Annotated in this window: 48 protein-coding genes and 1 tRNA gene (1 of these 49 running past the window's edge); 23 read left to right on the top strand and 26 right to left on the bottom strand. The window is 65.9% G+C overall.

Annotated elements, in window-relative coordinates:
- The 4 genes from trxA to nagA form a co-directional block, all read right to left on the bottom strand.
- Window positions 1–114, bottom strand: the start of a protein-coding gene (gene trxA, locus Q0X61_RS02260) for a thioredoxin (RefSeq protein ID WP_297739921.1). It extends 246 nt beyond the left edge of the window; 114 of the gene's 360 nt are visible here — the first part of the coding sequence; the start codon lies at window positions 112–114; its stop codon lies off the left edge, out of view.
- Between the two features lie 78 nt (window positions 115–192).
- Complete coding sequence (locus tag Q0X61_RS02255) at window positions 193–939, bottom strand: class I SAM-dependent methyltransferase (protein WP_297739919.1); 747 nt, start codon at window positions 937–939, stop codon at window positions 193–195.
- A 1-nt stretch (window position 940) separates the two neighbouring features.
- A complete protein-coding gene (locus tag Q0X61_RS02250; RefSeq protein ID WP_297739917.1) occupies window positions 941–1,618 on the bottom strand; it encodes a metal-dependent transcriptional regulator in 678 nt (225 codons plus the stop codon).
- A gap of 42 nt (window positions 1,619–1,660) precedes the next feature.
- The gene (gene nagA, locus Q0X61_RS02245; protein ID WP_297739915.1) at window positions 1,661–2,782 is read right to left on the bottom strand and encodes an N-acetylglucosamine-6-phosphate deacetylase; all 1,122 of its coding nucleotides are present in this window, start codon (window positions 2,780–2,782) and stop codon (window positions 1,661–1,663) included.
- 73 nt (window positions 2,783–2,855) lie between these two features.
- On the opposite strand from nagA, the gene serC reads away from it, so the two are divergent.
- The gene (gene serC, locus Q0X61_RS02240) at window positions 2,856–3,947 is read left to right on the top strand and encodes a phosphoserine transaminase (RefSeq protein WP_297739914.1); all 1,092 of its coding nucleotides are present in this window, start codon (window positions 2,856–2,858) and stop codon (window positions 3,945–3,947) included.
- Between the two features lie 103 nt (window positions 3,948–4,050).
- On the opposite strand, the gene Q0X61_RS02235 is transcribed toward serC, so the two are convergent.
- The 5 genes from Q0X61_RS02235 to Q0X61_RS02215 form a co-directional block, all read right to left on the bottom strand.
- Complete coding sequence (locus Q0X61_RS02235) at window positions 4,051–6,537, bottom strand: ExeM/NucH family extracellular endonuclease (RefSeq protein ID WP_297739912.1); 2,487 nt, start codon at window positions 6,535–6,537, stop codon at window positions 4,051–4,053.
- Between the two features lie 126 nt (window positions 6,538–6,663).
- Window positions 6,664–7,653: a hypothetical protein gene (locus tag Q0X61_RS02230; RefSeq protein ID WP_297739910.1), complete on the bottom strand. Its 990-nt coding sequence runs from the start codon at window positions 7,651–7,653 to the stop codon at window positions 6,664–6,666.
- Between the two features lie 269 nt (window positions 7,654–7,922).
- Entirely contained in the window at window positions 7,923–10,892 is a 2,970-nt protein-coding gene (locus tag Q0X61_RS02225) for an FtsX-like permease family protein (RefSeq protein ID WP_297739908.1), read from the bottom strand.
- Entirely contained in the window at window positions 10,889–11,635 is a 747-nt protein-coding gene (locus tag Q0X61_RS02220) for an ABC transporter ATP-binding protein (RefSeq protein WP_297739906.1), read from the bottom strand. Before Q0X61_RS02220 ends, Q0X61_RS02225 begins: the two co-directional genes overlap by 4 nt.
- The gene (locus tag Q0X61_RS02215) at window positions 11,632–12,222 is read right to left on the bottom strand and encodes a PadR family transcriptional regulator (protein WP_297739904.1); all 591 of its coding nucleotides are present in this window, start codon (window positions 12,220–12,222) and stop codon (window positions 11,632–11,634) included. The genes Q0X61_RS02220 and Q0X61_RS02215 overlap by 4 nt, the downstream gene beginning before the upstream one ends.
- A gap of 236 nt (window positions 12,223–12,458) precedes the next feature.
- Here Q0X61_RS02215 and Q0X61_RS02210 point away from each other — a divergent pair, with 236 nt between their 5' ends.
- The 5 genes from Q0X61_RS02210 (at window position 12,459) to Q0X61_RS02190 (ending at window position 16,464) form a co-directional block, all read left to right on the top strand.
- Entirely contained in the window at window positions 12,459–13,490 is a 1,032-nt protein-coding gene (locus Q0X61_RS02210; RefSeq protein ID WP_297739903.1) for a TRAP transporter substrate-binding protein, read from the top strand.
- Window positions 13,487–14,047 carry a TRAP transporter small permease gene (locus Q0X61_RS02205; protein ID WP_297739901.1) on the top strand — a complete coding sequence of 187 codons (561 nt, stop codon included), beginning with the start codon at window positions 13,487–13,489 and terminating at the stop codon, window positions 14,045–14,047. The genes Q0X61_RS02210 and Q0X61_RS02205 overlap by 4 nt, the downstream gene beginning before the upstream one ends.
- Before the next feature lies 1 nt (window position 14,048).
- Window positions 14,049–15,356, top strand: a complete 1,308-nt coding sequence (locus Q0X61_RS02200; RefSeq protein ID WP_297739899.1) for a TRAP transporter large permease — start codon at window positions 14,049–14,051, stop codon at window positions 15,354–15,356.
- A 257-nt stretch (window positions 15,357–15,613) separates the two neighbouring features.
- A complete protein-coding gene (locus tag Q0X61_RS02195) occupies window positions 15,614–15,991 on the top strand; it encodes a hypothetical protein (RefSeq protein WP_297739897.1) in 378 nt (125 codons plus the stop codon).
- Window positions 15,988–16,464 carry a hypothetical protein gene (locus tag Q0X61_RS02190; RefSeq protein ID WP_108871195.1) on the top strand — a complete coding sequence of 159 codons (477 nt, stop codon included), beginning with the start codon at window positions 15,988–15,990 and terminating at the stop codon, window positions 16,462–16,464. The genes Q0X61_RS02195 and Q0X61_RS02190 overlap by 4 nt, the downstream gene beginning before the upstream one ends.
- Before the next feature lie 112 nt (window positions 16,465–16,576).
- Here Q0X61_RS02190 and Q0X61_RS02185 read toward each other — a convergent pair whose 3' ends face one another.
- Complete coding sequence (locus Q0X61_RS02185) at window positions 16,577–19,972, bottom strand: pyruvate carboxylase (RefSeq protein WP_297739894.1); 3,396 nt, start codon at window positions 19,970–19,972, stop codon at window positions 16,577–16,579.
- Between the two features lie 83 nt (window positions 19,973–20,055).
- On the opposite strand from Q0X61_RS02185, the gene Q0X61_RS02180 reads away from it, so the two are divergent.
- The gene (locus tag Q0X61_RS02180) at window positions 20,056–20,544 is read left to right on the top strand and encodes a GyrI-like domain-containing protein (protein ID WP_297739892.1); all 489 of its coding nucleotides are present in this window, start codon (window positions 20,056–20,058) and stop codon (window positions 20,542–20,544) included.
- 272 nt (window positions 20,545–20,816) lie between these two features.
- Here the strand turns inward: Q0X61_RS02180 and Q0X61_RS02175 are convergent, their stop codons facing one another.
- The gene (locus tag Q0X61_RS02175; protein WP_297739953.1) at window positions 20,817–22,205 is read right to left on the bottom strand and encodes an NCS2 family permease; all 1,389 of its coding nucleotides are present in this window, start codon (window positions 22,203–22,205) and stop codon (window positions 20,817–20,819) included.
- A 210-nt stretch (window positions 22,206–22,415) separates the two neighbouring features.
- Between Q0X61_RS02175 and Q0X61_RS02170 the strand changes: the two genes are divergently transcribed.
- Entirely contained in the window at window positions 22,416–22,961 is a 546-nt protein-coding gene (locus Q0X61_RS02170; protein ID WP_297739890.1) for a hypothetical protein, read from the top strand.
- A 29-nt stretch (window positions 22,962–22,990) separates the two neighbouring features.
- Here the strand turns inward: Q0X61_RS02170 and Q0X61_RS02165 are convergent, their stop codons facing one another.
- Genes Q0X61_RS02165 through nagB form a run of 3 tightly spaced genes read right to left on the bottom strand, consistent with a single transcriptional unit; the run spans window position 22,991 to window position 24,963 of the window.
- Window positions 22,991–23,776, bottom strand: a complete 786-nt coding sequence (locus Q0X61_RS02165) for a DUF3027 domain-containing protein (RefSeq protein ID WP_297739888.1) — start codon at window positions 23,774–23,776, stop codon at window positions 22,991–22,993.
- Window position 23,777: 1 nt separating this feature from the next.
- A complete protein-coding gene (locus Q0X61_RS02160; RefSeq protein ID WP_174202232.1) occupies window positions 23,778–24,161 on the bottom strand; it encodes a cold-shock protein in 384 nt (127 codons plus the stop codon).
- Between the two features lie 49 nt (window positions 24,162–24,210).
- A complete protein-coding gene (gene nagB / locus Q0X61_RS02155) occupies window positions 24,211–24,963 on the bottom strand; it encodes a glucosamine-6-phosphate deaminase (protein WP_297739884.1) in 753 nt (250 codons plus the stop codon).
- Between the two features lie 112 nt (window positions 24,964–25,075).
- Between nagB and Q0X61_RS02150 the strand changes: the two genes are divergently transcribed.
- The 4 genes from Q0X61_RS02150 to Q0X61_RS02135 all read left to right on the top strand — a co-directional run bounded on the left by Q0X61_RS02150 (window position 25,076) and on the right by Q0X61_RS02135 (window position 27,627).
- Window positions 25,076–25,747 carry a hypothetical protein gene (locus Q0X61_RS02150; protein WP_297739883.1) on the top strand — a complete coding sequence of 224 codons (672 nt, stop codon included), beginning with the start codon at window positions 25,076–25,078 and terminating at the stop codon, window positions 25,745–25,747.
- Window positions 25,748–26,065: 318 nt separating this feature from the next.
- Window positions 26,066–26,269, top strand: a complete 204-nt coding sequence (locus Q0X61_RS02145; protein ID WP_297739881.1) for a CopG family transcriptional regulator — start codon at window positions 26,066–26,068, stop codon at window positions 26,267–26,269.
- On the top strand, window positions 26,266–26,649 hold the full coding sequence (locus tag Q0X61_RS02140; protein ID WP_297739880.1) for a type II toxin-antitoxin system death-on-curing family toxin: 384 nt from the start codon (window positions 26,266–26,268) through the stop codon (window positions 26,647–26,649). The genes Q0X61_RS02145 and Q0X61_RS02140 overlap by 4 nt, the downstream gene beginning before the upstream one ends.
- 279 nt (window positions 26,650–26,928) lie before the next feature.
- Window positions 26,929–27,627: a hypothetical protein gene (locus Q0X61_RS02135; protein WP_297739878.1), complete on the top strand. Its 699-nt coding sequence runs from the start codon at window positions 26,929–26,931 to the stop codon at window positions 27,625–27,627.
- Window positions 27,628–28,021: 394 nt separating this feature from the next.
- Here Q0X61_RS02135 and Q0X61_RS02130 read toward each other — a convergent pair whose 3' ends face one another.
- The 7 genes from Q0X61_RS02130 to Q0X61_RS02100 form a co-directional block, all read right to left on the bottom strand.
- Complete coding sequence (locus tag Q0X61_RS02130; RefSeq protein WP_297739876.1) at window positions 28,022–28,957, bottom strand: tetratricopeptide repeat protein; 936 nt, start codon at window positions 28,955–28,957, stop codon at window positions 28,022–28,024.
- A 381-nt stretch (window positions 28,958–29,338) separates the two neighbouring features.
- Complete coding sequence (locus tag Q0X61_RS02125) at window positions 29,339–29,821, bottom strand: NUDIX hydrolase (protein ID WP_297739874.1); 483 nt, start codon at window positions 29,819–29,821, stop codon at window positions 29,339–29,341.
- Between the two features lies 1 nt (window position 29,822).
- Entirely contained in the window at window positions 29,823–30,545 is a 723-nt protein-coding gene (locus tag Q0X61_RS02120) for a copper homeostasis protein CutC (RefSeq protein ID WP_297739872.1), read from the bottom strand.
- A gap of 121 nt (window positions 30,546–30,666) precedes the next feature.
- A complete protein-coding gene (gene groL, locus Q0X61_RS02115; protein WP_297739870.1) occupies window positions 30,667–32,295 on the bottom strand; it encodes a chaperonin GroEL in 1,629 nt (542 codons plus the stop codon).
- A gap of 309 nt (window positions 32,296–32,604) precedes the next feature.
- The gene (locus Q0X61_RS02110) at window positions 32,605–33,435 is read right to left on the bottom strand and encodes a hypothetical protein (RefSeq protein ID WP_297739868.1); all 831 of its coding nucleotides are present in this window, start codon (window positions 33,433–33,435) and stop codon (window positions 32,605–32,607) included.
- 15 nt (window positions 33,436–33,450) lie between these two features.
- Window positions 33,451–35,091 carry a hypothetical protein gene (locus Q0X61_RS02105; RefSeq protein ID WP_297739866.1) on the bottom strand — a complete coding sequence of 547 codons (1,641 nt, stop codon included), beginning with the start codon at window positions 35,089–35,091 and terminating at the stop codon, window positions 33,451–33,453.
- Between the two features lie 34 nt (window positions 35,092–35,125).
- On the bottom strand, window positions 35,126–35,809 hold the full coding sequence (locus Q0X61_RS02100; protein WP_297739864.1) for a hypothetical protein: 684 nt from the start codon (window positions 35,807–35,809) through the stop codon (window positions 35,126–35,128).
- A 68-nt stretch (window positions 35,810–35,877) separates the two neighbouring features.
- On the opposite strand from Q0X61_RS02100, the gene Q0X61_RS02095 reads away from it, so the two are divergent.
- Entirely contained in the window at window positions 35,878–36,276 is a 399-nt protein-coding gene (locus tag Q0X61_RS02095; protein WP_297739862.1) for a hypothetical protein, read from the top strand.
- A gap of 11 nt (window positions 36,277–36,287) precedes the next feature.
- On the opposite strand, the gene Q0X61_RS02090 is transcribed toward Q0X61_RS02095, so the two are convergent.
- On the bottom strand, window positions 36,288–36,557 hold the full coding sequence (locus Q0X61_RS02090) for a DUF3263 domain-containing protein (protein WP_297739860.1): 270 nt from the start codon (window positions 36,555–36,557) through the stop codon (window positions 36,288–36,290).
- A 122-nt stretch (window positions 36,558–36,679) separates the two neighbouring features.
- Here Q0X61_RS02090 and manA point away from each other — a divergent pair, with 122 nt between their 5' ends.
- Both manA and Q0X61_RS02080 read left to right on the top strand, forming a co-directional pair.
- A complete protein-coding gene (gene manA, locus Q0X61_RS02085) occupies window positions 36,680–37,861 on the top strand; it encodes a mannose-6-phosphate isomerase, class I (protein WP_297739858.1) in 1,182 nt (393 codons plus the stop codon).
- 96 nt (window positions 37,862–37,957) lie between these two features.
- Window positions 37,958–38,033, top strand: a tRNA-Thr gene (locus Q0X61_RS02080).
- Between the two features lie 23 nt (window positions 38,034–38,056).
- Here Q0X61_RS02080 and Q0X61_RS02075 read toward each other — a convergent pair.
- Both Q0X61_RS02075 and Q0X61_RS02070 read right to left on the bottom strand, forming a co-directional pair.
- Entirely contained in the window at window positions 38,057–38,308 is a 252-nt protein-coding gene (locus Q0X61_RS02075) for a hypothetical protein (protein WP_297739856.1), read from the bottom strand.
- A 227-nt stretch (window positions 38,309–38,535) separates the two neighbouring features.
- Window positions 38,536–40,176, bottom strand: coding sequence for a DUF4091 domain-containing protein (locus Q0X61_RS02070; RefSeq protein WP_297739854.1), 1,641 nt, complete (start codon window positions 40,174–40,176; stop codon window positions 38,536–38,538).
- A 177-nt stretch (window positions 40,177–40,353) separates the two neighbouring features.
- Here Q0X61_RS02070 and treY point away from each other — a divergent pair, with 177 nt between their 5' ends.
- The 4 genes from treY (at window position 40,354) to Q0X61_RS02050 (ending at window position 45,924) form a co-directional block, all read left to right on the top strand.
- Entirely contained in the window at window positions 40,354–42,903 is a 2,550-nt protein-coding gene (gene treY / locus Q0X61_RS02065) for a malto-oligosyltrehalose synthase (RefSeq protein WP_297739852.1), read from the top strand.
- Window positions 42,904–42,956: 53 nt separating this feature from the next.
- Window positions 42,957–43,208: a type II toxin-antitoxin system VapB family antitoxin gene (locus tag Q0X61_RS02060; RefSeq protein WP_297739850.1), complete on the top strand. Its 252-nt coding sequence runs from the start codon at window positions 42,957–42,959 to the stop codon at window positions 43,206–43,208.
- A 161-nt stretch (window positions 43,209–43,369) separates the two neighbouring features.
- Entirely contained in the window at window positions 43,370–45,124 is a 1,755-nt protein-coding gene (gene treZ, locus Q0X61_RS02055; RefSeq protein WP_297739848.1) for a malto-oligosyltrehalose trehalohydrolase, read from the top strand.
- A 65-nt stretch (window positions 45,125–45,189) separates the two neighbouring features.
- Window positions 45,190–45,924: a phosphatidylcholine/phosphatidylserine synthase gene (locus tag Q0X61_RS02050; RefSeq protein ID WP_297739846.1), complete on the top strand. Its 735-nt coding sequence runs from the start codon at window positions 45,190–45,192 to the stop codon at window positions 45,922–45,924.
- Here Q0X61_RS02050 and Q0X61_RS02045 read toward each other — a convergent pair.
- Window positions 45,871–46,803, bottom strand: a complete 933-nt coding sequence (locus Q0X61_RS02045; protein ID WP_297739844.1) for a cytochrome C oxidase subunit IV — start codon at window positions 46,801–46,803, stop codon at window positions 45,871–45,873. The two genes, Q0X61_RS02050 and Q0X61_RS02045, sit on opposite strands and share 54 nt — an antisense overlap.
- A gap of 138 nt (window positions 46,804–46,941) precedes the next feature.
- On the opposite strand from Q0X61_RS02045, the gene Q0X61_RS02040 reads away from it, so the two are divergent.
- Window positions 46,942–47,322 carry a hypothetical protein gene (locus tag Q0X61_RS02040; RefSeq protein WP_297739842.1) on the top strand — a complete coding sequence of 127 codons (381 nt, stop codon included), beginning with the start codon at window positions 46,942–46,944 and terminating at the stop codon, window positions 47,320–47,322.
- A 12-nt stretch (window positions 47,323–47,334) separates the two neighbouring features.
- Here the strand turns inward: Q0X61_RS02040 and Q0X61_RS02035 are convergent, their stop codons facing one another.
- Window positions 47,335–48,915, bottom strand: a complete 1,581-nt coding sequence (locus Q0X61_RS02035; protein ID WP_367270693.1) for a DEAD/DEAH box helicase — start codon at window positions 48,913–48,915, stop codon at window positions 47,335–47,337.
- A 180-nt stretch (window positions 48,916–49,095) separates the two neighbouring features.
- On the opposite strand from Q0X61_RS02035, the gene Q0X61_RS02025 reads away from it, so the two are divergent.
- The 3 genes from Q0X61_RS02025 to Q0X61_RS02015 all read left to right on the top strand — a co-directional run.
- Window positions 49,096–51,954 (top strand): helicase-related protein, encoded by a 2,859-nt coding sequence (locus Q0X61_RS02025; protein ID WP_367270692.1) that lies wholly within the window; start codon window positions 49,096–49,098, stop codon window positions 51,952–51,954.
- Between the two features lie 106 nt (window positions 51,955–52,060).
- Window positions 52,061–53,074 carry an Abi family protein gene (locus Q0X61_RS02020; RefSeq protein WP_297739840.1) on the top strand — a complete coding sequence of 338 codons (1,014 nt, stop codon included), beginning with the start codon at window positions 52,061–52,063 and terminating at the stop codon, window positions 53,072–53,074.
- On the top strand, window positions 53,067–57,671 hold a 4,605-nt coding region (locus Q0X61_RS02015; protein WP_297739838.1), incomplete at its 3' end, for a class I SAM-dependent DNA methyltransferase. The genes Q0X61_RS02020 and Q0X61_RS02015, both read left to right, overlap by 8 nt.

Here is a 57,671-nt window from a genome sequence, read left to right as displayed (position 1 = left end):
CGGGCCGAACCGCTTGCAGGGGCCACACCAGTCGGCCCAGAAATCGACGAGCACCACCTCATTGCCTTCAACGGTGGACGCGAAGTTCTCGGTGGTCAGTGCCGTGGTGGCCATACATAGTCCTTCCCTATCGGAATTGGATTGCTACTCATTTCTAACGTGTTGTGCGCCCATTTCATTCCCGATTGGCAACTAGTTGAGCGCGAGGATGCGTCGGAACGGAAGCGGCACCCGGATTTCCCCATGCCGTGCTCGATCCGCGAGGTGCTCCACCGCCGCGTGTGCGCGCGCCACATCGTCGGTAGCACGCAGCCCTGCCAAAAGCAGCTCAGCGTCGTCACGGTTGCGCACCGTGAAGTAGAACCTGGCACGCGCGTCCTCCGCCTTCTGCAGCCCCGCGTAGCGCAGCAGGCGCACGGCGCGGAACTCTGTCTGCCCCGGCACGTGCGGAAAACGCCGCAGAATACGCACCAGCGACGACATCTGTCTCGCCTCGAACAGATTCAGGGGGCGCATCGACGGCGTCAGTGCGGCGAACATACCTCCCGGGCGCAGCACCCTGGCGACCTCCGAGAGCATCAGCATCCGGTTCTCGTTGACCGCGAGCCCCATGTCGCTCACCACAGCGTCGAACGTTGCGGGCCCAAACGGCAGATAGTTCACGTCGCCTTGCACGAGCTCGCGCCTGTCCCGTCGCTGGGCAACCTCGATGGCGCTGGCAGACCAGTCGACGCCCACCACCAGCCGCCCATCCCGGGCCACTTCTTCCACCATGGCGCCGGCTCCGCAGGCGAGCACCAGCACCCGCTTGGCGATGGCAGACACCGCGCGCCCCAGCCATTGGTACGGGGTATGCTCGCCGCCGAAACTGCGCGAGAGCACCTCCTCGATGGCACCGGGGCGGCGATTCAGCAGCCAGTGCAGCGCTTGATCATTCACGTCACAGCACCGTGACAAACAACAGCTCAGCGTCGACGGGCGAGATCTCGAGCTCTTCCTCCCCCACCCGAACACCCAGTCCATCGTCGACGCGCTCCAGCACTGCACCCGGCAGCACACCAGCGTCGAGGAGCACCGCGAACGATTCGCGACTGGCTTGGAGATGTTCGCTCAGTCGGACAACGCTCAGGCGTGTGGCACCTTGCCGCACTGCCTCGGCGAGGGTCAGCACGTCCCCCTCGGGGGCATCCGAGACGGTGACGTCCAGCTCGTCAAGCGCCGGAATGGGGTTGCCGAACGGAGAGCGCACCGGGTCGTTGATGATGTTCACGAGATGCTGCTCGACATCGAGCGAGATCACGTGCTCCCACCGGCAGGCCTCATCATGCACTTTCTGCAGTTCGAGCCCGATCACGTCGGTGAGTAGGCGTTCCACCAGGCGGTGCTTGCGCATGACGCTCCTGGCCCGGGCGCTGCCCTCCTTAGTGAGTTTGATGGTGCGATCGGACTGCACGACGAGAAGCCCATCGCGCTCCATGCGGGCGACGGTTTGTGACACCGTCGGCCCGGATTGATGCAGTCGTTCCGCGATCCGGGCACGCAGGGGCGCGACGCCCTCCTCAAGGAGTTCGTACACCGTCCTCAGGTACATCTCGGTGGTGTCAATCAGGTCGCTCATCGGTAGTCATCATAGACTTTCGGCGCGCCCTCATGGACAAGTTTAAAGTACTCGCTCTCCGCGATGCCACACCTGATGGAGGACGCCGTCGTCGTCGACGAGGCACACGTCGGCGCGTTTCCCGACGGTGAGCTCACCCACATCATCCAACCCATGGAAGCGCGCTGGGGTCGTTGCCGCCATGGCGGCAACGTCGGGGATGGAGATGCCGACGGTGCCCACGCAGAACTGGAACGCGTCGGCCATGGTGAGCGTGCTGCCGGCGATGGCGCCCTCAGAGCCGTCTTCGGTGGTCAACCGGGCAACGCCGTCGCGCACTTCCACGTCCAGGTTGCCGAGCAGGTAGCGCCCGTCGTCGGCGCCGGTGGCGCTCATCGCGTCGGTGACGAGCCCAATGCGGTGCGCACCGGCGGCGTCGTAGGCCAGGCGGATGACATCGGGGTGGAGGTGCACACCGTCACAGATCAGTTCGATGAGGACGCGTTCGTCGTGCAGCAGCGCAGGCACCGGCCCAGGCACGCGGTGGTGGATGCCGTTCATCGCGTTAAACAAATGCGTGGCGACCGTGGCGCCCGCCACGATTGATGCGTTGCAGACGTCGGCATCGGCGTTCGAGTGCCCGAACGCGACGGCAACCCCCGCCTCGACAAACTGCTGGATCGCCTGCATCGCGCCCTCGCGTTCTGGGGCCATGGTAATCATGCGCAGCGCGGGCCCGCCCGCGTCGACGAGGCGCTGAACACTGGCGGGATCCGGATCGAGGAGCAGGTGTTCGGCGTGGGCGCCCTTCTTCTCGGGCGCGAGAAATGGGCCCTCGAGGTGGATGCCGTCGATGACACCCTCTTCGGTGAGCTGCCGCAAAACTTCCTCCTGCGCCACCAGGTCGTCGACGGAGAGCGTCACGGTGCTGGCGAACAGCGTGGTGGTGCCTTTCGAGAGATGGAAGGCGCGGGCGCGGCGGTTGGCGTCGAGGTCGGGGGTGCCGAAGCTCACCTGCACGGCGCCGTGGCAGTGAGTGTCGACGAAGCCTGGCACGGCCCACAGTGGCGTCGCGTCGGGGGCGCCGTCGGAGATGTCGACGATGCGGTCACCGTCGATGGTGATCCGTGCGTCGGTGACGACGCCCTGTCCGGTTACGGCCTTCTGCACCACAAAACTCTGCATTGCTCCATTCAAACAGGCCGCCCGTGCGCTCGGCACCAATTGCAACGAAATGAGCAAGTGGAATGATGGAGGCATGCAGATTCCCCACCACCTCCTTCCGCACGATGGCAGATTCGGCTCCGGGCCGGCGAAGATCCGCGACGAGGCCCTGGCCTACCTCGCTTCCCGCAACGACCTGCTGGGTACCTCGCACCGCCGGCCCCCGGTGAGGGAGCTCGTCGGAGATGTGCAGGCCATGTTGGCGGAGCTGTACGCCATGCCGGATGGCTACCAGGTGGTGCTCGGCAACGGTGGGGCGAGCGCGTTTTGGGATATTGCGGTGTGTTCGCTCATCGAGCGGCGCTCCTCGCACGCGGTATTTGGTGAGTTCGGTCGGAAGTTCGCCCAGGAGGCTGCGAACGCGCCGTTCTTGGAGGAACCCGACGTTGTCGAGGCCCCCGCTGGTTCGATTGCGCTGCCCGAAGTCACCGGGGCCGACGTGATGGCGTGGGCACACAACGAGACTTCCACCGGTGCGATGGCTCCGGTGCGGCGGCTCGGCGATGGCTTGATGCTCGTCGACGGCACCTCGGCTGCCGGCGGGGCAAGCGTCGACCTCACCCAGACCGACGCCTACTACTTCTCTGCCCAGAAGAGCTTCTCCGGCGACGGTGGTGTGTGGCTCGCGTTCCTCTCCCCTGCCGCGTTGGAGCGCGCGGAGGCCATGGCGCAAACCGGACGCTGGCTACCAGGGATACTCAATCTGCGCGCCGCGGCCAAGCAGGCGAGCAAGCAGCAGACGGTGAATACGCCGTCCGTGGCCACGTTGTTACTGCTACAGGCGCAGCTTCGCTGGATGCTGAAACTCGGCGGCATGGAAGCCATCGACGCCCGTTGCCGACGCAACACCTCCATCGTGTACAACTGGGCTGCACAGCACAGCTTCGCCCGACCCTTCGTCGAGAATCCCGACGAGCGCTCCACCGTCGTCGCCACCATCGAACTCGACGAGAGCATCGACTCCGCGTTCTTGATTTCGCAGCTACGCGACAACGGCATCGTTGACGTGGACCCGTACCGCGGGGTGGGGCGCAACCAGCTCCGCATCGCGGGCTTCCCCTCGATCGACCCTGAGGACGTCGAGGCCCTCATGAACTGCCTCAACTTCCTGATCGAGCGTATGTAGCGCACGCCGGACACGCCAGGCTCGAGGGTGCCGACAACGCAGGATCGGCCCGAAGGAACTTCCATCCTTCGGGCCGATCATTGTGGTGTGTCGGCGCTGCGCCTTACCAGCCAGTCGACGGCAGCCCGGGCAGCTGCTTCGCAGGGGGCTGAACGCCGGGCGTCGGGTTCTGGCCCGGTTCCTGATCCGGAGTCGGCTCCGGCGCGGGGTCAGGGCCCGGCTGCGGGTCCGGCACCGGTTCCGGCTGGGGCTCAGGGGCCGGATCGTCGGGTAGTTTGATGCCGACGATCACCGGGTCGTGATCGGAGGAGCGGAACTCGTCGGGGGCGTACAGCTGCTGCTCCGCTGCCTGCTTGAACTTCATCGTGTAGTCGATGAGCGGCAGCTCGTCGGAGTTGATGTGCCAGTCGGCGGCACCGACGACCTTCTGCGTCAACGCGGCATTAGCAAGCGCGTAGTCGAGGTAGCCGAGCTGTCCGTTGAACACGTAGGAGTAGGCCCTCTCGCCCTGAAACTGCTTGACGAGATCGGTGAATCCGGCCTGCTCGAACGCCTTGATCGGGTCTTCATGGTCGTAGCTGTTGAGATCGCCAATCACGAGGATGAGTTCAGACTTCTCCACGCCAATTTCATTGCCGGTGAGCCACTCGCCGAGCGCCTTGGCTGCCTCGGCGCGGGTCTCCTGGCAGTTGCCGACGAGCGGCTGCAGGGTGGCTTCCGACGGGTCACCGCACGCCGATCCTTTCGACTTCAGGTGGTTCACCACGACGGTGAGCGTCTTCCCGCTGGTCTGCTCCTTGAACGTCTGCGCGAGCGCGGGGCGGTTCTTCGTATCGATAAAGCGCGGGTCGTCGGCGGTGGTGAGCGTGTCGAACTTGCCGACGGGCTGCACTTTGCTCGGCTGGTAGATGAACGCGGTGGTGATGGCGTCGGTACCGATCTTGCCGGTCTTGAGCGCCGCCCACTTGCCCGGCTCGCTCGCAGTGTTGAGGGCTCCCACCAGCGTCTCGACGGCGGTTGCGTTGTTCTCGATCTCGTTTAGCCCGATGATGCCTGCGTCGAGCTTGTTCAGCGTCGCAACGATCTTGGCCTGCTGGCGCTCCAGTTCCTCCGCGGTGGCCGCGCCGCGCGCGTTCTTGTCCTGCGAGCTCAGCGTGGTGAAGTAGTTCAGCACGTTCGCGCTGGCTACCTGCAAGTCGCCGCCCACTTTGGGCACGTCGGGGCGCTTGTTGACGTTGTCGATGGTGCCCTTCTGCGTAGGCTGCAGCGCCCAGTTGCCAAAGCGGTAATCGAGGATGCCTGCAACGCCGTTGATCTGGTCGCCCGCACGGAACAGGTTGTCCACGGTGAGCGGTTCGAGGGTGGCGGGGTGGATGGCGGGCGAGGGGTTTTGGGTGCTGCGGCCGTCGTCGATGAGCACTCGGTTGGTTAGGTTGCTGTCGAGAATCCTGGCGGCTTCGTCGCTCGACGCGGGCGCCAGTGCGGTGGGCTGGAACTGCCGCTCCGGGCCGACCGTGATTTGGCCGTAGCGCCCAAACTGGTAGAGCTCGAGAACGGTGAGCGGGTGCGCGAAGGTCACGAGCATGCCTTCGTGCTTCTCAAACTCCGTGTTCGGGAAGTCGATCACGCTTGGCTCAGGCAGCTCGGCGGTGCTGCACTTGGCGCTCGTCGTCGCCTTCACTTGCGTCATCGAGTAGTGCTCGCCCGCAGTGCCGGTGACGGCAACCTTGTCTCCGACGCTGACCTCGCCCACGCTCTTTCGCTCGTCGTAGACGAAGATGCCATCGGAGGTGGCGTCGTTGTCGTCGCCCTCATCCTGGAGGTAGAAGCCGTTGAATCCACCCTCCTGGAAGTCGCCCACGACGGTACCGCGGATCGTCACTTCCTTGCCGTCCAAGGGCGTCTCGTCGCCCTCACCCTGCACGGCACCAATCTTGGTGACCTCCGCAGTGCAAAGATCCGACGGCTCAGGCCCCGGCTCCGGGGCTGGCTCCGGCTGGGGGTCCGTCGGTGACGAGGTGCCGTCCATGGTGTGCGCACCGAGACCGTCGAATACATCCTTGGGCTGTTTCTCCCATTCCGCCGTGACATCGAACGCGTCGTTGGGGTTCGTGTCACCGGCAGTGATGCTGGACTTGCGGACGAGCGTGACGTCGCTGCCCCACTTCTGCGTGCTGCCGATCTGCCCGATCGAATCGACGACCGTATCGCCCTTCTTGAGCACGAGGATGTCGTCGCCATTGAAGTTGGTGATGGCGCCCTGTGTCTGGCCCTTGCTCTTCAGTTCGTCTCCGGCTTGGGCGTTCACGATGACGTAGGTGGCACCGGGCGCGAGCTGCCCTTGCAGCTGCATCGTGTTGTTCGGCGAGGTCTTGCCGTTGGTGTACAGCTCGATGCTGTACTGGTTGAGGTCGATGGCCGTGAGAGTGCCGTTGTAGATCTCGACAGCCTTGTTGTTGCTTGATCCTTCGACGTATTCGCTGATGATCAGGTCGGACGCTGCTGCCTTCGCGTTCGTCGGGAGCAGCCATGACGCTGCCATGACGCTCGCAGTAAGCAGTCCGGCCAAGGTCTTTCGTCCTGGACGCACGTTGTCAATCCTTCGATAGCACTAGTCGTTGCGGACGGCCCGCGAGTAAGGGCCTATGAGCAAAGTATTGCCTACGGGTGTCATCTCTAGTGGCTAAAGATGAACACCAGGTAACGCCGGCCGCGGCTACGAACGGGCAAAGAAGGTGACAAGGCCCGCCGCAACCCCAACGATGCCCGCCAGGATGAGCGCCACCATCGTGATGGTGCTGCGGGGCTTCGCCTCATCAAGCGTCTGTTCTTGCCCCTGCTCCTGCGCGGCGCTCGGGCTCGGTGCCGACGGCGGTGCGGCAGAGGGGTTCTCGCTTGGCGCGGGGGGTTCCGACGGAGAAGGCGCGGCGCTCGGCGTCGTCGTGATGTTGCTCGTGGGCACCGCTGCCTCACGGATCACGCCGGTGTTGCCAAGCAGCAGGGTGTCGTCGTCCATGGCGGTGACGGATTCAGCGCTTGTCTGCGTCGCGTAGGTCTCTACGGCCTTCGTCTCCCAGGTGAACGCATCGATCACGTGCACGCCGTCGGCAGCGCGCAGCACCATCGTCTGACCGTCGGGTAGGAACACGCCGTCGGTGACACCGTCGGGGGCATCGGTCACGCGCTCTAGCTGGTTGTGGCCTTGCCTGCTGGGAGTGGCGGGCGCGCGGTAGATGCCGGGGTTGGCTCCGGTGGACGCGAAGTAGATGCGCCCCCTGCCGGAGACCATCATGGCCTGAATGTCGATGCCGTCCGGGTATTCGAAGACGAACGAACGGTACTTTTTGGCCCCTGCCCGAAGGTTGGAGAAGCGGTAGACCGTGAACGTGGAGCGGTTGCCGTCGGAGTTGCCCGTGTCGCCGACGTACATGAGGCCGTCGTGAATCGCGAGCGCCTGCACGGAAGTGAGGTCTTCGCCCTTCCAGCTCATCTCCGAGCGTTCACCGTCGGAGCTCACCCCGACGAGTACGCCGTCATCAGCGTGATCGCCGGCGAGCCAGAGGGTTTCGCCGGCTGCATCCCAGGCCATGCCGACGGCCTCGCCTACCCCGTCCTCGGGAACGTCGATGTCCGCGGCGGCGGGAAGCGTAACCGTGGCGGTGGCCATCACGGCGGTGGCGATGAGGCAGATTCGACGACGTTGCATTGCGAGATCAGCCTACAACGACGCGGCGAGGGCGCCGCCGAGAGCTATGACAATCACAATCACGAGCACAATCGTGACGATCTTCTGCTGGGCGCGGTTATTCATCGAGAGCAGTCTACGCGCACTCAACACCCTCGCTGCAGCAGCGCAACGCCAGCGATGACGACGTGCTGAAACCCAAACCGCCCCGAGCTGTCCACAGACTTTTCCACACAATGTGCACAACTCACACCGTTGTAATTCCAACACTGTCGTTCGCTGCGGCCACGTCAGTCGAGCCCGCGCCGCACCAACCGTCGAGGCGGTCTCGTCAGCAGCAGCGCCGCCAGCATTCCTGCGACGATGACCCCCGCTCCCAGCGTGGCCTGGTAACCCCACAATGGGACGGTGTCCAGCCATGCCCCGCTGGAGGCGATCCGCCTATTCCATGCGACGTGGTACGCGCTGACCGCGAGCCCGGCGCCGAGCCCTAACGGCACTCCGAACAGCAAGATCACCGCAGCTCTCGCGAGCCCGATCCGCACGAGCACGCCTCGTGACGCACCCACCGCGTAGGCGGTGATCGCGTCGCGGCGTCCCTGCGTGGCGGACAGCAGCACCGCGATGGCGGCCGCTGCGACGGACAGGGCCCCCAGCAGCACCGTCGGTCCCCACGTGGCCGCACGCACCTCTGGCCCCCCGGTGGCTCCGAGCGGGTCTGTCGAGTCCGGGATGGTCACCCACACCAGCCCGCCGACCCTTTCCTTGCTCAAGCGCTCGAGCGTCGCTTCATCTAGCGGTTTCGAGGTGTCTGCCAGCACGCCCGCCAGCCCGATGTGGTCGAGGTCGAGACCCAGGCCACGCGCCGTCGAAGGTGACATCACGAGGCCCGTACCGATGCCCCGCACAAACTTGGCAGGGAGCCGCACCTCGTCGCGCGGATCAATGTCGAGCGTGTCGAGCTTCTCACGAGGGATGCGCGCAAGACGGACACGACCGTCGTCATCGATCAACGAGGCGTCGCTCACCAACACACCACCGCTATCCAGCATCTGTGCTGCGGCGTCGGCCCCCGGCAGGCGCATGGCATGCAGCGCAGGGCCATCCATCAGTACCGGCGGATCCCACGGAGATTCGGGGCTTCCGAACCGGGTGCCCGATCCGAAAGCAGCACCCGAGGGCTGACTCACGCAACGAAGCGGAGCACCCGGGGTTCGTGCCGAGGCGGCGTGAATCAACGTGCCTTTGGGGCATTCGCGGCCCTTCGGCTGGAGAGGAAGAAGCAACGTCGGCGAGTCCTGGGCCAACGCTTCGACGGGATGCGAACCGTCGACCTCAGGCAGGCTGCGGGACAGCTCTTCCAGCGCAGCGTCGGCGATGGCCCGATCGAGCACCGGATCGATGGACACCGTCGGAGAGACGATGAACGTCCCCTTCCAGTCGACGGACTCGCCCGTCGCCCGAGAATCGGCATGCTTCGACGCGCCCATGACCAGCAGATACGACGCCGCCAGTAGCGAGAACAGCACGCCGAGGACCGCCGGCACCGTCCTCGACGGATGATCGGCCGCATCTCGAAGCGCCAGCTTCCACACCGGTCGACGGCCATCCCCGAGCCTTCCGAGGAGCGGGAGCAGCCCTCGCACCGTGATCGCGAGGCCCGCCAGCGCGGCCATGATGGCAAGTAGCGCCCCAACGACGAACACCGTCGCGCCTGGCGGCAGTGAGCCCGGCTCAAGCTCCATGTCCGCTTCCTGGCGCGCCACATGCTCGGGCACTCGCGCCAACAGGGTCGCCGCACCAATCAGCACCGAAATACCGAGCAGTGCGGGGCCGACGATCAGCGAGCGTCCCCGGCGACGACGTTCCGCGCGCACGCTGGGCCTATCACGCAGCGCATCAACCACCGAGAGACGAGCGACGGAACGCGCCGGCCCCCACGCGGCGATCAGGCCGAGCAGCACGGCGATGCATGCCCCGGCAACGAGCACCCACCAGGGGAAGTTGGCGAGCGCCACGCCCGCACCAAAGCGTGGCTGCTCGGAGTCCTCGGCTGGCACCATCGCCCCGAGCAGTGCGCCGAATCCCGCAGCTGACGCGACTGCCAGCACGCATCCCAGCACCGCACCGAATACTCCGATGACAAGCCCTTGGGACAGCACGATGCGCCGCAGGTGTCGTGGGGTAGCGCCCACTGCCCCTGCGAGCCCGAGCGTGCGCCGCGACTGCTCCGCGGAAATCGCAATCGCAGGCGTGACGAGGAAGAACACGAGCAGCCCACCCACCACAAGTGCTACCGCGACGCCGATGGCTCCCTCCATCAGCTGCGCCGGGTCGATGTCCACCGGGTAGAGCTCGTCGGCGGCCGGGTAGTGCTCGAGCACGTGCCTGGAAATCGCGAAAGCCTGGAGCTTGTTCAGCGCTTTGGCATCCGTCCACGTCACGGGCTCCGAACCGTGCGCGAACCAGTGCCGTTGCAGCCCTTCCGGATGCTTCGCGGCCAGCGACGATAGCCAGCCAGACGGAGCCCAGGCGCGGGCGCCAGACGCGTCAGCGATGCCTGCCACACGGTACCCTCGGGCGGAGTCGTTCATCGCGGCGGCGAGGTTGCCGTCGAAACTGCGCACGCCTCTGTCTGGCGGCGCGAGGAAGCCCAGCGAATCGCCGACCTTGATGTGGAGCCGATCGGCCAGGGAGCGCGTGACAATGACTTCCGATGGCGTAGTCGGAGCGGTGCCTGCGACCACACGCGGCGCGTTGGCAGCGAATGCCCACGGTTCACCCTCCCACAGCTCCACCATCGCGAGCCGCTTAGGAGGCTTCCCAGCGAGCGTCTTCACTTGACTGTCGAGGGTCTGCTCCTGCCCCGGCTGCAACCCGAGCTCGGGCGATGCGACGAGCGACGGCGACATCCAGTACTCGGAGAGCTCGATGGCCGGTGGGAGTGCCGCGCGAATCTGCTCCGGATCTGCGGCGCGCACTTCTTCATCGTCAAACCAGGGGCCGGGAGCACCTTCGGGGATTTGCGGAAATGGTGGTCCCCCCTGCGGCAAGGCCGCGGCCGTGATGATGGCCTGGGCGCCGTCGGGAATACTCGCCAGCACACGCTCCGTAACCGGGGCGCCCGGCGAGGAGATTGAGAAGAACGTGCCGAGCGCCGCGACCGGCAGCGCGATGAGCAGGGCGGCGAGAATCGTCCGGGTCAGGTGGCGTCGAGCATCGCGGCTCGCCAACCGCAGCACGGCGCGCCACGCACTCATCGGGGTGCTCCGTCGCCGGTGTGAAGCTCGTCGAGCAGCTGGTTCGGGTCGGACGGACCGACCTCTCCTGAGATGCGCCCATCGCGGAGGTATACCGTGCGATCGGCCCATGCCGCGAATCGAGGCTCGTGCGTCACCATGACCACCGCTGCTCCGTCGTCAGCCCGCTGACGAAGGAGTTCGAGCACCGCGACGCCGGTCTCGCTGTCGAGCGCGCCTGTGGGTTCGTCGGCGAGCAGGAGCCGCCGAGGCCCGACGAGCGCCCGGGAGATGGCGACTCGCTGGGCCTGACCACCCGACATTTCCTCGGGACGACGATCAGCCAGCTGGGCAATCCCACATTGGGTGAGCACGTCCATCGCCGCGTCCCGGGCTTCACGCCATGGCATGCCGTCGAGCTCGAGGGGAAAGGCGACGTTCTCGACGGCGCTCAGTCCAGGCAGGAGGTTGAAGTCTTGGAACACGTAGCCGACGTGGCGGCGTCGCATAGATGCGAGCTGCGAGCTGGTGAGCCCGGAGAGCGGGGATCCCTCGACGAGCACCTCCCCGCTGGTCGGGGTGTCAAGGCCCCCTGCGAGATTCAGCAGCGTCGACTTGCCCGAACCTGAAGGCCCCATGATGGCAACGAATTCGCCTGCCTCGACGACGAGGCTCACGGCGTCAAGAGCGGTGACCCGACGCGCACCCTCGCCGTGGACGCGGGTCACGTCACGCAGCGCTAACAGCGGGCCCGGCGACGTCATCGGCGGCCCTTCGCGTTGCTCACCAGCGAGGGCTCGGCCACGATGGCCGCGCCGGCGTCTGAACGCGCCTCGGCACGGCGGCGCAGGGTGCCTTCGATGTTGTCGAGCCAGCGGAGTTCAGCTTCGGCGAGGAACAGGTGGTGGTCAAGCACGAGCTGGCCGACGAGGTCGCCGTCGGTGTGTCGACGCAGGCGGGTGAGGTCGTGCAGGGTCCGCTGCGTCGTGCTGCGCTGGCGCTGCACGAGCGCGACCACGTCGACGCCGGGCGTGACCGTAGCGAGGGCGAGCTTCACGACGAGCTCGTTCCGGCCGCGCTGCTCTGCGACTACGGGGTGTTCCCACCATGCCTGGAGCTCGTCGGCGCCCTTGCTTGTGAGTCGCCAAGGCTGGCCGCCGGACTCGCCGTCGGTCTCCGTGTCGTCGCGGACCACGAGTCCGTCGCGTTCGAGGCGCTGGAGCGTCGACGACGCCTGCCCAATGTTGAGGGGCCAACTCTGGCCGGTGGACGCGTCGAAGCGTTTACAGAGTTGGTAGGTCGACGACGGCTCCGTCGACAGGAGCGCGAGTAACGCGTGTTTCACGGACATGCACTGTCCCCCGTTTCATGACAGCAAGGATGGTTACTTGATAACTAGTTACAGAGTAACCCCTGGCGGTTCAGGCCGTCAAAACGCACCAGCAGTGGCGTTGCTGCGAAGCTCCGGCTCTTCGCGCCCAGCGGCCTTGGCAACAATGGGCAAACCGATGAGAATAAACATCTATCGGTGTTTAATAATGAGGATCGAGGCCTCGCGCCTCCCCAACTACATGGAGAGGGTAGTCAGTGCAGACGAAACTCACACGACGTACTCTTGCTCGCGGCGCTGCGGGCGGGCTGTTATTGGCCGGCCTTGCTGGCTGCAGCAAGGGCGTTTCACGCGGTGCAGGCGGACAGCAAATCTTTCGCCTGGCCCTCAACCAAGCAGAAGACCATCCGAGCTTCATCGCACTCGACGATTTCGCGAAACGGCTCGAGAAGAGCAGCGATGGCCGAATGACGATCGACATCTATGCCAATGAAACCCTCGGTGCCCAAGCTGAGGCGCTGCAGCTCGTCTCAGACGACATCATTGGCCTGGCGATCGTGTCCGGAACTCAGTTGGAGAACCTCAACGACGACTTCCTGGCCTACAACATGCCGGGCGTGTTCAAAGACGTCGATCACCAGATGAAAGTCATCAACGATCCGAAGCTCTCCGGAGAACTGTTCACGTCGCTGGAAAACAGCAGCAACTTCACTGTGTTGGGAGGGTTCACACAAGGTGCCCGCCATATCTACGCCAACAAGCCCGTGACGAACCCGTCGGACTTGGCAGGGTTGAAGATTCGAGTCCAGGAATCGGCACTGCACCTTGCGATGATCAGGGCCATGGGCGGTTCCGCTACCCCGATGGCGTACGGCGAGGTGTACACCGCGTTGCAGTCGGGCGTGCTGAACGGCGCAGAAAATAACGAGGTTTCATACTTCACCCAAAAGCACTACGAGGTGGCCAAACATTACTCGTACACCAACCATCTCGTCGGCCTCGACTACCTCATCGTCAACACTGCCATGCTTGGTGAACTGACCGACGCCGACCGCTCCTTGTTCATGCAAGAGTGGCAAACAACCTGGCAGTACCACACCGAATTGTGGGGAAAGAAAACAGAAGAGGCCACCGCGGAAACGAAGCAGCGAGGCGCCCAGTACCACGAGGTGGACGCCGAGGCGTTCGCACAAGCCCTCAAGCCGCTTCAGGATGAGTTCCTGAAAACTCCGCGGCAGCGTGAACTCTTCGAACAATCTGTCGCGGTCGCTGAAGGAGGCAACCAATGATCCCCGTCAAGAAGGGTCTCGATGCTGTCCTGAAGTGGGCGTGCGTGATCCTGTTTGCAGCGCTCGTGCTCATCGTCATCTGGCAGGTGGTCACCCGCCTCGCGGGCTCCCCTAGCTCGTGGGCGGAGGAAGGGGCACGCTTCACATTCGTGTGGCTTGGGTTCATGGCGAGCGCGTTGGTGTTTTCAGAGAAGGGTCACATCGCCGTCGACTTCCTCGTACGACGCCAAAAGGAAGCCGGACAGAAACGCACCGCAGTACTGGCCCAGGTGGCAGTCATGGCGTTCGCGATACTGGTGCTGATCTGGGGCGGAGTGCGGGCGTCCATCCGCGCATGGGGGCAGGGGCTCTCGTCGTTGCCGGGCACCATGGGAATGATGTACACAGTGATGCCCTTCACAGGCGCGCTCATCGTGTTCTACGCCTGGTACCAAACCATCGAAATTGTGCGCGGGGTGGAGCCTCCGTACCAGCTCGACGAGGCAGAGCAGCAAGCCTTAGCGCAGATCGAAGAAGCCGAGGCCGAGCAGGCATCCGTCGAGGAAGAGGAGCACTGACATGGATCCCGTAACGCTCGCATCGCTCGTGCTCATTGTTGGCATTCTCGCCTGTATCGCGCTGGGCTTTCCGGTGGCAATCTCCATCGGCCTACCTTCACTCGCTGCCGCAGTGGTGTTCATCGGCTGGGATTCAGCGGTATTCCTCACTGCGCAACGCATGTTCACCGGCATCAACAGCTTCCCGCTCCTAGCCATTCCGCTGTTTGTTCTCGCAGGCGTGTTAATGAACTCTGGCGGTATCGCAAATCGTCTCATCGACGCGGCGAAGGTACTCGTCGGGAAGATGCCGTCATCGATGGCGGCAACCAACGTGGTAGCCAACGGGCTCTTTGGTGCAGTATCCGGCGCCGCGGTGGCTGCGGCTGCTGCCGTCGGCACCGTCACGCAGCCGAGAATGCGGCAAGAAGGCTACAACCGCGCCTACGCGGCGGCAGTCAACGTGGCCTCGGCACCTGCCGGCATGCTCATTCCCCCGTCGAACACATTCATCGTGTACTCCCTCGTGAGCTCAACGTCGGTGGCTGCCTTGTTCATGGCTGGCGTCGGCCCCGGCCTCGTGTGGGTACTGGCGTGTCTCGTGGTGGTGTTCGCGTTGCACCGGCGCTACGGGGCACCCACCAGCGACGAACGGCTCCCGCTCAAGGTTGCACTAGTCACCATCTGGAAGGCCGTCCCGTCGCTACTCATGATCGTCATCGTCGTGGGCGGCATCCTCGCAGGATGGTTCACTCCGACGGAATCCGCCGGCATCGCCGTCGTGTACTGCCTGGTGCTGGGCTTCGCCTACCGACAGCTCGAAGTTCGCAAGCTTCCAGAGGTACTCATCGAGGCGGCCCAAACGACGGCCATCATCACGCTCCTCATTGGCGTGGCTTCCGCGCTGTCGTTCATGATGACCTTCGCCCGAATCCCGGAAGCGGTTTCGGCCGGTCTGCTCGGCCTCACCGACAACCCGCAGATCATCCTCGTCATCATGATGCTCATCCTGCTCGTCGTGGGTACGTTCATGGACCCGACGCCGGCCATCTTGATCTTCACGCCGATCTTCCTGCCGATCGTCACCGAGATGGGTATCGACCCCGTGCATTTCGGCGCCATCATTGTGTACAACCTCTCGGTGGGCGTCATCACCCCGCCGGTAGGCAACGTGCTCTTCATCGGCGCCAGGGTGGCCGGTATGCGCATCGAGCCCGTCGTCGGCAAGCTTCTGTGGTTCCTCCTCGCCATTATCGTGGGCCTGCTCATCGTCGTGTTCGTACCAGCGCTCAGCCTCTGGCTGCCAGGCTCGCTGGGGCTGCTCTCATAGCTCGTCGCGCTCTGGCTTCCATCGAGTTCGAACTCGGAAGCCGGAGCGCAACGAGAGGTTGCCTTGCATGATGGATGGAGGGGGGGATAATCGAGCAGTACTCAAATCCGGATTTGCCGGCTCCAATACCCGATGCCGAGTTCAGTGAGGAACCCGCCATGCAACGCGTGCCTTTCATAGTCTGTGCAGCGGCCTCGCTGCTGTGTGTCACGGCCTGCGCCCCGGCGACGCCGGTAGTTGACTCCAAGCTAAGCCCCGTGGACGCAGTGTCGATGGACGTCTACCTCTTCGACGACGGCCCCCAGGCCACCCGACACCACATCACCAATCGCACCGACGTCGGCAAGATCATCAGCTACCTCACCCGCTCGAAGGGCAAGCAGGTGTCCGAGCCCGACGAGCATGCACACTACGAATCGTTCGTCATCACTCTGACCAACGGCAGCACCGTCGAAGCGCTCCACGCGTACCACAACCCGAAGACCAATTGGATATGGACTGAGGCCAGCGGCTGGGTGGATGTGCACTACGGCGGCCAACTCGTCGGACCTGGTACGTTCGTGCCATTGGAAGACACCGGGGACACCGTCGATGTCAGCCAAGTGCCCCTGTCAGAACACCGGAGGGCATCATGAGCCGCAAACAGTGGACGGTGCTCGCCATTGTCGTGGTGGTAGTGAGCGTTGTCATCGGGGCTGGCGTCGTGGTGTGGCGGCAGCTCATGCCGCGCGAATACAAGACAGCCATCTCCATGTGCCCGGCAGGTGCGACGACCGCCGACCTGGTGATCTACCATCGCTCGGCGCTCGACGGGCACGCAGAGCAAGTCACCAGAAAACAGGTTGATTGCAGCCCAGGGCTGGAGACTAGGGTGGACCGCGGCACCCACCCACGTGAGCCTGTAGACCAGCTCCCGCTGACTATTATCGTCGCCCAAGCTGGCGGTAGAGAGCAGACCACGTGGCTCTACCAGCTACCCGAAGCCGCCGGGTTTTTCGTGCAGCAGAAGGGCGTAGCTGGCTCCCGCGAAGACCGCACCTGGGACATCCCCCTCGACGATCAACCAACGACGGTGGATCCAGCCAGCCTGCCAACCGCACCCCAGTAACCAAACGACCCCGCCCGCAATAAGGAATGCTGGAACCCACCGTGTTTGGTGGGTTCCAGCATTCCTTATTGACGTCCCCCGTGGTGGCGCATGCAGCACAGGGAACGGAGGGTCACTCGATCACGAGCACCAAGTCGCCGCCCGAGAGCGGCGTCGTGCCGTTGATGGCGATGCGCTGCACGGTGCCAGCGATGGGCGCATTGATGCTCGCCTCCATCTTCATGGCCTCGATCGTCGCGACGGGATGCCCGGCCTCCACCTTGTCTCCCACCGTGACGCTCGCCGTCACCGCACCCGAGAACGGGACGGCGACGTGCCCGGCGACGTTCGGGTCCGCCTTCTCCGCGGCGGGCACCTCGGACTCGACGGACTCGTCGCGCACCCGGATCGGACGCAGCTGGCCGTTCATCGTCGCCATGACCTGACGCTTCGCGCGCTTGTCGGGGGCGCTGATGGACTCAAGCCCCATGAGGAGCTCAACGCCCTTGCCGAGCGGCACGACGTACTCCCCGTCGGGTTCCATGCCGTACAGGAACGGAATCGTCGGGATGACGGACACGTCGCCGAAATCGCCCCTGAGCTGGTCAAATTCCTTCGCCGGGCCGGGGAAGAGCAGGCGGTTCAACGTCTCCTGCCGCTCGCGTCCAGGCTCGTCCAGGCGCGGCAGGTCGTCGGCTGGCACCTCGGTGATGCGCACCGGCTGCTTCCTGCCTTCGAGGGCCTTCGACCGGAACGGCTCGGGCCAGCCACCCGCCGGCGTGCCGAGCTCGCCGTTCAGGAAACCGATCACGGAATCGGGGATGTCGAAGCGCTGCGGGTCGGCCTCGAATTCCTCGGGGTCAGCGCCGACGGCAACCAGATGCAGTGCGAGATCGCCCACCACCTTCGACGACGGCGTCACCTTCGTCGGCCGGCCAAGGATGCGGCTGGCAGCGGTGTACATGTCCTCGACGGCCTCGAAACGGTCACCGAGGCCGAGCGCAATCGCCTGCTGACGCAGGTTGGAGAGCTGCCCGCCGGGGATTTCGTGGTCGTAGACACGCCCCGTCGGGGCCGGCAATCCCGACTCGAACGGCCGGTAGAGCTTCCGCACGGCTTCCCAGTAAGGCTCGAGATCGAGCACCGCCTGGGCGTCGAGGTCGGGCGCGCGGTCGGTGCCGTCCAGCGCCGCCAGCAGTGCGGACATCGGCGGCTGCGACGTCGTCGAGCTCAGCGCCGAGTTCGCCACGTCGACGGCGTCAACCCCGGCCTCGATGGCCGCGACGAGCGTGGCCACCTGACCGCCCGTCGTGTCGTGGGTGTGCAGGTGCACAGGCAGATCGAACCGCTCACGCAGCGCGCCGACGAGGCGCCTCGCCGCTTCGGGGCGCAGTAGGCCGGCCATGTCCTTGATGGCCAAGATGTGTGCGCCCGCCTCGACGATCTCCTCCGCCAGGCGCAGGTAGTGGTCGAGCGTATAGGTGGTCTCCGTCGGGTCCAGCAGGTTCGAGGTGTAGCACAGCGCCACTTCGGCTACCGACGACGTGCCCAGCACCGCGTCGATCGCGGGGCGCATCTGGTCGACGTCGTTGAGCGCGTCGAAGATGCGGAAGATGTCGATGCCGACGCTGGCGGCCTCGTCGACGAACGCCTCGGTGACCTTCGTCGGATACGGGGTGTAGCCGACGGTGTTGCGCCCGCGTAGCAGCATCTGCAGGTTCTGGTTGGGCATGGCCGCACGCAGCTTCGCCAGCCGCTCCCACGGGTCCTCGCCGAGGAAGCGCAACGCGACGTCGTAGGTGGCCCCTCCCCAGCACTCGACCGAAAGCATGTGCGGCAGCAACCGCGCCTGGTGGGGTGCGACGGCGAGCAGGTCGCGGGTGCGAACGCGCGTGGCGAGCAGCGACTGGTGGGCGTCGCGGTACGTCGTGTCCGTGACACCAACGGCCGTGGACGCGCGCAGTTCGCGCGCAAACGCCGCTGGACCGAGCTCCTGCAGGCGCTGGCGGGCACCGTCGGGAATGGGGGCGGAGGTGTCGAGTTTCGGCAACTTATGCGCCGGGTCCAGATGCGTGGGGGCCTCGCCGTAGGGGCGGTTCACCGTCTTGTCCGCCACCCAGCGCAACAGTTTCGTGGCGCGGTCTGCGGGGGTGCGGGAGGTCAACAGGTAGGGGCGATCGTCGATGAACGACGTGGTCATGCCCGGTTTTGCGAAGTCCGGGTCGTCGAGCAGCGCACGCAGGAATGCGATATTCGTGGCGACGCCGCGCACCCGGAACTCGGCCAGCGCGCGGCGGGCGCGCGCCAGGGCCATGTCGAGGTCGCGTCCGCGCGCGGTGAGTTTCACCAGCAGCGAGTCGAAGTGCGGCGAGATCTCGACGCCGGTGCCGGTGGTGCCACCGTCGAGGCGGATGCCCGAGCCATTCGCGGAGCGGTACGCCGTGATGAGGCCGGTGTCCGGGCGGAACGAGTTCGACGGGTCTTCCGTCGTGATGCGACACTGCAGCGCGGCGCCACGGATCTGGAGCTCGTCTTGGCGAATGCCGATCTGTTCGAGGGTCTCCCCGTTGGCAACGCGCATCTGCGCCTGGACGAGGTCGACGTCGGTGATTTCTTCGGTAACCGTGTGCTCCACCTGGATGCGGGGGTTCATCTCGATGAACACGTGCTGCCCGGCGCGCGGGCCTTCAGTTTCCACAAGGAACTCGACGGTGCCGGCGCACGAGTAGTTGATGGCCTTCGCGAACTTCACGGCGTCGGAGGTGAGGGCCTCGCGTTGCTCGTCGGTGATGAACGGTGCGGGCGCCAGCTCCACCACCTTCTGGTGGCGGCGCTGCACCGAGCAGTCGCGCTCGAAGAGGTGCACGATGTTCCCGTGCTCGTCGCCGAGGATCTGCACCTCGATGTGGCGCGGGCCCTGCACCGCCTGCTCGACGAACACCGTCGGGTCGCCGAACGCACCGTCGGCTTCACGCATGGCGGCGCCGAGCTCGTCGCGGAACTTCGCCGGGTCGTCGACGCGACGCATACCGCGCCCACCGCCCCCGGAAACGGCCTTGATGAAGACGGGGAAGCCGATGTCCTTCGCGGCGGCCTCAAGCTCGTCGATGTCGGTGCTGGGCTTCGACGACTGCAGCGTCGGTACCCCTGCCTTACGGGCGGCATCGACGGCGCGCACCTTGTTGCCGGCCATTTCGAGGACGTGCGGGGCGGGACCAATGAACTTGATGTCGTTGTCAGCGCAGGCTTGCGCGAGCTCAGGGTTCTCCGACAGGAAGCCGTAACCGGGGTAAATCGCATCCGCCTCCGACTCTTTCGCAACACGGATGAGCTCGTCGATGTTGAGGTAGGCACGAACGGGATGGCCCTCCTCGCCGATCAGATACGACTCGTCGGCCTTGACCCGGTGATCCGCGTTGCGATCCTCATGAGGGAACACCGCAACGGTATGCAGTCCGAGTTCGTACGCGGCGCGAAAGGCGCGGACAGCGATCTCGCCACGGTTGGCAACCAATACCTTGCTCAGCATGGTTGACAGCGTACAAGCCCGATGGAGAACGTCGCCCCTCCTGTCCGTCAGTCAAGGCCCTGAGCAGCCGGTAATGTGCGGGTATGAGTATGACCGACCCCGAGATCATCGAATTCCTAGGGACGCCGACGGTGGTGGTCCGCGGCGACAACATTTCCGTCGAGGAACTTGCCAGCTTCATGGACGAGAGCTTCACGGCTCTCGGCAGGGCGATCCGCGAGCGCCGGTTCGTGCCGAACGGCCCTGGATTCAGCAGGTACGACACGCGTCTCATGGAGACGGTGACCCTCGAGGTGGGCTTCCCCGTCGAGGAGGCCTGGGGCGAAGTTGTAAAGATTGGTGAAGTGCTCATCCAGGGCTCCGAGCTGCCTGCCGGCAGCACCGCCGTCGCCAAGTTCAAGGGCGGCTTCGAAGACATCGGCGATGCGTGGCAGGAGCTGCAGCAGCGCTTGGCCGAACGCGGGTACGAGACCAACCGCCCATTCTGGGAGTACTACGATGTGCCGCCGGCTCCCGGGCGCGAGGAGCGCCACTACCTGACGCGGCTCGCCGCGCCCGTCAAGCGCCGCTGACCCAGAAAAGTTGACCGTTATCCTCCACGGGAAGCCCGCGACCCCCTTGTTGTTGGGATTTTTTGCGCGCGTGGAGGATAACGGTCAGATTGGTGTGTCGGCCTCGGCTTGAGCCGCCGCGCTGGGCTGACGGCTGCGCGCTGGCTGTCCGGCAGGTAGCCCGCCAAACCCGGCTGGTGTTTGACCGTTATCCTCCACACCTGACGATTTCTCGCGAAACCGGGGGTTGCGATGCTTCTCGTGGAGGATAACGGTCGCTTTTGCGAGTAGCCCTAGCCTCCAATGAGCTCCAAGATCGGGCCCTGTACGAAGTAGATGATGAACATGGCCGCGACGACGTACATCAGCGGGTGGATCTTCCTCGCCTTGCCCATCACGACGTTCAAGAACACGTAGGCGAGGAAGCCAACGCCGATGCCTGTGGCGATCGAGTACGAGAACGGCATGAAGATGATGGTGAAGAACGCGGGGATGCCGAGCTCGGGCTTCGTCCAATCGACTTCCACCACCTGCGAGATCATCAAGAACCCGACGAACGCGAGCGCCGGAGACGCCGCCTCGGAGGGCACCATGTTGATGATGGGTGCGAGGAACATCGAGGCGATGAACGCTAACCCCGTTACCACCGACGCGAGGCCGGTACGGGCCCCCTCGCCCACACCGGTGGTGGATTCCACGAAACAGGTGTTCGACGACACCGAACCCAGCCCGCCGGCGATAGCGCCGAACGAATCAACGAGCAGGATCTCGGTGGGGCGCTCGGGCATGCCATGCTCATCGAGCAGCCCGCCCTCAGAACCCACGGCCACGACGGTGCCCATGGTGTCGAAGAAGTCAGCCAGCAGCAGCGAGAAGACGAGCACCACGAGCGACAGCGTGCGCGTGAGCGAGAACTCGCCGTTGGGGAAGAACGCGCCGATCATGTCGACGTTGCCCAGCAAGGAGAGGTCGGGCAGCTGGAAGTCGCTGAGCTTCGGCACGTTGAGCGACCACCCCGTCGGGTTGGCGCCGTCAGGACCCTGCGGGCCCACCTTGGCGATGGTTTCGATGATGATGGCGAGCACCGTCGAAGCAAGGATCGAGATGAGGATGGAGCCCTTCACCTTGCGAGCGTGCAGCCCAATCAGGAGGAAGAACCCGAAGAGGAACACGAACACCGGCCAGCCCACGAGCGACCCGTCGATGCCAAGCGACACGACGGTACCCCCGCCGGGCCGTACGACGCCAGCATTGATGAGGCCGACGAAGGCGATGAACAAGCCGATACCGACGGAGATCGCGCTGCGCAGCGCCGGCGGCACCGCTTTGAACACCGCCGTGCGGAAGCCCGTGAGCACCAGCACGCCGATGAGGATGCCCTCCCACACCACGAGGCCCATGGCCTGACCCCAGGTCATTTGCGGCACGAGCGTGTAGGCGACGAGCGCGTTCAGGCCGAGGCCAGCCGCGAGGCCGATCGGGAAACGCCCGATGACGCCCATCAAGATGGTGAGAATACCGGCGATGAGTGCCGTCGCAGCCGCCACCATGCCGATGGATGCGGAGACGGCGGCGGCGTCGACCTCACCGTTCACCATGCGCGGGGCGCCCGAGATGAGGTTGCCGTTGATGTCGGCGGAGGTGCCGAGAATGAGGGGGTTGAGCGCGATGATGTAGGCCATCGCGAAGAATGTCACGAGCCCGCCGCGCACCTCGTGCCCCACCGTCGATCCACGGCGGGTGATGCCGAAGAAGCGATCAAGGCTCGACTGATCGGAGGATGTTTCAGCCACAGAAGAGTTCGTACCCACGCAGGGCATGGTATCGCTAAGGGCTCCGACAAGCACTCTTGGGCGCCCATTCCTGCGCCCCAACCCGGTACAGTTGCCCTCATGCAATCCACGAGGTGGCGAAGGCACGGGGCAGCCGCGGCAGGGGTGGTCGCGTTGGCGCTCAGCGCCTGTTCCGACGGGCAACCTCCCGCGCCGCCTGGCTCCACCGCGCCACACCCTGCGCAGTCCTCGCTGCCCGCCCAGCCCGCGACGCCGTCGAAGGCACCGTCGTCGACGCCATCAACTTCCGACGAACCTGCTCCTGCACCGTCGCGAACGGCGAGCTTCGGCGGGACGTTACGCCTAACCCTCGGCGATGCCTCCAAGGAGTATTTCGACGTGGCATGCGAGACGTCGAACGGCCTGGACGTGGTTGCGTCGGCGGGTTCACTCGAGGGTGTGCAGTTCACCGTGGGTGCTTCCGGGGAAGTGACCGGCCTTGTCTTCACCCTCTCCGACGGAGTCACTGCGCTGGTGGGCGAGCACGTCGGGCGGGCCACCTTCACCGGCGACAAGCGGCGATTCGCTGTGCGTGGCGAAGCGGTGACCGCCGCTGACGGCAAGGCGAAGCCGCTGCCCTTCAACGTCGAGGGCAGCTGCGCGTAAGCGTGCAGCGTCGTGACGTGCGGCGTGGGCTAGTCGAAGAGCATGGTGTCGACGCCGATGGTGTCGTACATCGGCGCGGGCAGCTCTCGGGCTCGCGAGCCTTCGACGACGTCGGAATGTCCGCCGCAGCCGTGGTCGAGGTGCACCACCTTGGCATCTGACGGAGAGTACGCGTTGGCACACGCCCCGAATAGCGTGCCCAGTGAGCCGCGAAGCGGCACGAAATACCCACAGGTGCCGCAGTTGGCGGGCGCTTCGCGGGAGCCTTCGTCGGAGGGCCCGGGTGCTCCGCGCAGCCACCGTTCGGCCGCTTGGTCGCGACCTTCGAGCGACAGCACCCGCTCGCGGCCAAGCCCGAGCTCGGCCACCGTGGTGCGCAGTTGCACCCACTCGTTGGGGTCGGCATCGGCGGGGAGGTCGGTCGCCGCGAAGCCAGGTTCGAGGCGCGGGTCATTGTCGGGCGTGGCCATGAGGAGACCGGGCGCGATGTCGCCGGGCTCGATGCGCTCTTCCCACGGCACCCACTCGGGCGCGACGAGGGCGCCTTCTTGCGGACTCAGCGACACCTCGTTGACGGTGGCCTTCTTCGCGCGCGACGCGCGCACGAGCGTCACGGCCCACACCCAGTTGGGGTAGCCGGCGAGTTCGCAGGCGAACGTGTGGGTGGCGATGCGATCGCCCACCTCGGCCTCCACGCCGAGGTGCTCTCCAACGGCATCCGCGCCGGAGACTTCCTCCGCGGCGGCGCGTGCCACGTCGACCGCGTCCGCGACGATTCGGTCGAGTTTCGGGGCGCGAGTTTTCGCAGCTGCCAAGTTACTTCTCCAGTTCCTCAGCGACGCGGCGCAGCACCTGCGCGGCCTTCGTCGCCATCTTGGGGTCGGGGTGGCGGTTCGCGCGGTACCCGTTACCGAGCCCGTCGAGCATCTGAATCAGATCTTCGACGATCACCGCCATCTCCTGCGGTTTCTTGCGCGACGCCTTCGACAGCGACGGCGGCTGGTCGATCACGGTGACGTTGAGCGCCTGCTCGCCGCGACGGCCGTCAATAACGCCGAAATCTACCCGCTGGCCGCTGTGCAGCGCGGCAACACCGTCGGCGAGCGCGGTGGAGCGCACGTACACGTCGCCACCACCGTCTTTAGTAATGAATCCGAAGCCCTTCTCCGCGTCGAAGAAGCGCACCTTTCCGGTAGGCACGTCGAACCCCACTTTCCTACGATGTTCGACCTCCCAGTCTACCGAGCACTCAGAGAGACTGGAAATGGTCCCTATACCGCAGCTTCGAGGCGGCCTTTTCGTCCACGACGACGATCGCGTCGGGGTGGAATTGCAGCATTGATGAGGGGCAGACCTGACTGATGGGGCCCTCCACCATCGCGGCAATGGCATCGGCCTTGCCCTCGCCTTGAGCAACCAGCACCGCGCGGCGCGAGCGCATGATTGTGGCGATGCCTTGCGTGACCGCATGGGTGGGCACCTCGTCGATGGAACCGAAGAACCGAGCGTTATCAGCGCGGGTTTGCTGCGTGAGTGGAACGGTGTGGGTCATCGCGGCAAACGAAGTGAACGGCTCGTTGAAGCCGATGTGTCCGTTTGCGCCAATACCGAGCACCTGCACGTCGATGCCGCCGGCCGCTTCGATGTCGGCGTCGTACTGGGCCGCTGATGCGTCCACATCGTCGGCGATACCTTCCGGGACGTGCACATTCTCGGGCCGCATACCCAGCGGTTCGACGACGGTACGTTGGATGACCGCGTGGTAGCTCTCAGGATGGTCGTACGAGATGCCGACGTACTCGTCAAGCGCGAACCCTTGGACAGCGGAGAAGTCGAGGCCTTCTTCGTGGACCATCCGCGCAAGCTCGGCGTATAGCCCGAGCGGCGAACTGCCGGTGGCTAGGCCAATCACCGGATTCTTCGATGCGCGCAGCGACTCCGCGACGAACCTCGCCGATACGTTTCCCACTTGGTGGGCGTCTGGGCAAATGACAACTTGCACGGTACTCCTGACTCTCGGATCAGGTCTTAGATTAGGCCAAAGATCAAGGCGGAGCCCAGGAGGCGTCGACTTGCGGCGCTCGCGCGGTGCGATGTCCCCATAGAATGGGCGCATGGCTAGCTGGAAGGACGGGGCGGCGTACGCCCCCATCGAACGCCCCGACGGTTTTGCCACGCCCAATGCGAACCCGCTCAGCGTGGCCGAGCCGCCCGAGCAGGCGACACCGGGCGCCGTGCCGCGGCCCGCCACCATCCAGCCCGTACCTGCTCCGCCCCTCGACGGCGTCGCGAGGGCCGCGAAAGCCTCCCGCGATCCGCGGCTGCCGTTCGCGGTGCAATCCGCGACGATGACCTCCGTGCCCATGCTCGGTGACGGCAACCGCGATCCGAGGGTGCCCTACGCCATCGCGACGGCTGCCCCGGTGTCGGTGCCCGACGCGCCTCCCCCACCGCCGCCTCATGCTGCCCCGCTGCCCATGGCGCCAGCGCAAGGGGTGCCGTCGGACAGTTCGGCGAGGATCCTGCTGTGGTTGTGCGCGGGGATGTGTTTCGTCGGGATGCTGCTGCCAGCGGGCGCGCCCATTCTCATGGTCTTGGCCGGTGTGCTGAGCGTGTTGCGCGTGGAGACCGCCAACAAACTGGGTGGCGCAGTCGTCGGGTTGGGCGCGACGCTGCTCGTCATTCAGCTATTGCTGCCCCTGGTGGATGAGTCACCGCTGTCGCGCCTCGCGGGGCTCGGCTTCGGCATCGGCTTCGGCGTGCTCGCGATCAGAAACCCTGCCTGATCAGCGACTGGATCCTGGCCGATGGTTGAGCCGCCCGCGGAGCGGGCGTGTCGAAACCATCCTCACCACCACCAACTAACCCAATATCCACACGCGTTTGCTACAGAGTGCGGTTTTGCCTTGTTTTGGGAAACCCGTGTGGATATTGGGTTAGCTCCGCGGCCTCCTCGATGGCCAGGGGGCGGCGCGCCCACCCCAGATGGTTGAGCCGGCCCTAAGGGCCGAGTCGAAACCATCTTCGACCCTATGGTTGAGTAGCGCCCGAAGGGCGCGTATCGAAACCACACCCGTCTGGTATCACATTGGTATCATCAAGTTATGGCGATGACACTTCGACTGACGGAATCCGACGAGCAGGCGCTGACTGCGCTCGCGGAGGCCGACGGGGTCAGCAAGCAGGAAGCCACGGTCCGAGCAATCCGCGAGGCTGCTGCGCGTCGCGGACACCAGGCGCACGTCGCAGAGGCTTCCGCTCGCGTTCGCACTCGATACGCCCAAGTCATCGAGCGCCTCGGGCAGTGATCACCTATCTGACCACCGAGGACCTGCTAGCGCTCACGGCAGACCTCGGCGTCGGCCCGGTCCGAGACCTGGGCTTGATTGAGGCCGCTGCCCACCGACCGGCCGCCTCGCTCTGGGGCGACGACGCCTACGCGTCGCTGGAGCTCAAGGCCGCTGCGCTCTTGGACTCGCTCGTCAACAATCATCCGCTGGTGGACGGCAACAAGCGTCTCGGGTGGCTGGCGGCTCTGGTGTTTCTCGATCTGAACGGAGTCTGGATCGAGGCTCCAGACGACGATGCGTACCTCCTTGTCATTGAGGTCGCGAGCGGTCACGTGGAGCTGGCCCGCATTGCCGACGCGTTCGCCAGCTGGTCTCGGACGTCACCAGCTAGCGAATGAGGAACCATCCACATCAGGCCCGATGACCCGATCTCCCCATAGCGTGGAAAACCCAGAGGGAGGTCCTGATGACTCAACAGCCACCGAACGACCCATACCGCAACTCTGTTCCACCACCGCAGCAACCACACTGGCCACCACAGGCTCCGCCCGGGCAGCCGTTCCCACAGGCGGGGCAACAGCCGCACCCACCCCCAGCAGCCCCCATACCCTCAGCAGCCCGGCCCCTGGCAGGAACTCCGGCAACCCGGCATTGTCTCCGGCGCGGTCAAAGACGGCATGAAGAGCTGGGCAAAGGAGAAACTCATCACCTACGGCATCATGGCGGCGATTGTGCTCCTCGTTGCTGGGCCCGTATTCCTATGGTCGATGTTCGGTCGCAGCAGCGGAGGCCCGGCATCGAGCACTACTCGCGACGACACGCCCGCCGCGACGAGCGCCGCCACCCCCGGCGAATCTAAGAGAGGCGAGGACTCCTCCTCGGATCAACCCGCAGACGCCGGCGTCCTGCAGTTCACACTCCCGGATGGATGGAGGACGGAGAAGAACGAGGCGAGCGAATCCGACATCTTGGAGTATCAGGTCAGCCAGGGCGACACGTGGACCATCCTGTTGGCCGGATGCAAGCCTGTCGAGCAGGACATGACGCTTTCCGAGCGCTGCGAAGACGCTATCGAGTTCGAGGCATCCGGAGAGCAGAGCAACGTCGGGCCTGTTTCAATCAGTCAGTCTGGCGACGATGCGGTCAAGTGTGCAGTCTCCGTGAACGACGCCGTGACGGGCGGGCAGGAGGCCGTTGTCACGTATTACTTCCTGCAGCAGCCGGGTGAGGATCGCTACATCGAGATGCGGCTCAGCGGCCCTACCCCGACGAACGACCTCGACATCAGCCCAGCGGACGTCAGGAAGACCCGCGACGAAGGACTCAAGATCGTCCGCGGCACCGCCTCCGCGGCTGGGTTTGATATCAATCGCTAGCGTCCGATCCCGCACCTCGGTACGCCCACTCCATGGGCTACTCGACGACCGGGAGACCGAACGGATGATCAGCCGCCGCCGAAGGCGGCGAGTCGAAGTCATCCTGCACAAAAACTGCAAAACTCGCCAACAGTCGCAACGCTCTCCGCTCACGCAAGCGTGAGGCACTCAACTAATGGCAAGTTTTGCAGTTTTCTCAGCCGATCCCGCATCTCGATACGGCGACTACGTCGCCTACTCGATGGCCGGTTGTCCGCCGCCCCGGTGGTTGAGTAGCCCGCGTAGCGGGCGTATCGAAACCCACCCTCGTCTCGATACGGCCCTTCGGGCCTACTCGAGGACCCGGCAGCGGGAACTCGATGGTCGAGCCGGCTCAGATGATCGGCACGTCGGTCTAGCTGATCATGCCTCTATCGACGAGCAGCTGCCGGTATTTCGGATCCTCGTCTTCCCAAATCTCGTCACCGTCAAGCATGTAGCCAGAAATCAGCGAGTTCGCAGCCTCGTCCATCAAGCCCTGCTCGAACTGACACTGCCCCAGACGCAACCACACGTACGCGTTCTCCACCCCGCCGATGGGCAAAACGGCCTTCAGGTGTTCCACACCCGACGCCCACTCGCCAGCAAGGAAATACGCATCGCCCAAGGAACCCCGGAGCCAGAATTCCAGCTCGAGGTCCTCCCCGGGGGCCAGCTTCGCAAGGGCCCCTTCCCAGACATCAATGGCCTCGGTAATCTGCCCTGCCTCAAGGAGCTCCTCACCTTGGGCAGCCGCATCGATTAGGGACAAGCCCGACGCGTTCGATCCACCGGTCGCACGTCCCGACCTCGATGCGTAGAACTCCCAATACCTGGGATCCTTATCCTGGAACGCTCTAGGTCCCATCAGTGAAAAGGCCTGATCGAACGCCTCGTAGGCACGGTCTTCGTCACCGCGCGCAAAAGCGATACCGCCATCAATCAGCGAGATCCTTGCTGCAGTTGGCGCAACCGACGTGCCCTCCGCCCAAGGCTTCACCCGTTCATTCCACAGCTCAGCATCGTCGATATAGCCAGCTTGGAGTGCCTTGAAGGCGATGAACATTGGCATCTGCGAGAGCAGATCCACATCATGCTTGGGCTCGGGCATACGGGCCCAGAAATCATCGCCCAGGGCCCGTGCATCATCTATGCGCCCTTCGCGCCACGCGGCAATGGCTGCCTCAGAAACATTCGACAGATCGTCATACAAAGCTTTGTCAGTCTCATCGAGACGCAGACTCATGACTCGCCTTCCCGGTGCAATCACAGTTAGCAGCGCTACAGATGGAGAAATTCTAACGTCGCGCACGGGCTAGCGCCATGTCGCGATCGACCGTCCGGGCCTACCCGACGACTCGGGAGTGGCAGGTCGATGACCGAGCCGCCGCAGGCGGCGAGTCGAAGTCATCCAGCACAAAACTGCAAAACTCGCCAACAGTCGCAACCCTCCCCGCTCACGCAAGCGTGAGGCACTCAACTGATGGCGAGTTTTGCAGTTTCTCCCCACATCTCGATACGGCGACTACATCGCCTACTCGATGGCCGGTTGTCCGCCGCCCCGGTGGTTGAGTAGCGCCCGGAGGGCGCGTATCGAAACCTCGCTGCGTCTCGATACGGCGACTACGTCGCCTACTCGACGGTCGGGGGGAAGGCACGGGCCTACTCGATGGCCGGGTGGAAGAGGACTGGCCTATTCAACGACCGGAACCGTCGATTCCTCGACCTGCCCGAGCTGCAGCGGCCCGCCGCCCTCCCACTCGAGCAACTCGCCGAGGCGCGAGGGCCACACAACCTCAGGGAGCACACCCAGACAAAACCATGTCTGGCGCTGCATGCGCTGACGCTCCGTCGGGGTGAGCCCCGCGGGGTCTGGCTCGAAGCGCTCCACGTCGACACGAAAGAACGTCTCGTGCTGAATGAGAATGCGGTCGGAGTAGCCGTGGTGCACCTCGCGCTCAGCCACCGGGCCGAGCAGCTCCGACGCCGCCACCTCAAGGCCCGTTTCCTCCCACAGCTCACGCACCGCCGCCTCTCGCAGCGACTCCCCATCGTCCACACCACCGCCCGGGGTCACCCACCACCTGGACCCAGGCACGCCGGGATCAGAATCTTCCTGCAGCAGCACCTCGTCGCCCGCCACCACGAGGACGCGGGTGGCACGTCGGCGCTTCACCCTACGCGTCGGCACGCTGCGTCCGCTCCCGCTCGCGAGCAATCTCGTCGTCGATGAGTTCCCGCCACGACGCCACCAGCTCGGCGTCCACGTACGCCTTCCAAGAACCGCCCGGCCTCGCCGGCGACCCGATGTGGAACGCCCGCACGCCAGCGCGCACCAGCCAGGGCACATGCTCGGGCCGCAACCCGCCGCCGGCCATGATGAGCGCCGCCAGTTGCGGGTCGTTCGCCACCGCGACGAGATCGTTCAACCCGTGCTCCACGCCGCGCACCGAACCGGCTGTCAGCACATTCGTCACCTCGCCGGGAAGCTCCTTCACCGCTTGCCAGGCGCGCCGCTGGTCCAGGCAATGGTCGATCGCGCGGTGAAACGTGTACGGTACCCCGCTCTCCCCCATGAGCTCGGCCATGACGCCCAGGTCGATCTGATTGGCGCCATTCAAGAACCCGACGACCACACCGTCGGCCCCGGCATCCATATACGCCGACGCCAACCCCTTCATCCTGGTGATCTCGCCGCCGTCGGTGCTGAACCCCGCACGCAGCCGCAGCATGGGGCGGATTTGAATCGACGTGACCAGTCGCGCTTTCTCGACGAGGTCAGGCTCGGGCGAGAGCCCGTCGTCGTCCATGGTGCCGACGAGCTCGATGCGGTCGGCGCCCCCTTGCTCAGCACCGCGCGCGTCGCCGGCATGCAGTGCAATCACTTCTAGCAATGCCATGCCCTTAGTCTGCCCGAGCGGGCCCGCCCGCGACGGCAACTCGTCGATGAACCCCGAAGACGCGACGAGGGCGGCCCCGCAATCGGGACCGCCCTCGTTACTGTTCAGGGGTGAACAGGCGTCACATCATGCCGCCCATGCCGCCCATCTCATCCATGCCGGGTGCGCCAGCCGGGGCCTTCTCAGGCTTGTCGGCGATCACGGCCTCGGTGGTGAGGAACAGGCCGGCGATCGACGCGGCGTTCTGCAGCGCCGAGCGGGTGACCTTAGCCGGGTCGATGATGCCGGAGGCAACCATGTCGACGTACTCGCCGGTGGCTGCGTTCAGGCCCTGTCCGGCGTCGAGACCGGCAACCTTCTCAGCGATCACGCCGCCCTCGAGGCCGGCGTTGTGCGCGATCTGACGCAGCGGAGCCTTCGCGGCGGCGAAGACGATCTGCGCGCCGGTGAGCTCGTCGCCGGAGAGCCCGTCGATGGAAGCCTTCGCGGAAGCCTGCAGCAGCGCGACGCCACCACCAGGCACGATGCCCTCCTCGACGGCAGCCTTCGCGTTGCGGACGGCATCCTCAATACGGTGCTTGCGCTCCTTCAGCTCCACCTCGGTAGCGGCGCCAACCTTCACGACGGCGACACCGCCGGCCAGCTTGGCAAGACGCTCCTGCAGCTTCTCGCGGTCGTACTCGGAGTCGGAGTTCTCGATCTCCTTGCGGATCTGAGCGACGCGACCCTCGAGCTGCGCCTGGTCGCCAGCACCGTCGACGATGGTGCACTCGTCCTTGGTGACCAGCACGGAGCGGGCCTTGCCGAGGAGATCAAGCGTGGTGGCTTCGAGCGAGAGGCCGACCTCTTCGGAGATGACCTGGCCGCCGGTGAGGATGGCGATGTCGGTGAGCATGGCCTTGCGGCGATCACCGAAGCCGGGAGCCTTCACGGCCACCGACTTGAAGGTGCCACGGATCTTGTTGACGATCAGACCGGCGAGCGCCTCGCCCTCCACGTCCTCAGCGATGACCAGCAGCGGCTTGCCCGACTGCATGACCTTCTCAAGCACGGGGAGGAGATCCTTCAGCGAGGAGATCTTGGAGTTCGCGATGAGGATGTACGGATCCTCAAGGGTGGCCTCCATGCGCTCGGTGTCGGTGACGAAGTACGGCGAGATGTAGCCCTTGTCGAAGCGCATACCCTCAGTGAGCTCGAGGTCGAGGCCGAAGGTGTTGGACTCCTCGACGGTGATCACGCCTTCCTTGCCGACCTTGTCCATCGCCTCGGCGATGATCTCGCCGACGGAGGTGTCACCAGCCGAGATCGACGCGGTGGCAGCAATCTGCTCCTTGGTCTCGATGTCGGTGGACATCTCCCCGAGCTGCTCGACGATAGCCGCGACGGCTGCATCGATGCCCTTGCGCAGCGCCAAGGGGTTGGCCCCGGCGTTCACGTTGCGCAGACCCTCGCGCACCATCGCCTGAGCCAGCACGGTGGCGGTGGTGGTGCCGTCGCCTGCGACATCGTCAGTCTTCTTGGCGACTTCCTTGACGAGCTCAGCGCCGATCTTCTCGTACGGATCCTCGAGCTCGATCTCCTTGGCGATGGAAACGCCGTCGTTGGTGATGGTGGGGGCTCCCCACTGCTTCTCGAGCACGACGTTGCGGCCCTTGGGGCCGAGTGTCACACGGACGGCGTCGGCAAGGGTATTCATGCCGCGCTCGAGGCCGCGGCGGGCCTCGTCATCAAATTGAATAAGTTTTGCCATGGTGGAACGAAAATCCTCCCATATGTGGGGCCTTCGCCCCTGATGTTCAGGTGTCGGATCGGTGCCAGGTGCCCGCGACGGACGGCATGTGCCTCACCCAGACCAGGTAGCACTCGCTCGTGTCGAGTGCCAACTTCATTATTAGCACTCCCACCCAAAGAGTGCAAAGAGATCCGGGGTTTCGACGGGGCTCAACCGCCGGAGCGACGCAAGCATCATGGTTTCGACAAGCTCAACCGCAGGTATGGCTCAACGCCGACGGCGCCCCTCGCGCGGTGCGGGGGACGCCGTCGAATCGTCGGTGGAACGTCAGCAAGCGATCTTGGGCCACTCGTTGGACGGAGCCGCGGCCTCAGCTGCGGAACGCAGCTGCATGGTCTGCTTCCCAATCGCCACCATGGCCTTCACCCACACCTTGACCATCTGCAGAATCGCCTTCACGAGGGCGATGATGTCCTTGACCGCAGCCGCCGTGCCCACCGGCACAGCCCAGAGCTTGACAATGGCCCAGGTGAGCGCGCCGGCGGCCTCGAAGAATTCATTCACGAAGTCGACGGTGGCTTGCACGCCTTCCTCACCCATCTGCTCAACGACTTGCCCGAACTCAGCGGTGTGCTGCTGCAGGGTGGTGGCGAACTCGTACTGGCTTTCAACATTGCCGCGGAAGCGCTCGGCGGCAGGGCCCGACCATGTCGCGTTCGACTGGAACTTGCTGGGGCCGAGGGCTTCGGTGAATGCTTCCGCCTGCGGCACGATCTGCTCGTTGATGCCACGCCCGGCCGAGCGGATCTCCCAGGGAGCGAGAGCATTCTTGCAGAACTGCAAGAGGTCGGCTTCGAAGTTGTAGCAGAACTCCGCCGCGTCACCGGCCTTGTCGCAGGCAGCCCTGATGGCGTCCTTCGCCATCTCGCCGAAGCCTGGAACCCAGGCGAACCAATCGGTGATTCCGCGCAGCGCGGCGAGCACTTCACCGATGATGTCAAACACCTTGTTGACACCTTCACCAACTGTACGGAGGAAGTCCGAGACCTTGTCGATGATGTCGATGATCCACTGCACATCGAGCTCGAATGAGCACGCTTCGACGGCGGGAGGCACACAGACGTAGTCCGATGATGGCGAGTAGTACATTGCAGGCATGGTGTTGCTTTCTCCTTAGCGTGCGATCTGAGCGGCGAGCTTCGAGCCTTGCTCTTCTTGCTTGTCGTAATCATCAGCCGTGCTGGTGAGCGCTTCGGCATTGCGGTTCATCTCTTCTGCACCACTGCGGTAAATGTCCGAGAACTTCTGACACGCGTCCTCAAATGGGCCGCGGGCGCCGAACCACAGGCCCCAGTCCTGCACCAGCCCCCTCATCGCCTCCCAGCACTGCGCCAGGTTCTCCGCCGAAGGAGAGGTACCCTCGAACGAGCGTGCATCGGCGCGAAGGTCGTCGGTAGCCACCTCGTAGTCGGTGCCGCCGCCATTCACGCCGGTGCTGGGCAGGCCGGGGTCGGCACCACCACCGCCACCCGACGGGCCACCGCCGCCACCTGCGAGTGCGTCAGCGCCACCGTCCGACGGGAGGTCACCACCGCCGCCTGCGAGTGCGTCGCTGCCGCCGAAATCAGGCGTCTCGGCCTCCCCTGCGCCATCTCCGGAGGGGATGTTGCCGGCACCGGCGTCGGGAACACTGAGGTCGGGGGCACCGGGGCCGTCGGAACCAATTCCGCCGGACGGCGTATTCAGGCCCTCGCCAACGCCACCGCCGGAGCCATCGCCGGAGGGGAGGCTGCCGCCGCCAGAGGGTGCGCTGCCGGAGCCGCTGTCGAACTCGAGGTTGTCAATGCCGCCGGAACCACTTTCGGGGGTGTTCAGGCCACCCGAAGGCCCAGCGAGACTACCGTCGAAAGCACCGCTACCCAGGCCGCTGTCAGAGCCGCCACCGAGACCATCACCAGAGCCGCCGCCGGAACCACCGTCGCCCAGTCCACCGCCGGAACTGCCGCCCAGACCGCCAGCAGAGCCGCCGCCGAGACCACCGTCGGAATCACCGCCACCCAAGCCGCCGCCCAAGCCACCGCCAGACCCGCCGCCCAGCCCGGCGTCGGCACCCAGCCCGTCGTCGGCACCGGTCTCACCACCGCCAGAACCATCGTCGGCGCCTGCTTCTTCGCCGTCGCCTGAGTCGTCACCGCCGACACCGCCACCAGAGCCATCGCCGATGCCGGCGTCGGGATCCATCTGGTCGTAGTCGCTCGGAACGTCGACATCCACGGTGCCGTCCTCATGCACGGTGAGCACCTGGCCATTCGCCTGCTCGATGGTGACCGAACCGTCCTCATTGCGCGTAATCACGGTGCCCGATTCCGTGGTGAGCGAGGCACCGACGCCTAGCGTGGACGTGTCGGGCACATCGAGTTCATTCTTGAAATCGGCATCCACTTCGACGCTGCCGTCCTCCGCGACGGTGATCTCGATGCCATCGGAGGTGGTGATGAGGCTACCGTCCACCGACGTGTCGACCACGGTGCCGTCGGGGGCAACCGCTACCAGATCGTCGTCGACGGTTACGTCTTCGGTGATCTCGATGGCATCGTCGGGAACGGCCGTGACGGCCTCACCCTCCACGTAGTCCATCGTCGGCTCGAACTCCCCGTCCGCCGTTTGGTCGACAGCACCCTCGGTGGCCGCCGGATCGCCGGACGTGTCAGGGGCAAGGTCGCTTGCCGGAGCAGGCTGGGGGCGCAAAGAGCCAATGTGTTGGGCCGATGCAGCCCAGTCGATTCCTTGCCCTTCGGTCAGGTTCTCAGACACGGCTGATTCCTCCTAGTGGTAGTTGCGCTGGCTGTTACTGGTGTGGCTGAGCTGCAGAAGCGTCCGCGAGCCCCTGGATGGCTTCAGTGAAACATTCTGTAATGACAAGGCCGGACTTGCCAGCTACCCACGACGGACGAATCGTCACGCCGACGGCAACGCCGTTCACGGTTTTGACGCCCACCATCTGGTTCTCGGAATACGAGGCGACAGTTTCTACCTCCACCGGCTCCTCAGAAATATGCGTCCTCGCTTCGTCGGCCTGCGCGACGAGGCTCGCGAACTTCGCGTTCAGATCATCGAAGGCTTTCGACAGCGAGGCTGCGAGATCGGCGGTCTGCTCCGGCGTGCGGTCGGACTGCATGTTACGGGCGATCTCCGCCTCTTCGCGCTGCCTAATCCGCGCAACTTCCTCGTCGGAAAGCTCGACGATCCTGGCGGGCTCACCGTCTCCGTCACGGGCGAGAATGAGGGTTTCGGTGATGACCGGCACCAGCTCTTCAGGCTGAATCTTCTGCTCCCAGGCGGGCGCGACGGAAATCGTCTGCAGATTGCCGCCTTGGCCGAATTCGACGGTGACGGTGCCCGTCGGATCAGTAGCGGCGCCTGAGCCGCTGGCGGCTTCCAGTTCTGCAGTCTTGCGGATGAGGGTGTCGATTTGTGCATCGAGGTGGGCCAGGAACGCTTCTGGATCCTTGGCAAGCTCCGGGTTCGTCATGCCTTGTACTCTTCCAGCAAGGAAGTTCTTTGTGGCTAGGTATCTGGGCTCAGATTGGGAGTAAGCCGGTGATCAATTCACGTGTGGTGCGCAACATCGCGAACCTCTGCAACGGGTCCACGGCGCTGGGAATCGTAGCGGGGCTCATAGGGCGAGGGCGGTTTCGTCGGCACCGGCAGCTTGTCATCGTCGACGGTGTGCGTCTCCCGCTGGTACGGGCGTCAGCGATGACCATCGGCAGCGTGGTACTGGTGCTGGATGGGACGCTTGAGGATGCGGTGAAGCGCATTCCGCTGCTCGTCGAGCACGAGGATGCGCATGCGTGGCAGTACGCCTACTGCATGGGGTTGCCGTTCCTGCCGTGCTACCTCGTCGCGACGTTGTGGAGCTTGCGACGGACCGGGCATCGGGCACAGGCGAATTTCTTCGAGGTGCAAGCGGGGCTCGAAGCCGGCGGCTACAGGTAACGGCGAAGGGTTCAGCGCAGGCGACGTGCCGAGCGATCCGCTTGCCGCTGGGAGCGCATGCGTCGCAGACGCTTCACGAGCAGGGGTTTGTAGGCGAGCGCCTCAGGGCGGTCGAGCAGCGCGTTGAGCTGCTGGTAGTACCGAGCCGACGAACACCCGAAGTGCTCCATGATCGCCTGGTCCTTAGGCACCGACGACGTATACCAGCTGTCCTCGAAGTCGAGGAGCGCAGCATCACGCTCAGCCAGGTCGGCCGTCGTAAACGAGAGTGCTTCGGACATGCAATCCATCGTAATGGAAGAATCACACGCGTGTCATTCCCCTTGTCCGCACTCCACGTGGTGTGGGCGTCGGAGTCATTGACTACGATTGGGCGCGACCAATGGAGAGGGAGACCGAGATCATGCGTGGCTTGACCGGCACCGTGCAGCACTTCGATTGGGGTGACCGCACGGAGATCCCGAGAATTCTCGGGATCGAACCCGACGGGCAGCCCTGGGCCGAGTATTGGTTGGGCTCGCACCACGCCGGGCCTTCCATGTTCGACGACGAGCCTGGGCTGACGCTCGATGCATACCTCGAGCAGCATCCCGACGAGGTTGGTGCCGCTTCACTCGACGCCTACGGCGCTAGGCTCCCGTTCCTCATGAAACTCCTGTCGGCGTCCAGCCCGCTCAGCATCCAGGTGCACCCCAACCGAGAGCAAGCCGTCGAGGGCTACGCCAAGGAATCTCTCATCGGCTTGCCCCTTTCCCACCCCGAGCGGTCGTACAAGGACGACTGGCCGAAACCCGAGACCATCATCGCGCTCACCCCGTTCGAGGGCCTGCTCGGGTTCCGCGACCCACAAGAGACCGCCGAGCTCTTCGAGGGCCTCGGCGTCGCCCACGAGCTGGCCTCCGTGATCGGCCCGCTGCGCGAACGCACAGAATCGCTCGCACTGCAGGAAGTGTTCCTCGACGTGCTCACCATCCGCCGCCGGAGGCCACTGGTCGACCTCGTGCTGGCACGCGCCGTCGAATATCTCGACGCCGGCGGCGCGCTCGGAGAATTTGCCCGCACCGCCGTCGAAATCGATGAGTTTTTCCCCGGCGATCCCGGAATCTTGGCCGCGCTACTCATGAACCGCTTTACCCTCCAGCCTGGGGAGTCCGTCTCGCTCCAGCCGGGCGTCCTGCACGCCTACCTTCGCGGCACCGGCATTGAGGTCATGGCCTCGTCGGACAACGTCATTCGCGGCGGGCTCACGCACAAGCACATCGACGTCGACGGGCTGCTCGGCATGGTGGACTTCTCGTCGCTGATTCCCCAAATCCAACACCCTGAGGGAGCCGACGGCGTCTACCGTTACCCCACGAGCTTCCCCGAGTTCGAAGTGTGGCAGCTCACGCCTGTGACTGACCGGGGCGTCGACATGCCGCGCGAGGAAACCTCGCGTATTGCGCTCGTCACCGACGGTGAGTGCACCCTGATAGGGCGCGACGAGGTGACGCTGGGGAAGGGGCAGGCAGTGTTTGTGCCCGCCAACGAAAACGTGCGGGTGTGTGGGGCCGGGCGGCTCTTCGTCTCCGCAGCAGGCTGCTAACCGGCCCCCTTGGCTGAGCGCGCGTTCGACGGCGCAACCCCTAACCAGATGCCCAATATGCGTTCACACCGCCAGTTGCGGCACAATAGGCGGCACGCCTCCTTAGCTCAGCGGCTAGAGCACCTGTCTTGTAAACAGGGGGTCGTGGGTTCGATTCCCACAGGGGGCTCCATTCTCGTGAAGGCGAAGCGCCAGTCAGCGCCCGGCTCGCGCCGCCCGGAACCGTTTCAGTGCGCCTTGACGAGTCATGCCAAGCACCTCGCCGATAGCCTGCCAACTGTTGCCAGCCTCTCGAGCTGACGCCACTGCGGCATCCAGTGCCTGTTCCGCTGCCGCGACCTGCATCATCGCAACCGCCACCTGCGCCAGTTCACCACTGACGGTAGCCGTAGGCTCAGGCCCTTCATCGCTCTCTATTTCTGCAAGGATCTCTTCGTCCGTTCGCATCACAAGTCACCTCCTCAAAAACTTTTGTCGAGCTTTCATCGCGTGGAAAATCTGCCCTCTGGAATTGACTGCAACCTCCAACAGCAGTCCGTTCCGGCCCGGGCCGACGATCATCCTGTAGTCATCGAAGAAGTGCACAAACATCACCTGCGTCAATCAACGGCGATTCTCAGACTCGAGGATGGTTTCTCCCTAACAGAACTCCAGCCAGCGGCACCCCAGGAGAATCAGCCTTGGCGACACCCCGCGTCGCGCACCGCTTCGTCGAGGGCGTGTCGTCGACGGAGCCACTCCGTGCCCGAAACCCACCCGGAGGCGTAGTCGAGGTCGCCGTTCGGGTCGATGATCGCCAACACCGCCTCCCTGCCCAGCACCGCTTCGGCGCCGCGTGCGGCGGCCAGGTCGTCGAACGCGTCGCGCATGAGGCGGTGGCGCAGCGAGGGCCACGCCTGCCCGTTGGGGCCGGGGTACACGATGAACGCGTCGCCACTTAGAAATCCCCCACCGGAGCTCGTCTCACGGAACGGGTCGACGGGGCCCTGGGAGAGCTGCCGCGAATAGAAGTTGAGCGCCCAGTGGAGGAAACCCTGCGCCTGCGCCTTGTAGAGCTGCCACCCCAGCGCACGCGTGCGCATGGCCGTCTGCGCAATGAATCGGTTCGACACCTTCCACGATTGCCCCACGCAGTAGTACACCCACCGGGGCTCGATACCGGCCTCCCGAAACGCCGGCACGGCATCCGTCGCGACGACGGGTTCCGCCACGAGCTCCACGAAATCGGGGTGAGAGAGCGCGTCGATCACGCGCGCCCCGTCGAGCAGGGGTTTGGCGACGCCTAGCGCCTCCCTGTAGGAATCGAGGTGCTCGCTGCTGGGCTCGTCGGAGATATGGAACAGGGTGTGGCGGAGCCCGACGCGTTCGTCGAAATAGCCTTTGAGGAACGGAACGAGGACGGCGAGGAAGTGCTGATAGGAGGGGTCGGTGGCGGGCACGTCCCACCCGAAGCGCTCCTGCGGGCGCCCGTCGACGGTGATGGTGAAGCGCGGCGTGGCCTTCGCGCCCCATTGCGTGAACAGGTGCGGCACCTCCACCTCGCGCATGCCGACGGCAGCAAGGAGGGTCATCCAGCGGTCGAGCTTGGAGGTGCCGAACGAGTACTCGTCGCCGTCGAGTGTGATGTCGAGCAGCTGCGTGGAGCGTCTGTAAGTTCCGACGGCGGTGTCGAGGGGCGGGGTCCACACCGGGGTGAGCACCGAGGTGACGCCCATGTCTCGGGCCGCGCGAAGCTGCTGTTCGACGATGCGCCAGTGCTCTTCGCTCCAGGGTTCGATGTTGTAGTGGGTGGCGAGGCAGTCGGCGTGGAACCACTGGGTGTATTCCACGCCGTGCTCCGGGAGCGGCCGGTCGACAGTGGCCACGGGGAGGGTGGCTTCGAGTAAAACGGCGTCATCGGTGGTGACCCGCACGCGCACCTCGCTGGCCGGCAGCGTCACGTCCACCCACAGCGCGTGCCACCCGATGTGCGTGGGCCGCACGGTGATGTCCGAGGATTCGGTGGGACGCAGCACGTCGGGCAGCATGCCCGGCTGGGCGAGGATGTACCCGTCGTCGCGCTCCTCCCAACAGGGCACCTGCACCGGCACGAGGTCGACCACCGACACCGCCACCGGCCCATCGCTTTCGACGGCAACCCGCAACGTGTGCGGGGCGGACAGCCTGTCGGTGTCGACGGGGCGCCAAGCGATCTGGAACGACACCGTCTCCCCTTGCCAACCGCTGAGCGACGCCGGGGGCTCCGACGGCTCCCAGCGCGGCGTCACTTTGGTGAGCGCGTCGGCGAGCACGACCTTCGGTGCGGAGCTCAGCATTGAGTGCGTCCTTTCGTGGGATGCGCTGCGGCCGTATCGGTTCGTGTGCTGCGGCTGGCGCGTCGGTTGGGTGTTGGTGCATCTAGTGTTCCAGGCCGGGTGCGGCAATCAAGCGTGTGGCATCGTCGCATTCGCGTTCGGGCGGAATTGTCAAGCGCATGCTCTAGGCTGGCAAGCGTGTTGAACACCCCCGCTTCCACGTACCGTCTCCAGCTCACGCCGTCGTTCACCTTCGACGACGCCGCCGGCCGCATCCCGTATTTGCAGGCGCTCGGCGTCACGCACGTGTTCTGCTCGCCTATTTTGCAGGCCGCACCTGGCTCCATGCACGGCTACGACGTCGTCGACCACTCGCGCGTCTCCGACGATCTGGGCGGCGAAGAGGGTTTCCGCCGGCTGGCTGCGGCTGCGTCGGAGCATGGGCTGGGACTCGTGGTCGACGTGGTGCCCAACCACATGTCAGTGCCCACGCCCATGTGGTTGAACACCGCGTTGTGGGACGTGATGCGCAGCGGCGCCGATTCGCAGTACGCGCGCTGGTTCGACATGGATCTCTCCAGCGACCAGGCCATTTTGATGCCGGTGCTGGGAGAGAAAATCGGCAAGGAGCTGTCGTCGGGCAATATCAAGGTGGAAACCCGCAGCGTGCCGGGGCTCGGCGAGCAGCCCGTCGTGAGCTACTTCGACCACGTATTCCCGGTGCGCCCTGGCACCGAGGAATTGCCCATCGCCGAGCTGCTTGAACACCAGTGGTATCGCCTGGCGCATTGGCGCGTCGGCTCTGAGGAGCTCAACTACCGGCGATTCTTCGACGTCGACACGCTCGCCGCGGTGCGCGTGGAAGATCCGGCGGTGTTCGACGCGACGCACGCGAAGCTGCTGGAGCTCTACCGCGAGGGGCTGTTCCAGGGCTTCCGGCTCGACCACATCGATGGTCTCGCCAATCCGCGAGCCTACGTTGCTAGGCTGCACGAAGTCACCGACGGCGCGTGGATCGTCGCGGAGAAAATTCTCGAAGCCGACGAGGTGCTCCCCCAGGCGTTCGATTGCGCCGGCACCACGGGCTACGATGCGCTGCAGCGCATCACCGGCCTGTTCCACGAATCCGCTGCCCTGCCACGGTTGAACGACATCTGGGAGCGGGCGACGGAGTCGGCCCAGGGCTTCCATGCCGCCCTCATCGAGGCGAAGCACGAGGTCGTCGAAACGATGCTGTTCACCGAGGTGAACCGCCTCACGTCCATCGTCGTCGCCATCTGCGACGCCGACATCCGTCTCCGCGACCACACTCGCCGCCAAATCATGCACGCCATCATCGAGCTGCTCATCGGCATGGATCGCTACCGCGCCTACGTCGAGCCCGGCCTGCCTGCGAGTGACGAGGAGCGTCAGGTGCTCATCGACGCCGCCGATCGCGCGCGCCCCAACCTCACCGACGACGAGCAAGACACCCTCGACCTCGTGCTCGCGCTCGCCATGGGCGAGCCTGGCACCGGCGACGAGGGGTGCGGGGCTGAGACGCTGCCCGCAGTGGATGCGGAGGAAGTCACCACCGAGTTTCCCGATGAGCGCGACGAGGTGGGCGTGCTGCGCGCCGAGTTCATGGTGCGGTTCGCGCAGACGTGCGGGCCGGTGATGGCGAAGTCGAAGGAAGACACGTCGTTCTACCGCTGGAACCGCTTCATCGCGGTGAACGAGGTGGGTACGGAGCCGACGGTGGTGGGCCTGCCGCCTGACGCGTTCCACGAGTTTAGCGAGCAGCAAACCAGGCTGTGGCCGAGCGCGATGACCACCTTGTCCACCCACGACACGAAACGCTCCGAAGACGTCCGCGCTCGACTGGCGGCACTCACCGAGTTCCCACGCGAGTGGGAAACATGTTTGTCGGAGCTGCGCGCGGCGGTTGCCGACGAGCGTTCAGAGCTCGTCGACGGCGCCACCGAGCTGTTCTTGTGGCAGACGTTGGTTGCCGAGTGGCGCCTTCCGGGTACCGCTGCCGGGCAGCACCCCATCACCGCCGAGCGGCTCGCCGCGTACCTCACGAAGGCCATGCGCGAGGCCAAGCGCTACACCGGCTGGACTGAGCCCGACGAGCAGTACGAGGCCGCGGTGCAAGAGCTGGCTGCGTTCGCGCTCGGAAGCGACGATGTTGCCGCGGCGCTCGATGCGTTTACCCAGATCACCGCCGAATCCGTGCGGGCCAACATTCTCGGCCAGAAGCTGCTCCAGCTCACCATGCCGGGTGTGCCCGACGTGTATCAGGGCTGCGAGGTCGTCGACCTCTCGCTCGTCGACCCCGACAACCGCCGCGAAGTGGATTTCTACCGTCGCGCAGGCATCCTCGCGTCGCTGCAAGAGAACCCGCCTACAGATCTCGACACGGAGAAGCTGTTCGTCACCAGCCTGGCGCTGCGCCACCGTCGTGAGCACGCCGACGCGTACCGCGGGCCGAGCGCACAGTATCACCCCATCGCCTCCACCACGGGCCACGCGGTGGCGTTCTCACGTGGCACGGGCGACGAGGTGGCGGCCATCACCGTCGTCACGCGGCTCGCCGCGAAGCTCGCCGAGCGCGACGGCTGGGGCGATCACACGCTCTTCCTGCCCGACGGCACCTTCCGCAACCTGTTCACCGACGAGGTGGTCTCGGGCGGACAGACCCCCGTCGCCGATGTTCTCGGCACCTACCCCGTCGCGCTGCTCGTGCCTGAGCAGTCCAGGGAGTAATCTGGCCCAATTATCTACCCAGTTCTACCTAACTCGTCGATGAAGATAGAACTATGGCGATCAATGTCAAAGACCCAGCCACTGACGCACTCGCACGGGAGCTCGCGGCACTCACCGGCGAGTCGCTCACGACGGCCGTGCGCCGCTCTATCGAGGAGCGCCATGCGCGCGTGCAGCGAGCACGCAGCCGCAGCATGTCCAACGCCTACATCATGAGCATCATCGAGCGTGCCAAACGTCTCCCTCGCCTCGATGACACCCCATCTGACCAGTACCTCTACGGAGACGATGGGCTGCCCGCGTGATCATCGACTCCTCTGTGATGATGGCGATCGTGCTGGCCGAGCCGGAAGCCTCCGGGTTCCTCCAAGCCATCAGGATTTCTCCGCCACAGACCCTCCCAACGCGCTCGAGCTCTGACGCTTCGCACGCTCGTCGTGGCACTCCCCTCCCTTAGGCTGGGATCATGCGTGATTTCACCCGTCCAGCACTGTGGGCACCCCGAGCCAACCGCGTCGACCTCGTCGTCGATGAAACTTCCCGACCGATGCACCCCGACGCAGAACGCGCCGGCTGGTGGGTAGCCGACGCCGCGCTCGAACCCGGCTCCCGCTACGCCTTTTCCCTCGACGGCGGCTCGCCTCGCCCGGATCCACGCAGCCTCGCCCAGCCTGACGGTCCGCACGGCGCCAGCCGCATCGTCGACCCCGCAGCCATCGACCGCCCACAGTGGGAGGGCGTCGATCTCCGCGGCGGCGTGCTGTACGAGCTGCACGTCGGCACGTTTACTGACGAGGGCACCTTCGATGCGGCTATCGGCAAGCTGGACTACCTTGTCGAGTTGGGCGTCGACGCGGTGGAGGTGATGCCCGTCGCGGATTTTCCTGGGCGCTGGGGCTGGGGGTACGACGGCGTCGGGCAATATGCCGTGCATCAGGCGTACGGCGGGCCGGAGGCGTTCGTGCGGTTCATCGACGCCTGCCACGCGCGCGGGCTGGGCGTGATCCTCGACGTCGTCTACAACCACCTCGGCCCGGAGGGCAACTACCTCGGGGAGTTCGGGCCCTACTTCACGGACAAGCACCAGACGCCGTGGGGTGCGGCACTCAACCTGGATCAGGAGCACGCCGACGAGGTGCGCGCGTTCTTCCTCGGAGCAGCGCATCAGTGGCTCGCGCGGTTCCAGTGCGACGGGTTGCGCCTCGACGCGGTGCACGCGCTCGCGGACGATTCGGAGCAGCATTTCCTCGCGGAGATCGCCGACGCATCCCTCGCTTGGGAGCAGGAGCTCGGCCGCCCGTTGTTCATCACCGCTGAGTCGGATTTGAACCAGCCATCCATGGTGAGCCCGACGAACTCCGTCGCCTTCGCACGCGGCATGGACGCCCAGTGGGCCGATGACGTGCACCACGCGCTGCACGCATTCTTTACCGGCGAGACGCAGGGATACTACGTCGACTTCGGCACCGCCGAGGTGCTCGACAAGGCACTCACTAGGGTATTCATCCACGACGGCACATATTCGACGTTCCGCGGCGAAGACTGGGGCGCACCCGTAGAGCCCACCACTCCGCTGTACGACGGGCACTCATTCATCACGTTCATCCAGAACCATGACCAGGTGGGTAACCGCGCCGCCGGCGACCGCCTGCGCGACGCCGACCGCCAGGCCGCAGCCGCCGCGCTTCTCCTGCTGGCCCCGTTCACGCCGATGATCTTCATGGGCGAGGAGTGGGCGGCCTCGACACCGTTCCCGTTCTTCGCCGACCTCGGAGACGAGCTGGCCCCACTCGTCTCCGAGGGTCGCGCGCGCGAGTTCGCCGAGATGGGGTGGAGCGACGAGGTCCCCGATCCTCAGGCCGAGGCGACGTTCACGTCAGCCAAACTGCGCTGGGACGAGCGCGAGCGCGAGGGGCATCGTCGGATGCTCGAGTGGTACCGCGCGCTGCTGGCGCTCCGCGAGGTCCTCCCCGGCGCGACGGACCCCTCCCTCAGCGCCACGCGCGTCGAGGTCGTCGACGACGACACCCTGCTCATGCGTCGCCCCGGCTTCGTGGTGGCCGCCACTCGGGCCCAGGGCGAGAAGCCCCTCCCCGTGACGGGGCCGCTGCTGGCGAGCTGGGCTGCGCCCCGTCGTGACGAGGACGGTAGCTGGGTACTCGTGGGGCCGGGCGCTGTCGTCGTGGGTGTGGAGGAGAAACGCACCGCGCAGCCGGAGTGAGCAGGTCCCGTCGCCTACGGCGGGCCAGTTGGGCTCGGCTGCGGGGCATGCGCCACACTTGCGGAATGGCGTTTTCCAATTCGGCAGATCGGGCTCGCGCGTGGGCGGTGCATGCACTCACGCTGAGCGGCTTCGTGTTTGCGATGCTCGCCACCGTCGCGCTCATCGAGGGGCGGATCGCGTGGATGTGGTTGTGGCTCGCGATCGCGATGATGATCGACGGGGTCGACGGCACGCTCGCCCGCCGCGCGCGGGTGAAGGAGGTGCTGCCGTGGTTTGACGGCGGGGTGGTCGACATCGTCGTGGACTACCTCACGTGGACGTTCATCCCTGCGGTGTTCATGGCGATCCACCTGCCGATGGGCCCCAAACCGGTGCCGGAGCTGCTGGCGATCGTCGTGCTGATCTCGTCGATGTTCTGCTACGCCAACGCCAACTGGAAGTCCACCGACCACTACTTCGTCGGCTTCCCCGCCGCGTGGAACGTCGTCGCGGTGGCGATGTACGTCCTTGCCACGCCCGGTTGGGCAAACATCGTCATCACGCTGGTGCTCGCGGTGCTGACCCTGGTGCCCACCCACTACACGCACCCGTTCCGGGTGAGGAAGTTCATGGCGATCAACATCGCCGCGATCCTCACGTGGGTCGTCGCCACGGGCGCCCTCGTCGCGCTGCACCCGGTGCGGCCGACGTGGCTGTTGGTGCTGTTCTGGCTGGGCGGCGGCTGGTTCCTCGTCAGCGGGATGCTACGCGATGTCCGGGGCCGCACGAAGGCTGCGGGCGACCACGTGGTCTCGTAGCCAACGCCACCCCTCGAGCACGATCGCAGCGACGATCATCCCTATGACGATGACCGTCACAAACCACGGGTAACCCCGGCCGTGGGTCCAGAAGTAGATGTAGGGCGCGACGAAGGTGGTCAGCGCGACGACCATCCCCAGTATCCGTGTGCTCGTCTTGCGGGCGGCGACCATCGCGATGATGCCCCACGTGTACGGGATGGCGGTGATGAGGTCGATCGCCCAGATGATCCACACCTTGCCGTGAAACTGCTTCACGAACATCACTGGCAGCGCGCGCAGTGAGGAGTAGATGAGCACGACGAGGTAGGCGATCACCTTCGGGGAGCGCAGGAACCGCAGCAGCGGGTGCCGGTGGAGGATCGGTACGCCGGCGTCGCGCAGCGCGGCGAGGTCCTGGCGGGAGATGCGCATGGAGTCGGTGCCTTCCACCGCCCACCGCATGAAGCGCTGTTGATCGTCGGTGCCGTGGAGCCAGTGGCGCACGAAGGCGCAGGGATTCATCGCGACGGGGATCAGGCCGTCGCGCGCTGGGCCTGCCTGACGCAGCAGCCCGTAGCCGACCCGCTCCTGGGCCGCAGCCAGATCGTCGGCGGAGATCTCACCCAGCCAGAGCCACTGCCGGCGTTCGAGCGCGCCGCGCAGGTCGTGGGCGAGGCCGATGTCCCGGGCGTCTCCCTGACGGAGGCTGTCAAACCAGGCGGAGCTCACGTGCCCGAATGAGGAGACGTTGCCGGGGCTGAGGTCGCCGATGCGGTCGGCGCCGGAGACCTCGAGGAGCACGTCGGGGTCGAGCGCGTAGCGGGCAGCGAGCTGCACGTCGTCGACGCTGTACGTCGCGACGAGTCTCTCCCACGCCTCGGCTGCCATCCTCGCCATTTTGGCACGGCAGGCAAGGAGGCCGCATCTGCCGGCCCGGCGAAATTCGTCCGAGTCCGGTGTCAACCGGGCGCTGGGGTCACCGCGTTCAGATGGGTGAAGGGACACACACCCGCAACCGGCTTGAAAGGACCTGCCATGCGCACCACCATTACCCGCGTCACCACCGCAGTCGCTGCACTCGTGCTCGTGCTGACGGCCTTCGCCTCCACGCTCACCGCCAACGCCGAAGAGCGCTACGGCCTCTCCATCGACCACGGCTCCGTCACGTTCCACAACTACTTCGAGAAGCCGCTGACCATCTCCTGGACCGACGGGGAGGACCTCTCGGGCGAAGTCGTCATCGACCCCGGCCACTCGGAGGACATCGAGGCGATGACCAAGCACTTCATGTACTCCGCGTTCATCAAGGAGGGCATCGTCGGCCAGGCCGAGTGGCCGGGGCTGGACCTGCGCGTGAAGAAGGACACGAAGCCCACCAAGCCGGCCAAGCCCAGCCTCCCGAACACGGGCGTCTGAGGCGTCCGCCGCTCACCGCCGCAGCCTGAGGGCCTTGGGTGTCGAATAGGCACCCAGGGCCCTCAGCGCCTCCGCAAACTCCCTCGCCAGCCCCGACTGCGAACCCGCCGCCTCGCCGGCGATCAGCTCGAGCGACAGGTCCGGCAGGGCGCCGCGCCCCACGGCGTCGGACAGCGCCCCCGCTACGGCGGCGAGGAGGTCGAGGGTGGCGTCGAAGGCGTCGCGCGGCAGGTCCGCGAACGGGGCCGAGCGGCGCAGGGTGTGCCACCAGTCGTCGACGGCGAGCGACCCGAGCGCGCAGGCGGAGACGGTGTGCTGGGCGAGGATGTCGAGGGGGTTGGCGACGGTGCGGGTGGACTCGACGGCGCCGGCGAGCATGCGGTCCGCCACGACCGTGGCCGCGACGAGGTCCGCGCGGTGCGTCGGGAAGATGATGCCCTCCGACGCGGCGCCGACGTGGTGGCCCGCGCGGCCGATGCGCTGGAGGCCGGACGCGACGGAGAACGGCGCGGCGAGCTGGATGACGAGGTCGATGTCGCCCATGTCGATGCCGAGCTCGAGCGAACTGGTGGCGACGACGCACCGCAGTTCCCCGCGTTTCAAAGCGTCCTCGATCTGGGCGCGCTGCTCCTTGGAGATGGAGCCGTGGTGGGCTCTGGCGAGGGGGTTTGCGGGCGGGGCCTCGCCTGCCTCCTCCGCGCGGGCGGCGTGGAGCGCGTTGAGGCGGTCGGTGACCTGCTCGGCGGTGCGCCGGGAGTTGGCGAAGACGAGCGTCGAGCGATGGGCGAGGATTTCGTCGAGGACACGCTCGTCGATGTGCGGCCAGATGGAGTGCTGGCGGCGGGGGTCGTCGGAGGGCTGGTCGCGGGTGAGGTCGGCCATGTCCCGGACGGGGACCTCCACCGACAGGTCCCAGCGCTTGTGGGAGGCTGGTCTGACGATCGTGACCGGCCGCGCGCCGCCCAGGAAGCGGGCCACCTCCTCGGGCGGCTCGACCGTCGCGGAGAGGCCGACGCGCTGCGCCGGGGAGGCAAGGAGGTCGTCGAGGCGCTCGAGCGAGACGGCGAGGTGCGCCCCGCGCTTGGTGCCCGCGACGGCGTGGACCTCGTCGACGATCACCGTGCCGACTTCGGTGAGCGTCTCGCGCGCCGACGACGTGAGCATGAGGAACAGCGACTCCGGCGTGGTGATCAGGATGTCGGGCGGGGTGGTGAGGAGGGCGCGACGCCCGGCGGGCGTCGTGTCGCCCGAACGCACGCCGACGCGGACCTCGGCCGGAGCCCCGCCCGAGGCGAGGGTCTCGTCGGAGATGCCGCGGAGTGGGGCGCGGAGGTTGCGCTCGACGTCGACGCCGAGGGCCTTGAGCGGTGAGATGTAGAGGACGCGGGTGGCGGGGGCTGCGGGGCGCGGCTCCGCGATCAGGCGGTCGATCGCCCAGAGGAACGCCGCGAGCGTCTTTCCCGACCCCGTCGGAGCGATGACAAGGGCGTTCTCCCCGCGCGAGATGGCGTCCCAGGCTTCGCGCTGCACCTTGGTCGGCTCCCCCAGCGCGCGCTCGAACCACGCGCGCGTCGGGCCCGAGAACTGCTCCATGCGCCCAGTATCGCAGCGCCCACCGACGGCGGTTCCGCCCTCCCTGATGGTCGAGCCCGCCCGCCAGATGGTCGAGTAGGCGCGCAGCGCCGTATCGAGACCCCCATCCACACAGCCCCCAAGTTCCTTTGACAAGCCACGCCGCGCAAACCGTCATACGGCCCCGATAGGATCCCGGACATGGCGCAATTGGCCGCGACGCTAGAAGTCGCTCCCGGATCTGTGGTGGTGGTACGCGACGAGGTGTGGCTGGTCACGCAGGCCCGCTCGACGTCGGACGGGCTGCTCATCCAGGCGCAGGGGCTGAGCGAGTTGGTCAAGGGCCAGTCGGCGCAGTTCTATGAGTCGCTCGATCACATCGAGGTCCTCGATCCGCGCAAGGCCACGGTGCGGGGCGACGACTCCCCCGGCTACCGAGACGCCCGCCTCTGGCTCGAGGCGACGGTCCGCAAGACCCCGCTACCACTCACCGACGACCATCTCACCGTCTCCACGGACGCGCTGGCGGACCAACTCAGTTACCAGCACACCGCCGTGCGGCGCGCGTTGAGCCCGGAAGCCCTGCGCCCACGGCTGCTGATCGCCGACGCGGTGGGCCTCGGCAAGACGCTGGAGATCGGCATGATCCTCTCCGAGCTGATCCGTCGCGGGCGCGGAGACCGCATCCTGATCGTCTGCCCCCGGCACGTGCTCGAGCAGATGCAGCACGAGATGTGGACGCGATTCGCGATCCCGTTCGTCCGCCTGGATTCCATCGGCGTGCAACGCGTGAAGCAGAAGCTGCCCGCCACCCGCAATCCGTTCACCTACTTCAACCGCGTCATCATCTCGATGGACACCCTGAAGCAGGACCGCTTCTCGCACGATCTGCGCAAGCACAAGTGGGACGCCGTCGTGATCGACGAGTCGCACAACGTCACCAACTCCGCGACGCAGAACAATCGCCTCGCCCGCATCCTTGCGCCCACCACGGACGCCCTGCTCCTCGCCTCCGCGACGCCCCACAACGGCAACGCCGAGTCGTTCGCCGAGCTGATCCGGCTGCTGGAGCCGACGGCGGTCTCGCCTCAGGGCCAGCTCGACAAGGACGACGTGGCCCGGCTGGTCATCCGCCGTCACCGCCACAGCGACGAGGTGGCCAAGGTCGTCGGCGCCGACTGGGCCGAGCGCAAGCCCATCCAGCACCGTCTGATCGACGCCTCCCCCGATGAGGACGCCGTCGCGCACGAGCTCGCCGAGGTCTGGCTCTACCCGCGTCACGGCTCGTCGCCCTATTCCGGCAAGGGCAAGCTCTTCCAGTGGGTGCTCGCGAAGGCGTTTCTGTCGTCGCCGGCAGCGTTCGCAGCGACGGTGCGGGAGCGCCTCAGCCGGGTCGACGGCTTCTCCCCCGCCGAGCAACGGGAGCGGGACGCGCTGCGTCGCCTCCTCGCCCTGAACGAGCCGACGCATCAGCGCAGCTCCAAGTACGACGCGCTCGTTGAGTATCTGAAGGGCATCGGCGTCGGCAAGGCCAGCCCGATGCGCGCGGTCGTCTTCTCCGAACGAGTCCAGACGCTCCACTACCTGCGCGATCGACTGCGCAAGAGCTTCGGGTTCAAGCCCGAGCAGGTGCAGCTCCTGCACGGCGGCCTCAGCGACGTCGAGCAGCAGGACATCGTCGAGAGCTTCAAGCAGGCGCACTCTCCCATTCGCGTGTTGGTGACGGGCGACGTCGCCTCCGAGGGCGTCAACCTCCACAAGCAGTGCCACGAAATGATCCACTACGACATCCCGTGGAGCCTGATCCGCATTGAGCAGCGCAACGGCCGCATCGACCGCTACGGCCAGCTCACCCCGCCGCAGATCACCACGCTGCTGCTGAGCCCGAGCACGCCGCGCTTCTCGGGCGACATCCGCGTGCTGACGCGGCTCGTCGACAAGGAGGCGGAGGCGCACCGCGCGCTCGGCGACGCCGCCATGCTCATGGGCTGCCATTCGGTGCGGGCCGAGGAGGACGCGATCGCGGCGGTGCTCGCGGGCGAGTCGGAGTTCGACGACGTCGTCCGCTCGCCGATACAGCTCAGCGACGACCTCGACTTCGTCGACGCATTCTTCGCGGACCTCGCGGCCCTCCCGGCTCCGGAGGAGTCTCCGGTCGTCGAGGCGGGGGCGTCGTCCTCGGGGCTGTACGCCGCCGACGTGGACTTCCTGCGCGAGGCGCTCCTGGTCGCCTTCCCGACGCCACACGCCCCGGTCGAGAAGGGCGGCGTCGAGTGGCGCGAGCACCCTCAGGACCAGACGGTGGAGTTCAGGCCCCCCGCAGACCTGCGGCAGCGGCTCGAGGTGCTCCCGCAGGCCTACCTCAAGGACCGCGGCGTCACCGAGGTGCTTCGGCTGGCGGTGACGAAGCAGAAGGGCAAGCAGTTGCTTGCCGACGCGCTCACCGACACGTCGGACTCGACGTGGCCGACGGCGCACTACCTGAGCCCGTTGCACCCGGTCCTCGACTGGGCCGCCGATCGCGCTCTCGCCAGCTTGGCCCGCAACGAGGTGTTCGCGGTGCGGGGCGACGTCGACGAGCCGCATGTGCTGCTCGTCGGCACCCTCACCAACCGGCACGGCCAGACGGTGGCGGTGTCGTGGGTGGACGTGCAGTTCCCAAATTCCGACAACCCCACGTTCGCGCTGCCCGAGGTGCGCGCGTCCGCCAGGGAGCTGTTCGAGCAGATCGGATTCGGCTCGGAGATGATCAACCCCGGCGCGCTCGACACCGATCGGCTGCAGGCATTCATCGAGCCAGCCGTCGCGCACGCCGAGGTGGCCCTCGAAGCGACGATGGCCTACGCGAAGGATGCCGCCGAGCAGCGCATCGAGCGCTGGAGCGCCCGCACGAGCGACTGGCAGGAGCGAGCGGCGGAGGTCGCCCAGCGCGAGCTCGTGCGCAATCGGCGCATGACCGTCGCGCAGGAGCAGCAGGTGATCGAGGACATGCGCCCGACGCGGCGCCTCGTCAGGCCGCTGCTGGTCGTGGTCCCGGACTCGTTCGGACAGGATCGGTAGGTGTGACGGTGTTGTTCGCGCGCAAGCAGGCTGGTACCGTGGAATCAACCGTTCAGCCCGCCCAGATCCCTCTGGTGTGGGCTGGATCTCTTTCGGGACGTCGACGATGATGCAGCCGATCAAGCCTGCGACGACGATCGCCCAGCAGATCCGGTTGCTGACGGACCGCGGGATGACCGTCGACGAGCGACAGGCGAGCCAGTGGCTCTCCCAGGTTCACTACTACCGGCTCTCCGGCTACTGGTACCCCTATCGACGCCCAATTGACGCCGTCACTCGAGCGGACGAGTTCCTGCCGAACACCGACTTCGCCAGCGTCGCGGCCCTCTACGAGTTCGACCGCAAGCTGCGCTCGTTGGTGCTCGACGGGCTCGAACGGGTGGAGGTGGCGCTCCGGTCCCAGATCAGCCAGATCCTCGGGCTCCGAGGGCCGCTCGCCCATCGTTCGCCGCAGGAATCCAGGCCGACCTTCCAGCACGGTGCCTGGGTCCAGAAGGCCGGGCAGCGGGTCCAGCGGGCCTCCAGGAACAGCAGCTTCGTCCAACACCATCTGGCCAAGTACGGCCCCTCGCTGCCCATCTGGGTCCTCGTGGAGGTGCTGGACTTCAGCGATCTCTCCATCCTCTTCGAAGGTCTGCGCACCCGGGACCAGTACACGGTCGCCGCAGGTATGGGACTCGATGTCGATCTGACGCGGCTCAGCAAACGACAAGCGCGATCGGCCAAGAAGGAGCATCCCCTGGTGCGCTGGCTGCAGCAACTCTCGATCGTCCGGAACGTGTGCGCACACCACGCCCGGCTCTGGAACATGTCCTTCGTCCCAGCGTCCGGCACCGCCTTGCGGAGCGTCCCCGGGCTCGGCTCGCTCCCGCAGCAGAGCGAGCGGGTCTATGGCGCGCTGCTCTTGACGGGATTCCTGTTGCAGACCATCTCCCCGGGCACGTCGTGGCCACACAAGCTGCGGGGCCTCGTCGATGAGTCGTTCCTCCCCATCGAACACCGGACGGTCGGCGAGATGGGGTTCCCCGACGACTGGCGACGAGAGGCCCTCTGGGAAGCGCCCGCCCCAGCCTCCCCGATAACCATCCGATCGCACCCACGAAGGAACAGCCATGAGTGATGCACTCGTCGTCGGCGAGGACTTCCTCTCCGAGCACTTCTTCACCACCGAGGCGAAGAACGAGTCGTTCCTGAAACTGGTGCTGGAGCGCCGCAAGTCGTGGGACGACGCCGAGACGGAGACGAGCCGATCGCGCTTCACAGCGGCGCGCGGGCAGCTCGCCGTCGACCTCGCCAACCTCCACGCCGACGACGCCCCGAGCCCCGAGGAGGTGGGCGAGCTCTACGATCGCCTCCGCTCGGTCCTCGGCTACGACTCCGACGAGTACGAGGTCGAGGTGGACGGGCCGATCCGCCGGTACAACACCCGCGGGGTCGAGTCGGCCGCGCCCTTCGCCATGCTCGATGCCGAGCCGGCGGACGCCGTCGAGGAGATCTTCAGCCGCGACGGCGACACTCCCTTCCCGCTGCTGGAGCCCTGGCAGCGCGACGAGAAGACCGTGGAGACCTCCGTGACGCGCGCCGCATCGGCGCTGTTGCAGGAGGAGGACGGGCCGGAGTTTGCGCTCATCCTCGCGGGACGCTGGCTGCTCGTCACGGAGCAGGCGCGATGGGCTGAGGGGCGCTACCTCGCCGTCGACCTGCAGACCGTCGCCGATCGCAACGACGGCCGTCGCGGCGGGGAGATCGACAAGGCCCTGACGATCCTCGAGGCCGCGTCGCTGGCGCCCACCGCCGACGGCCAGATCTGGTGGCAGGCGACGCTCGAGGAGTCCGTGAAGCACACGGTGGGCGTCAGCAAGGACCTGCGCGAGGGCGTCCGTCGGAGCATCGAGATCATCGCCAACGAAGTGGTGGCCAGGCGTCAATCGCTCGGGCTCGACCCGCTGCCCGCCGGGCAGGCGCAGCCATTGGCCCGGCAGTCGCTCAGGTTTCTCTACCGCATCCTCTTCCTCCTCTACGCGGAGGCATCGCCGGAGCTCGGCGTGCTGCCCGTCGGCGCGACCGAGTACGACGCCGGCTACAGCCTCGACCGCCTGCGGGAGCTCACCTTGGTCGAGCTCTCGACGCCGACCAGCCGCTCCGGCACCCACTTCTACGAGTCGTTGGACATCCTGTTCCGCCTCATCGACGGCGGCCACGCCCCGGGCGAGAGCGCCGACGGGCAGACGGACGGGCTCGAGTTCCACTCGCTGCGCGCCGATCTGTTCAAGCCGGAGGCGATCGCGCTGATCTCGGAGGTGAAGCTCGGCAATGGCGCGCTGCAGGACGTGCTCCGGCGGCTCCTGCTGAGCAAGGAGTCGAAGGGCCGCGACCGTGGCTTCATCAGCTACGTCGACCTCGGCATCAACCAGCTCGGCGCGGTGTACGAGGGCCTGATGAGCTACACGGGCTTCTTCGCGGAGACCGATCTCTACGAGGTGGCGAAGGACGGCCACCCGGAGAAGGGCTCGTGGGTCGTGCCCACCGAGCGCGCCGAGGGCATCGCGGAGAAGGACTTCGTCCGCGAGGTCGACGAGCTCACGGGCGAGCCGCGCCCCGTCATCCATAGGCAGGGGCAGTTCGTGTTCCGCCTCTCGGGCCGCGAGCGGCAGCAGTCGGCGTCCTATTACACGCCGGAGGTGCTGACGAAGTTCGTCGTCTCCCAGGCGCTCGAAGAGCTGCTCGATCAGGACAGCGCCACGACCACCGCCGACGAGATCCTCGCCCTCAGCGTCTGCGAGCCGGCCATGGGCTCTGGCGCGTTCGCCATCGAGGCGGTCCGTCAGCTCGCCGAGCAGTACCTCCGTCGCCGGCAGGCCGAGCTCGGCAAGGAGATCCCGCCGGAGGACTACCCCGAGGAGCTGCAGCGGGTGAAGGCCTACCTCGCCCTGCACAACGTCCACGGCGTCGATCTCAACGCCACCGCCGTCGAGTTCGCCGAGATCACCCTCTGGCTCGACACGATGAGCAAGGGCCTCGAAGCCCCGTGGTTTGGCCTCAGGCTTCGTCGGGGCAACTCGCTGATCGGCGCCAGACGCGAGGTCTATTCCCGCAGCGACGTCAACTCGAAGGCGTGGCTGACGACGCCGGCCAAGGCAGTCCCGCTCACCGACCTCGCCGAGCGCATCGCGCAGGACTCCCTCGCACCCACCGACACTGACGGCCGCATCCACCATTTCCTGCTGCCGGCTGAGGGGTGGGGGTCGACGTCGCAGAGCAAGGAGGCGAAGGCACTCATCCCCGACCGGGTGCGGCGCGTCAACGCCTGGCGCAAACAACTCCGCACCAAGCCCTCCAAGAAGCAGCTCGACGCGCTCGTCGAGATCGCCTACCAGGTGGAGGAGCTCTGGACCATGGCGCTCCGGCGCCTGATGGTCGCCGAGGAGCAGTCGCGGCGGCCGATCAGGCTCTGGGGCCGTGACGTGACCCCCAATGTGGGAGTCGTGACGCGGGAGCAGATCGAGGCGTCCCTCGCGGACCCCAACGGCGCCTACCGCCGCCTGCGACGCGTCATGGACGCGTGGTGCGCGCTCTGGTTCTGGCCGCTCACCGGCGAGGAGATCGAGCCCCCGACGTGGGACCAGTGGATCGACGCCCTCACCGGACTGCTGGGATCCAACCGCAGCGGCCGCCGCGCCGCCAGCCAGGGCGCCGCAGCGCTCCAGTCCGACGACATCTGGAGCACGCTTGCCGACAACGAGGCCTTCGCACTCGCCGCCGGACTGGCGAAGCCCGTCGACGACGTCCTCGCCGCCCACCCGTGGTTGCGGGTCTGTGAGCGCGTGGCCGCCGATCAGGGCTTCTTCCACTGGGAGCTCGACTTCGCCCCCGTCTTCGGCCGGGGCGGATTCGACCTTCAGGTCGGGAATCCTCCATGGGTCCGTCCGATGCAGGACAGCGACGCGATGCTTGCCGAGGGCGACCCTTGGTGGCAGCTCGAGAACAAGCCATCCGAGGAGATGCGGGCTGTGCGCCGGGCTGCGACGCTGTCGCTGCCCGGCATGACCGACGTGCTGCTCGACGGCGTGGCTCCAGTCGCAGCCGTCTCGGCCTACACGGGCTCGGAGATCAATTTTCCGGTGTTGATGGGGCTTCAACCGGACTTGTATCGCTGTTTCATGTTGAGCACCTGGGCTCATGGATCGCCGCACGGAATTGTCAGCCTGCTCCATCCCGAGAGTCACCTCACGGACGAGAAGGCTGGCACCGTGAGGTCGGCCACCTACTCTCGCCTGCGACGCCACTGGCAGTTCGTCAACGAACTCCAGCTCTTCGCAGAGGTGCATCACCTCGTCTCCTACGGGGTCCACGTCTCGGGCCGGGCACGCGATGTGGGATTCCTCAACGCTTCCGCGTTGTACCACCCGGACACCGTTGAGCGCTCGTTCCGCCACGACGGCTCGGGTGAGCAGCCGGGGTTCAAACACATGGGCCGCTGGGACCAGCGGCCCCATGCCAGCCGCATCGAGCGCGTCGACGAAGTGACGCTCCGCGAGTGGCGTGACATCCTTGATCCCGACTTGCAGGACGCCCGCCAGACCCGGATGCTCTACACCGTCAACCGGGAGGTCGCCGAGACCCTGCGAGTGCTCTCCGCGGGAGCACGCATGGCATCACTGGGGCTCAAGTTCTCAGCGGGCTGGCACGAGAAGATGGACCGCCAGAAGGGCTACTTCGTCCAACGCTGGGGTGCCCCCGAGAGCTGGGACGACGCCATCTTGCAGGGGCCGCACCTGCACGTCGCGACGCCGCTCTACAAGCAGCCCAACCCGACCATGAAGCACAACCAGGACTGGTCGGAGACCGACTTCGAGACTCTCGCCCCCGACGCCATCCCGGCGACCAGCTACAAGCCCGCCGGGCCGCGCGCGAAGTACGACGCCGACTACACCCACTGGGACGGCAAGCCTGCCCGCGACGAGTACCGCCTCGCTTGGCGCAGGATGGCCGCGAACGCGGGCGAGCGCACCCTGATCGCGGCGATAGTTCCGCCCGGGACTGCCCACGTAAATCCGGTATACACCGCTAGTGCACCAACCACCCACGAGCTGATCATGGCGGCTGCGGGGACGTCTTCGTTGCTCTTGGACTTCTCCATCCGGTCCTCCCCCAAGAGTGACATCCACTTCGCAACGCTGAATCGCTTGCCTCGGCTCCGCTTGGACCACCCATTGTCTGCCGGACTGCGGTTGCGATCCCTGCGATTGAACTGCATCACTCACGCCTACTCGGATCTCTGGCGGGAGTGCTGGAACGCACAGTTCGCAGAGGATTCCTGGATCACAGACGAGCACGTGTTCTCCACACTCGGCGACGTCGGCCCCGAGTGGACGCCCGACACGCCGCTGCGACGCGCGGCAGACCGTCGGCAGGCGCTGGTCGAGATCGACGCCTTGGTCGCACTGATGCTGGGAGTCTCGGCAGACCAGCTCTGCACGGTGTACCGCACGCAGTTCGCGGTCCTCTACGGCTACGACCACAACGCCTACCTCTACGACGCCAACGGCCGCCTCGTCCCCACCCCTGTCCGCAAGGTCTGGAACAAGAAAGGCGCGGCGATCACGGTGGAGGAACGGACGCACACCAACGCGTCGGGCAACACCTACGTCTACGAGCTGCCGTTCGAGCACTACGACCGCGAGCACGACATGCGCGTCGCCTACGCGGAGTTCGAG

It is taken from the genome of uncultured Tessaracoccus sp. (assembly GCF_947255005.1).
Taxonomy (GTDB): Bacteria; Actinomycetota; Actinomycetes; order Propionibacteriales; family Propionibacteriaceae; genus Arachnia.
This window is presented reverse-complemented; position numbering and strand designations above follow the sequence as displayed.

Excerpts from the sequence above, each read along its gene's own strand:
- Q0X61_RS02175 (WP_297739953.1), bottom strand. The coding sequence starts at position 22,205 with ATGGCCTACATCATCGCGCTCAACCCCCTCATTCTCGGCACCTCCGCC.
- Q0X61_RS02225 (WP_297739908.1), bottom strand. The coding sequence starts at position 10,892 with ATGAGTGCGTGGCGCGCCGTGCTGCGGTTGGCGAGCCGCGATGCTCGA.
- Q0X61_RS02040 (WP_297739842.1), top strand. The coding sequence starts at position 46,942 with ATGCGCACCACCATTACCCGCGTCACCACCGCAGTCGCTGCACTCGTG.
- Q0X61_RS02100 (WP_297739864.1), bottom strand. The coding sequence starts at position 35,809 with ATGACGAACCCGGAGCTTGCCAAGGATCCAGAAGCGTTCCTGGCCCAC.
- Q0X61_RS02215 (WP_297739904.1), bottom strand. The coding sequence starts at position 12,222 with ATGTCCGTGAAACACGCGTTACTCGCGCTCCTGTCGACGGAGCCGTCG.
- Q0X61_RS02220 (WP_297739906.1), bottom strand. The coding sequence starts at position 11,635 with ATGACGTCGCCGGGCCCGCTGTTAGCGCTGCGTGACGTGACCCGCGTC.
- Q0X61_RS02205 (WP_297739901.1), top strand. The coding sequence starts at position 13,487 with ATGATCCCCGTCAAGAAGGGTCTCGATGCTGTCCTGAAGTGGGCGTGC.
- Q0X61_RS02190 (WP_108871195.1), top strand. The coding sequence starts at position 15,988 with ATGAGCCGCAAACAGTGGACGGTGCTCGCCATTGTCGTGGTGGTAGTG.
- serC (WP_297739914.1), top strand. The coding sequence starts at position 2,856 with ATGCAGATTCCCCACCACCTCCTTCCGCACGATGGCAGATTCGGCTCC.
- groL (WP_297739870.1), bottom strand. The coding sequence starts at position 32,295 with ATGGCAAAACTTATTCAATTTGATGACGAGGCCCGCCGCGGCCTCGAG.
- Q0X61_RS02025 (WP_367270692.1), top strand. The coding sequence starts at position 49,096 with ATGGCGCAATTGGCCGCGACGCTAGAAGTCGCTCCCGGATCTGTGGTG.
- Q0X61_RS02135 (WP_297739878.1), top strand. The coding sequence starts at position 26,929 with ATGAAGAGCTGGGCAAAGGAGAAACTCATCACCTACGGCATCATGGCG.
- Q0X61_RS02170 (WP_297739890.1), top strand. The coding sequence starts at position 22,416 with ATGCAATCCACGAGGTGGCGAAGGCACGGGGCAGCCGCGGCAGGGGTG.
- Q0X61_RS02035 (WP_367270693.1), bottom strand. The coding sequence starts at position 48,915 with ATGGAGCAGTTCTCGGGCCCGACGCGCGCGTGGTTCGAGCGCGCGCTG.
- Q0X61_RS02045 (WP_297739844.1), bottom strand. The coding sequence starts at position 46,803 with ATGGCGAGGATGGCAGCCGAGGCGTGGGAGAGACTCGTCGCGACGTAC.
- Q0X61_RS02180 (WP_297739892.1), top strand. The coding sequence starts at position 20,056 with ATGAGTATGACCGACCCCGAGATCATCGAATTCCTAGGGACGCCGACG.
- Q0X61_RS02075 (WP_297739856.1), bottom strand. The coding sequence starts at position 38,308 with ATGCGAACGGACGAAGAGATCCTTGCAGAAATAGAGAGCGATGAAGGG.
- Q0X61_RS02120 (WP_297739872.1), bottom strand. The coding sequence starts at position 30,545 with ATGGCATTGCTAGAAGTGATTGCACTGCATGCCGGCGACGCGCGCGGT.
- Q0X61_RS02110 (WP_297739868.1), bottom strand. The coding sequence starts at position 33,435 with ATGCCTGCAATGTACTACTCGCCATCATCGGACTACGTCTGTGTGCCT.
- nagA (WP_297739915.1), bottom strand. The coding sequence starts at position 2,782 with ATGCAGAGTTTTGTGGTGCAGAAGGCCGTAACCGGACAGGGCGTCGTC.
- Q0X61_RS02185 (WP_297739894.1), bottom strand. The coding sequence starts at position 19,972 with ATGCTGAGCAAGGTATTGGTTGCCAACCGTGGCGAGATCGCTGTCCGC.
- Q0X61_RS02150 (WP_297739883.1), top strand. The coding sequence starts at position 25,076 with ATGGCTAGCTGGAAGGACGGGGCGGCGTACGCCCCCATCGAACGCCCC.
- Q0X61_RS02145 (WP_297739881.1), top strand. The coding sequence starts at position 26,066 with ATGGCGATGACACTTCGACTGACGGAATCCGACGAGCAGGCGCTGACT.
- Q0X61_RS02200 (WP_297739899.1), top strand. The coding sequence starts at position 14,049 with ATGGATCCCGTAACGCTCGCATCGCTCGTGCTCATTGTTGGCATTCTC.
- Q0X61_RS02250 (WP_297739917.1), bottom strand. The coding sequence starts at position 1,618 with ATGAGCGACCTGATTGACACCACCGAGATGTACCTGAGGACGGTGTAC.
- Q0X61_RS02230 (WP_297739910.1), bottom strand. The coding sequence starts at position 7,653 with ATGCAACGTCGTCGAATCTGCCTCATCGCCACCGCCGTGATGGCCACC.
- Q0X61_RS02070 (WP_297739854.1), bottom strand. The coding sequence starts at position 40,176 with ATGCTGAGCTCCGCACCGAAGGTCGTGCTCGCCGACGCGCTCACCAAA.
- Q0X61_RS02060 (WP_297739850.1), top strand. The coding sequence starts at position 42,957 with ATGGCGATCAATGTCAAAGACCCAGCCACTGACGCACTCGCACGGGAG.
- Q0X61_RS02090 (WP_297739860.1), bottom strand. The coding sequence starts at position 36,557 with ATGTCCGAAGCACTCTCGTTTACGACGGCCGACCTGGCTGAGCGTGAT.
- Q0X61_RS02020 (WP_297739840.1), top strand. The coding sequence starts at position 52,061 with ATGATGCAGCCGATCAAGCCTGCGACGACGATCGCCCAGCAGATCCGG.
- manA (WP_297739858.1), top strand. The coding sequence starts at position 36,680 with ATGCGTGGCTTGACCGGCACCGTGCAGCACTTCGATTGGGGTGACCGC.
- Q0X61_RS02050 (WP_297739846.1), top strand. The coding sequence starts at position 45,190 with ATGGCGTTTTCCAATTCGGCAGATCGGGCTCGCGCGTGGGCGGTGCAT.
- treZ (WP_297739848.1), top strand. The coding sequence starts at position 43,370 with ATGCGTGATTTCACCCGTCCAGCACTGTGGGCACCCCGAGCCAACCGC.